Annotated in this window: 55 protein-coding genes (2 of these 55 cut by a window edge); 33 read left to right on the plus strand and 22 right to left on the minus strand. The window is 67.3% G+C overall.

Going from position 1 to position 55835, the window contains the following annotated elements; translation table 11 throughout:
- The 3 genes from addB to trxA all read left to right on the plus strand — a co-directional run.
- A protein-coding gene (gene addB, locus CYD53_RS16725) for a double-strand break repair protein AddB (RefSeq protein ID WP_181011911.1) crosses the window boundary here: on the plus strand, positions 1 to 892 show its 3' portion. The gene continues 2216 nt to the left of window position 1, outside the view; the window shows 892 of its 3108 coding nt (coding positions 2217-3108); the start codon falls outside the window, past its left edge; its stop codon occupies positions 890 to 892.
- Positions 889 to 4389: a double-strand break repair helicase AddA gene (gene addA / locus CYD53_RS16730; RefSeq protein ID WP_103719215.1), complete on the plus strand. Its 3501-nt coding sequence runs from the start codon at positions 889 to 891 to the stop codon at positions 4387 to 4389. Before addB ends, addA begins: the two co-directional genes overlap by 4 nt.
- Before the next feature lie 109 nt (positions 4390 to 4498).
- Positions 4499 to 4819 carry a thioredoxin gene (gene trxA, locus CYD53_RS16735; protein ID WP_069689150.1) on the plus strand — a complete coding sequence of 107 codons (321 nt, stop codon included), beginning with the start codon at positions 4499 to 4501 and terminating at the stop codon, positions 4817 to 4819.
- Positions 4820 to 4967: 148 nt separating this feature from the next.
- On the opposite strand, the gene CYD53_RS16740 is transcribed toward trxA, so the two are convergent.
- On the minus strand, positions 4968 to 5366 hold the full coding sequence (locus CYD53_RS16740) for a DoxX family protein (RefSeq protein ID WP_103719216.1): 399 nt from the start codon (positions 5364 to 5366) through the stop codon (positions 4968 to 4970).
- 313 nt (positions 5367 to 5679) lie between these two features.
- On the opposite strand from CYD53_RS16740, the gene CYD53_RS16745 reads away from it, so the two are divergent.
- Positions 5680 to 7839 carry a transglycosylase domain-containing protein gene (locus CYD53_RS16745; RefSeq protein WP_103719217.1) on the plus strand — a complete coding sequence of 720 codons (2160 nt, stop codon included), beginning with the start codon at positions 5680 to 5682 and terminating at the stop codon, positions 7837 to 7839.
- 200 nt (positions 7840 to 8039) lie between these two features.
- Here CYD53_RS16745 and CYD53_RS16750 read toward each other — a convergent pair whose 3' ends face one another.
- Together CYD53_RS16750 and CYD53_RS16755 are read right to left on the minus strand one after the other, a co-directional pair.
- Positions 8040 to 9236, minus strand: a complete 1197-nt coding sequence (locus tag CYD53_RS16750; RefSeq protein ID WP_103719218.1) for a multidrug effflux MFS transporter — start codon at positions 9234 to 9236, stop codon at positions 8040 to 8042.
- Positions 9237 to 9301: 65 nt separating this feature from the next.
- A complete protein-coding gene (locus tag CYD53_RS16755) occupies positions 9302 to 10042 on the minus strand; it encodes a M48 family metallopeptidase (RefSeq protein ID WP_103719219.1) in 741 nt (246 codons plus the stop codon).
- A 248-nt stretch (positions 10043 to 10290) separates the two neighbouring features.
- Between CYD53_RS16755 and CYD53_RS16760 the strand changes: the two genes are divergently transcribed.
- Positions 10291 to 10530, plus strand: coding sequence for a type II toxin-antitoxin system VapB family antitoxin (locus CYD53_RS16760; protein ID WP_103719220.1), 240 nt, complete (start codon positions 10291 to 10293; stop codon positions 10528 to 10530).
- On the plus strand, positions 10530 to 10928 hold the full coding sequence (locus tag CYD53_RS16765; protein WP_103719221.1) for a type II toxin-antitoxin system VapC family toxin: 399 nt from the start codon (positions 10530 to 10532) through the stop codon (positions 10926 to 10928). The genes CYD53_RS16760 and CYD53_RS16765 overlap by 1 nt, the downstream gene beginning before the upstream one ends.
- 21 nt (positions 10929 to 10949) lie before the next feature.
- On the opposite strand, the gene CYD53_RS16770 is transcribed toward CYD53_RS16765, so the two are convergent.
- Positions 10950 to 12251: a polyhydroxyalkanoate depolymerase gene (locus CYD53_RS16770; RefSeq protein WP_103719286.1), complete on the minus strand. Its 1302-nt coding sequence runs from the start codon at positions 12249 to 12251 to the stop codon at positions 10950 to 10952.
- Positions 12252 to 12441: 190 nt separating this feature from the next.
- Here CYD53_RS16770 and CYD53_RS16775 point away from each other — a divergent pair, with 190 nt between their 5' ends.
- Entirely contained in the window at positions 12442 to 13791 is a 1350-nt protein-coding gene (locus CYD53_RS16775; protein ID WP_103719222.1) for an ActS/PrrB/RegB family redox-sensitive histidine kinase, read from the plus strand.
- 83 nt (positions 13792 to 13874) lie between these two features.
- Complete coding sequence (locus CYD53_RS16780; protein WP_103719223.1) at positions 13875 to 14441, plus strand: ActR/PrrA/RegA family redox response regulator transcription factor; 567 nt, start codon at positions 13875 to 13877, stop codon at positions 14439 to 14441.
- A gap of 24 nt (positions 14442 to 14465) precedes the next feature.
- Here CYD53_RS16780 and CYD53_RS16785 read toward each other — a convergent pair whose 3' ends face one another.
- Together CYD53_RS16785 and CYD53_RS16790 are read right to left on the minus strand one after the other, a co-directional pair.
- Positions 14466 to 15500 (minus strand): aldo/keto reductase, encoded by a 1035-nt coding sequence (locus CYD53_RS16785; RefSeq protein ID WP_103719224.1) that lies wholly within the window; start codon positions 15498 to 15500, stop codon positions 14466 to 14468.
- A gap of 104 nt (positions 15501 to 15604) precedes the next feature.
- On the minus strand, positions 15605 to 16774 hold the full coding sequence (locus CYD53_RS16790) for an MFS transporter (protein WP_103719225.1): 1170 nt from the start codon (positions 16772 to 16774) through the stop codon (positions 15605 to 15607).
- A 99-nt stretch (positions 16775 to 16873) separates the two neighbouring features.
- Between CYD53_RS16790 and CYD53_RS16795 the strand changes: the two genes are divergently transcribed.
- Positions 16874 to 17812, plus strand: a complete 939-nt coding sequence (locus CYD53_RS16795; RefSeq protein ID WP_103719226.1) for a LysR family transcriptional regulator — start codon at positions 16874 to 16876, stop codon at positions 17810 to 17812.
- Here CYD53_RS16795 and mmcB read toward each other — a convergent pair.
- Positions 17809 to 18270: a DNA repair putative endonuclease MmcB gene (gene mmcB / locus CYD53_RS16800; protein WP_103719227.1), complete on the minus strand. Its 462-nt coding sequence runs from the start codon at positions 18268 to 18270 to the stop codon at positions 17809 to 17811. The two genes, CYD53_RS16795 and mmcB, sit on opposite strands and share 4 nt — an antisense overlap.
- A 135-nt stretch (positions 18271 to 18405) precedes the next feature.
- Here mmcB and CYD53_RS16805 point away from each other — a divergent pair, with 135 nt between their 5' ends.
- Complete coding sequence (locus CYD53_RS16805; RefSeq protein ID WP_245928278.1) at positions 18406 to 19431, plus strand: MraY family glycosyltransferase; 1026 nt, start codon at positions 18406 to 18408, stop codon at positions 19429 to 19431.
- Positions 19424 to 20350, plus strand: a complete 927-nt coding sequence (locus tag CYD53_RS16810; RefSeq protein ID WP_103719229.1) for an NAD-dependent epimerase/dehydratase family protein — start codon at positions 19424 to 19426, stop codon at positions 20348 to 20350. Before CYD53_RS16805 ends, CYD53_RS16810 begins: the two co-directional genes overlap by 8 nt.
- Here CYD53_RS16810 and CYD53_RS16815 read toward each other — a convergent pair.
- The 3 genes from CYD53_RS16815 to CYD53_RS16825 form a co-directional block, all read right to left on the minus strand.
- Complete coding sequence (locus CYD53_RS16815) at positions 20277 to 22238, minus strand: nucleoside-diphosphate sugar epimerase/dehydratase (protein WP_103719230.1); 1962 nt, start codon at positions 22236 to 22238, stop codon at positions 20277 to 20279. The two genes, CYD53_RS16810 and CYD53_RS16815, sit on opposite strands and share 74 nt — an antisense overlap.
- Positions 22239 to 22298: 60 nt before the next feature.
- Complete coding sequence (locus CYD53_RS16820) at positions 22299 to 22895, minus strand: TetR/AcrR family transcriptional regulator (protein WP_103719231.1); 597 nt, start codon at positions 22893 to 22895, stop codon at positions 22299 to 22301.
- Between the two features lie 176 nt (positions 22896 to 23071).
- Entirely contained in the window at positions 23072 to 24550 is a 1479-nt protein-coding gene (locus CYD53_RS16825; protein WP_103719232.1) for a cobyric acid synthase, read from the minus strand.
- A gap of 369 nt (positions 24551 to 24919) precedes the next feature.
- Between CYD53_RS16825 and CYD53_RS16830 the strand changes: the two genes are divergently transcribed.
- Positions 24920 to 26071 carry an aminotransferase gene (locus tag CYD53_RS16830; protein ID WP_103719287.1) on the plus strand — a complete coding sequence of 384 codons (1152 nt, stop codon included), beginning with the start codon at positions 24920 to 24922 and terminating at the stop codon, positions 26069 to 26071.
- 145 nt (positions 26072 to 26216) lie between these two features.
- Here CYD53_RS16830 and CYD53_RS16835 read toward each other — a convergent pair whose 3' ends face one another.
- From CYD53_RS16835 to hisF, 7 genes are all read right to left on the minus strand, one after another.
- Positions 26217 to 27521, minus strand: a complete 1305-nt coding sequence (locus CYD53_RS16835; RefSeq protein WP_146055941.1) for a hypothetical protein — start codon at positions 27519 to 27521, stop codon at positions 26217 to 26219.
- 114 nt (positions 27522 to 27635) lie between these two features.
- Complete coding sequence (locus CYD53_RS16840) at positions 27636 to 27986, minus strand: RidA family protein (RefSeq protein WP_092172631.1); 351 nt, start codon at positions 27984 to 27986, stop codon at positions 27636 to 27638.
- A gap of 73 nt (positions 27987 to 28059) precedes the next feature.
- Positions 28060 to 28515 carry a YqaA family protein gene (locus CYD53_RS16845; RefSeq protein ID WP_245928279.1) on the minus strand — a complete coding sequence of 152 codons (456 nt, stop codon included), beginning with the start codon at positions 28513 to 28515 and terminating at the stop codon, positions 28060 to 28062.
- Between the two features lie 40 nt (positions 28516 to 28555).
- On the minus strand, positions 28556 to 29083 hold the full coding sequence (locus CYD53_RS16850; RefSeq protein WP_103719234.1) for a DUF1697 domain-containing protein: 528 nt from the start codon (positions 29081 to 29083) through the stop codon (positions 28556 to 28558).
- 7 nt (positions 29084 to 29090) lie between these two features.
- A complete protein-coding gene (coaA, locus tag CYD53_RS16855) occupies positions 29091 to 30065 on the minus strand; it encodes a type I pantothenate kinase (RefSeq protein WP_103719289.1) in 975 nt (324 codons plus the stop codon).
- 54 nt (positions 30066 to 30119) lie between these two features.
- Positions 30120 to 30440, minus strand: a complete 321-nt coding sequence (locus CYD53_RS16860; protein ID WP_103719235.1) for a phosphoribosyl-ATP diphosphatase — start codon at positions 30438 to 30440, stop codon at positions 30120 to 30122.
- A 165-nt stretch (positions 30441 to 30605) separates the two neighbouring features.
- Positions 30606 to 31370: an imidazole glycerol phosphate synthase subunit HisF gene (gene hisF / locus CYD53_RS16865; RefSeq protein WP_103719236.1), complete on the minus strand. Its 765-nt coding sequence runs from the start codon at positions 31368 to 31370 to the stop codon at positions 30606 to 30608.
- A gap of 185 nt (positions 31371 to 31555) precedes the next feature.
- On the opposite strand from hisF, the gene CYD53_RS16870 reads away from it, so the two are divergent.
- The gene (locus CYD53_RS16870) at positions 31556 to 32371 is read left to right on the plus strand and encodes a transporter substrate-binding domain-containing protein (RefSeq protein WP_103719237.1); all 816 of its coding nucleotides are present in this window, start codon (positions 31556 to 31558) and stop codon (positions 32369 to 32371) included.
- A 27-nt stretch (positions 32372 to 32398) separates the two neighbouring features.
- On the opposite strand, the gene hisA is transcribed toward CYD53_RS16870, so the two are convergent.
- From hisA to hisB, 4 genes are read right to left on the minus strand one after another with little or no spacing between them, the layout of a single operon-like run.
- A complete protein-coding gene (gene hisA, locus CYD53_RS16875) occupies positions 32399 to 33154 on the minus strand; it encodes a 1-(5-phosphoribosyl)-5-[(5-phosphoribosylamino)methylideneamino]imidazole-4-carboxamide isomerase (RefSeq protein WP_103719238.1) in 756 nt (251 codons plus the stop codon).
- Complete coding sequence (gene hisH / locus CYD53_RS16880; RefSeq protein ID WP_103719239.1) at positions 33142 to 33798, minus strand: imidazole glycerol phosphate synthase subunit HisH; 657 nt, start codon at positions 33796 to 33798, stop codon at positions 33142 to 33144. The genes hisA and hisH overlap by 13 nt, the downstream gene beginning before the upstream one ends.
- Positions 33795 to 34280 (minus strand): DUF2628 domain-containing protein, encoded by a 486-nt coding sequence (locus tag CYD53_RS16885; protein WP_181011912.1) that lies wholly within the window; start codon positions 34278 to 34280, stop codon positions 33795 to 33797. Before CYD53_RS16885 ends, hisH begins: the two co-directional genes overlap by 4 nt.
- 10 nt (positions 34281 to 34290) lie before the next feature.
- The gene (gene hisB, locus CYD53_RS16890; protein ID WP_103719241.1) at positions 34291 to 34878 is read right to left on the minus strand and encodes an imidazoleglycerol-phosphate dehydratase HisB; all 588 of its coding nucleotides are present in this window, start codon (positions 34876 to 34878) and stop codon (positions 34291 to 34293) included.
- A gap of 141 nt (positions 34879 to 35019) precedes the next feature.
- On the opposite strand from hisB, the gene hslV reads away from it, so the two are divergent.
- The 17 genes from hslV to trmB all read left to right on the plus strand — a co-directional run bounded on the left by hslV (position 35020) and on the right by trmB (position 51903).
- Entirely contained in the window at positions 35020 to 35589 is a 570-nt protein-coding gene (gene hslV, locus CYD53_RS16895; protein ID WP_103719242.1) for an ATP-dependent protease subunit HslV, read from the plus strand.
- Positions 35590 to 35612: 23 nt separating this feature from the next.
- Positions 35613 to 36923: an ATP-dependent protease ATPase subunit HslU gene (hslU, locus tag CYD53_RS16900; protein WP_103719243.1), complete on the plus strand. Its 1311-nt coding sequence runs from the start codon at positions 35613 to 35615 to the stop codon at positions 36921 to 36923.
- Positions 36923 to 38524: a murein biosynthesis integral membrane protein MurJ gene (murJ, locus tag CYD53_RS16905; RefSeq protein ID WP_103719244.1), complete on the plus strand. Its 1602-nt coding sequence runs from the start codon at positions 36923 to 36925 to the stop codon at positions 38522 to 38524. The genes hslU and murJ overlap by 1 nt, the downstream gene beginning before the upstream one ends.
- 47 nt (positions 38525 to 38571) lie before the next feature.
- Entirely contained in the window at positions 38572 to 39618 is a 1047-nt protein-coding gene (gene trpS / locus CYD53_RS16910; RefSeq protein ID WP_103719290.1) for a tryptophan--tRNA ligase, read from the plus strand.
- A 202-nt stretch (positions 39619 to 39820) separates the two neighbouring features.
- Positions 39821 to 40315: a universal stress protein gene (locus CYD53_RS16915; RefSeq protein ID WP_103719245.1), complete on the plus strand. Its 495-nt coding sequence runs from the start codon at positions 39821 to 39823 to the stop codon at positions 40313 to 40315.
- 94 nt (positions 40316 to 40409) lie between these two features.
- Complete coding sequence (locus CYD53_RS16920) at positions 40410 to 40970, plus strand: NifU family protein (protein WP_103719246.1); 561 nt, start codon at positions 40410 to 40412, stop codon at positions 40968 to 40970.
- A gap of 138 nt (positions 40971 to 41108) precedes the next feature.
- The gene (gene tsaB / locus CYD53_RS16925; RefSeq protein WP_103719247.1) at positions 41109 to 41792 is read left to right on the plus strand and encodes a tRNA (adenosine(37)-N6)-threonylcarbamoyltransferase complex dimerization subunit type 1 TsaB; all 684 of its coding nucleotides are present in this window, start codon (positions 41109 to 41111) and stop codon (positions 41790 to 41792) included.
- A 41-nt stretch (positions 41793 to 41833) separates the two neighbouring features.
- Complete coding sequence (locus CYD53_RS16930; RefSeq protein WP_103719248.1) at positions 41834 to 42331, plus strand: GNAT family N-acetyltransferase; 498 nt, start codon at positions 41834 to 41836, stop codon at positions 42329 to 42331.
- 16 nt (positions 42332 to 42347) lie between these two features.
- Complete coding sequence (locus tag CYD53_RS16935; protein ID WP_103719249.1) at positions 42348 to 43151, plus strand: lysophospholipid acyltransferase family protein; 804 nt, start codon at positions 42348 to 42350, stop codon at positions 43149 to 43151.
- Positions 43152 to 43276: 125 nt separating this feature from the next.
- Positions 43277 to 44647: a tRNA (N6-isopentenyl adenosine(37)-C2)-methylthiotransferase MiaB gene (miaB, locus tag CYD53_RS16940; RefSeq protein WP_103719250.1), complete on the plus strand. Its 1371-nt coding sequence runs from the start codon at positions 43277 to 43279 to the stop codon at positions 44645 to 44647.
- A gap of 249 nt (positions 44648 to 44896) precedes the next feature.
- Positions 44897 to 45985 (plus strand): PhoH family protein, encoded by a 1089-nt coding sequence (locus CYD53_RS16945; RefSeq protein ID WP_245928285.1) that lies wholly within the window; start codon positions 44897 to 44899, stop codon positions 45983 to 45985.
- A complete protein-coding gene (gene ybeY / locus CYD53_RS16950; RefSeq protein ID WP_245928280.1) occupies positions 45982 to 46551 on the plus strand; it encodes an rRNA maturation RNase YbeY in 570 nt (189 codons plus the stop codon). The genes CYD53_RS16945 and ybeY overlap by 4 nt, the downstream gene beginning before the upstream one ends.
- The gene (locus CYD53_RS16955; RefSeq protein WP_103719253.1) at positions 46548 to 47537 is read left to right on the plus strand and encodes a hemolysin family protein; all 990 of its coding nucleotides are present in this window, start codon (positions 46548 to 46550) and stop codon (positions 47535 to 47537) included. The genes ybeY and CYD53_RS16955 overlap by 4 nt, the downstream gene beginning before the upstream one ends.
- On the plus strand, positions 47537 to 49132 hold the full coding sequence (gene lnt, locus CYD53_RS16960; RefSeq protein WP_103719254.1) for an apolipoprotein N-acyltransferase: 1596 nt from the start codon (positions 47537 to 47539) through the stop codon (positions 49130 to 49132). Before CYD53_RS16955 ends, lnt begins: the two co-directional genes overlap by 1 nt.
- 130 nt (positions 49133 to 49262) lie before the next feature.
- Entirely contained in the window at positions 49263 to 49676 is a 414-nt protein-coding gene (locus CYD53_RS16965; protein WP_092172562.1) for a helix-turn-helix domain-containing protein, read from the plus strand.
- Positions 49677 to 49837: 161 nt separating this feature from the next.
- The gene (gene metK / locus CYD53_RS16970; RefSeq protein ID WP_103719255.1) at positions 49838 to 51043 is read left to right on the plus strand and encodes a methionine adenosyltransferase; all 1206 of its coding nucleotides are present in this window, start codon (positions 49838 to 49840) and stop codon (positions 51041 to 51043) included.
- Positions 51044 to 51210: 167 nt separating this feature from the next.
- Positions 51211 to 51903 carry a tRNA (guanine(46)-N(7))-methyltransferase TrmB gene (gene trmB, locus CYD53_RS16975; RefSeq protein ID WP_103719291.1) on the plus strand — a complete coding sequence of 231 codons (693 nt, stop codon included), beginning with the start codon at positions 51211 to 51213 and terminating at the stop codon, positions 51901 to 51903.
- On the opposite strand, the gene CYD53_RS16980 is transcribed toward trmB, so the two are convergent.
- Complete coding sequence (locus tag CYD53_RS16980) at positions 51878 to 52966, minus strand: DUF2336 domain-containing protein (protein WP_103719256.1); 1089 nt, start codon at positions 52964 to 52966, stop codon at positions 51878 to 51880. The genes trmB and CYD53_RS16980 overlap by 26 nt on opposite strands.
- A 371-nt stretch (positions 52967 to 53337) precedes the next feature.
- Here CYD53_RS16980 and rimP point away from each other — a divergent pair, with 371 nt between their 5' ends.
- The 3 genes in view from rimP to CYD53_RS16995 are tightly spaced (at most 14 nt apart) and all read left to right on the plus strand, a layout consistent with a single transcriptional unit that may run on beyond the window.
- Positions 53338 to 54021 carry a ribosome maturation factor RimP gene (gene rimP / locus CYD53_RS16985; RefSeq protein WP_103719257.1) on the plus strand — a complete coding sequence of 228 codons (684 nt, stop codon included), beginning with the start codon at positions 53338 to 53340 and terminating at the stop codon, positions 54019 to 54021.
- 5 nt (positions 54022 to 54026) lie between these two features.
- Positions 54027 to 55622, plus strand: a complete 1596-nt coding sequence (gene nusA, locus CYD53_RS16990; RefSeq protein WP_092172551.1) for a transcription termination factor NusA — start codon at positions 54027 to 54029, stop codon at positions 55620 to 55622.
- Between the two features lie 14 nt (positions 55623 to 55636).
- A protein-coding gene (locus CYD53_RS16995; RefSeq protein WP_103719258.1) for an RNA-binding protein crosses the window boundary here: on the plus strand, positions 55637 to 55835 show its 5' end (the start). The gene runs 530 nt beyond the window's last position; the window shows 199 of its 729 coding nt (coding positions 1-199); it begins with the start codon at positions 55637 to 55639; its stop codon lies off the right edge, out of view.

Consider the following 55835-nt stretch of genomic DNA (forward strand, 5'->3'; position numbering starts at 1 on the left):
GGGCCGACCCGCGCCGAAGCCGGCGCGGCATCTCCAGCCGCTCTCGCTCAGCGTCACCGATGTCGAGACTTTGTATCGCGACCCCTATCAGATCCACGCCCGCAAGATCCTGAAGCTCGACGCGCTCGACCCCTTGATCGAGGATCCCACGGCCGCCGATCGCGGCAGCCTGCTGCACGACATCGTCGCGACCTTCGCGCAGACCTATCCCGAGCAATTGCCGGCCGATGCGCTCGGCCGCCTGATCGCCATCGGGGACCGGCTGTTCGAGGACTTCGCCGAGACCCCGGAGGTGCGCGCCTTCTGGTGGCCGCGCTTCCTGCTCACGGCGAGCCATTTCATCGCCTGGGAGGAGAGGCGGCGCGGGACATTGGCGCGCGTCGCCGTCGAACGCGGCACGGGCTTCGCCTTCACGCTCACTGATGGCGCCGAACTGCGGTTGAGCGGCCGGGCCGACCGCATCGAGGTGACGCATGAGCCCAAGCTCAGGATCATCGACTTCAAGACCGGCGCGCCGCCGAGCAAGGCGCAGGTCGAGAAGGGTTTCGCGCCGCAATTGACGCTGGAAGCGGAGCTCGCGGCCCGCGCCGGCTTCCGCGACCTGATCGGCCCGACGCCGGTCGAGGCGCTGCTCTATCTCAAGCTGCATCATGACCCGAAGGCCTGGGCCAAGGACAAGCCGCTCGATTTCGACGGCGAGCCCTTGGCCGATGTCGCCGCGCGCCATCTCGAGCGCCTGCTGCAGCATCTCGACGCGCTCCGCAGCGGGCGCGAAGCCTTCGTCTCGCGGCGCGCGCCGGACTACATCAAATATGCCAGCCCCTATGACCAGCTCGCCCGCGTCAAGGAATGGTCGGCCGCCTCCAGCGAGGATGAGGGGGGCGAGGCATGAGATCGGCACCCCAGATTCCGCCGCTGACGCAGCAAAGGCAGGCGCTCGCCGCCAACCCTCGCCTCAGCGCCTGGGTCTCGGCCAATGCCGGCTCGGGCAAGACCTATGTGCTGGTCAACCGCGTGCTGCGCCTGCTGCTCGACGGCGTCGAGCCCGGCCGCATGCTCTGCATCACCTATACCAAGGCGGCCGCCGCCAATATGGCGAACCGTATTTTCAAGGCGCTCTCGGAATGGGCGACCATGCCCGACGACGGCTTGACGGAGCTGCTCACGGCGCTGACCGGGAAAGCCTCCTCCCCGGAGCAGCGCGCTACGGCCCGGCGGCTCTTCGCGCAGGCGCTGGAGACGCCGGGCGGCCTGAAGATCGAGACCATTCACGCCTTCTGCACGCGGGTGCTGCAATCGGCCCCCTTCGAGGCGAATGTGCCGCCGCGCTTCGAGGTCGCGGACGATCTGGCCCAGGCCGAGATGCTGCGCGATGCGCGGCGCGCCTTGCTGACGCTGGTCGCGGCCGATCCGGAAGGCGCCGAGGCCAAGGCGCTCGACCTGCTCGCCCGGCAGGCGGCGCAGGACACATTCGATGCGATGATGCAGGAGGCGCTGCGCCAGCGCGCCTTGTTCAGCGATGCGCAAGGCCGGGCACGAGACGCCGGCCAGATGCGCAACGGCATGGCGGCCTTCCTGCGCATCGCGCCCGATCTGACCGCCGAGGAGGTGCAGGCCTCCTTCCGCCGGTCGCTCGCCGGGATGGGCGGGCTGCCGCGCCTGATCACCGGGCTGGAAGCAGGCAGCGCCACGCGCCAGCTTTTCGCCGCGAATCTGCGCGCGCTGCTCGCCGGACAAGGCGACGGCGACCCGGTCGCCCAATGCCGGCGCGGCTTCATCACCGAGGCCGGCAGCATCAACGCCAATATCCGCGGCAAGGGCAAATCCGAATTCGAGCCGGATCTGCTCTCGGTGCTGGAAAGCCTTGCAGCCGGCGTGCTTACGGCCAGCGACCAGCTCAACGCCATCGCCATTCGCGACCGCAGCCATGCCCTGGCGCTGCTGGTGACGCGGATGCTCGCCTCCTATCAGCGCCTGAAGAGCGAGCGCTCACTGCTCGACTATGACGACCTGATCGCCAAGACACGCTCGCTGCTCTCCCGCGTCGAGGCGACCTGGGTGCTCTACAAGCTCGACGCCGGCATCGACCACATCCTGCTCGACGAGGCGCAGGACACCAGCGAGGCGCAATGGGCGATCCTGGGCAAGCTCGCCGAGGAGTTCAGCGCCGGCTTCGGCGCAGGCGAGGATGCGCTCAAGCCGCGTACCGTCTTCGTCGTCGGCGACGAGAAGCAGTCGATCTACGGCTTCCAGGGCGCGATGCCGAAGGCTTTTGGCGACGAGCGCCAGCGGCTCGGCCAACGCATCCAGGAGGCCGGGCAGCGTTTCGAGCCGGTCAGCCTCAACACCTCCTTCCGTTCGACCAGCGACATCATGCAGGCGGTCGATGCGGTCTTCGCCGCGCCCGACCATGCGCGCGGCCTCGTCTTCGACGGCGCAACGCGACCCGAGACGCATGACACGGTGCGCCGCAACGACCCCGGCTGCGTCGATCTCTGGCCGCTCTGCGCCAATGACCAGGGCGAGCCGCCCGACGCCTGGACGACCCCGGTCGATGCGGCCGAGCGGCGCAGCGGCATCGTCAAGCTGGCCTCCCGCATCGCCGGCGTGCTCGGCCGCTGGAGCCGGGCCGGGCAGGACGATCTCGGCCACCCCTTCGCGCCCGGCGACGTGATGATCCTGCTGCGCCAGCGCGGGGCGCTGTTCGAGACAATCGTCAAGGCGCTGAAGGACGAGGGCGTGCCCGTCACCGGCCGCGACCGCCTGACCCTCGCCGACCACCCGGCGGTCGAGGATCTGATCGTGCTCGGGCGGACGCTGCTGCTGCCCGATGACGACCTCACGCTCGCGACCGCATTGAAGACGCCGTTGATCGGGCTCGACGACGACGATCTGCTGCGCCTGGCGCCCGAGCGTGCCGGCTCGCTGCGCGAGGCGCTGCGAGAGGCCGGCGCCAACGAGCCGCGCTATGCCGCGGTCGAGCGCAAGCTGGCCGCCCTGGCGGTGGAGGCCGGGCGCTCCGGGCCGTTCCGCTTCTTCGCCGGGCTGCTCGGCCCGGGCGGCGGGCGCAATCTCGCTTTGGCGCATCTGGGAGCCGAGGCGGGCGACGCTCTCGACGCCTTCCTCAACGCGGCGCTCGACCATGAGCGCCGCCATGGCCCTTCGCTCGCCGGTTTCCTGCAGCATATTTCCGGCACGGCGGCCGATGTGAAGCGCGACCTCTCCGCCAGCGCCGGCGAGGTTCGTGTCATGACCGTGCACGGCGCCAAGGGGCTGGAGGCGAAGATCGTCATCCTGGCCGACCTCGCGCCCGAACCCGGCGCCAAGCGTTTGCCCAAAATCCTTGCCGTCGACCCGCCACGCGGCCTGCCTGTGCCGCTCTGGCCGCCGGCGGGCGCGGAGGATGCGGAGGCGACGCGGGCCGCCAAGGCGCTGGTCGTGCAGCAGATGGTCGAGGAGCACCACCGCCTGCTTTATGTCGCGCTGACGCGGGCAGAGGACCGCCTGATCGTCTGCGGGGCGCAGCCCAAGGGTGAAGCGCCCGAGGGCAGCTGGTATGCGATGGTCGCGGCCGGGCTCGCCGCCTCCGAACAGGGCCTGCAGGACATAGCCGCACCCGACGGCCAGGGCGTGATCCAGCGTTTCCGCGTTTCCGCGCCGCGCGCTGCCGAGCCTGCCAAAGCGCCGGACGTGCGCGGCGCGATCGAGATCCCCGCCTGGTTCGACCGCCCCGCGCCGCGTGAGCATGAGCCCGCGCCGCCCTTGAAACCGTCGAGCGCTCTGGCTGCCGCCGATGGCACCGACCGGCCGGGCGACGGACCCTTCCTTGCCCAGGCCGCGAGCGCCGGCCGGTTGGCACATCTGCTGCTGCAGATATTGCCCGAAGTCGAAGCCGCACGGCGCGAGGCGGCCGCACACGCGCTGGCGGCGACGCGCGGCGGCGGCCTGCCAACAGAGCGGCGCGCGCGGATCGTCGAGGCGGCGCTGGCGTTGCTGCGCGAGCCGGCGCTGGCCGCGCTGTTCGCTGAAGGCTCGCTCGCCGAAGTGCCGGTCGCCGGCGCGATCTTGCTGGCGGATGGTTCCCGACGCGCGGTATCAGGCCAGATAGACCGGCTGGCCGTGACGCAGGATGAAGTCCTGATCGCCGATTTCAAGACCACGGCGCGGCCCCCAGCGAATGCAGCCGCGATCCCGCCTACGACGCTGGCGCAGCTTGCGGTCTATCGTACACTTGTCGGGGCGATCTATCCCGGCCGCCGCGTGCGGGCGCTGGCGATCTACACCGCGACGCTGACGACGCTCGAGCCGGACGCACGTGATCTCGACGCCGTCTTGGCGCAAATGGCAGACTTGGCGAAAATGGCCGACCTGGCGAAAATGGCAGGTTAGCCTTGCTTCAAGGGCCTGTGACCGCGCCTTGACCCAGGCCTTGCGCATTCATAGCTTCACCGCGAATGCAGCGCTGCTGCCAAACAAAGTCTTGAAAGGCGACCAAGCCATGGCGACGACCAAAGTGACCGATGCGAGCTTCGAGGCGGATGTCCTGAAGTCCTCCGAGCCGGTCGTGGTGGATTTCTGGGCGGAATGGTGCGGTCCCTGCCGCATGATCGGCCCGGCACTCGAGGAAATTGCCGGCGAGATGAACGGCAAGGTCAAGATCGTGAAGATGAACGTCGATGAGAACCAGGCGATCCCCGCTCAGTTCGGCATCCGTTCGATTCCGACCCTGATGCTGTTCAAGGACGGCAAGCTGGCCTCGCAGAAGGTCGGCGCGGCCCCCAAGAGCGACCTGTCGCGCTGGATCGCCGGCTCCGTCTGAGCGTTTTGCCCGATCCAATAAAAGAAGCCCGCCTTTCCCCTGGGGAAAGGCGGGCTTTTTCGTTGCGCTAGAAGCTGAGAGTATTGCTCTTGCGAAAAACCGGTACCGACTTTTTCGCGCAATGCTCTCGTGGTCGAGGCAGGCTCGATCAGGCCTTGCTGCGGCTATCGACGCTCCAGGCGCCGGCGCCGGCGACGAAGAGATAGAGGAAGACGAAGCAGTAGAGGATCGCAGCGTCGCCACCGTTCATGATCGGGTAGAGGCTCCGGGGCGCGTGGAACATCCAGTAGGCGTAGGCCATCTCGCCCGCGAGGATGAAGGCGACGGGCCGGGTCAGGAAGCCGCCCAGCAGCAGCAGGCCGCCGAAGGTCTCGAGGATCGCGCCGAACCAGAACAGGGTGAACGCGGCCGGCAGGCCGCTGGCCGGCGCCACGGGGAAGCCGATGAGCTTCTGCGTGCCATGGGCAATGAAGATCAAGGCCGTGACGATGCGCAGCAATCCGAGCATCTGGGGGGAATAACGCTGGAGGGAATTGAGGGCCTGCATATATCTCTCTTTCCGTGCAACTTGCGATTTCGACACAAAATCTTCGTCGATCCGCGGAGAATCGATCGAGGCATCCCCACCCAAGGGTTTATTTTTGCGTTTGATAGGCAGATTGCCGCAGGCGGCGCAATATTCTCCGCGCGGCGATACAGGCTTGCATGACTGCAACATCTTCACGTTCACGTGACGCTGCGACGCATCCCCGCCAGCTCCAGGCTTAACCACCCCTTAAAAGCGCCATGTTTCACTCCTGTTTGACGCGAGGGCAGCTTTACCTTTTTGAGAATGTGCCGACAGGCTTGAACGGGGCGGAATGAACGACAAGGCGAGACGGGGCGAACGGCGCGAGCCGTCATTCGAACGCGGACGCGACGAAAGCCGCGACGATTTCGACATGCGTCTGTCCGATGACGATCGCCCAGTGCGCGGCAACCGTGCGCCCGCCCGTTATGACGAGCGGCGCGAAGCCCCGCGGCGCGACAAGCGCAATGGTGGCGGCAATGGCGGTGGCGGCCGGCGGCGCAAGCGCAGAGGCCGCTCGCTGCTTGGCGGCCTGTTCTACTGGACCATGGTGCTCGGCCTCTGGTGCGCCATCGGGCTGGGCGGGCTGATTGCCTATCACGCCGCGCAATTGCCGCCGATCAACCAGCTTACCGTGCCGAAGCGACCGCCCAATATCGCGATCCTCGCTGCCGACGGCACATTGCTCGCCAATCGCGGCGAGACCGGCGGACGCACCATCACGATCGGCGAGGTGCCGCCCTATCTGCCCAAGGCCTTCGTGGCGATCGAGGACCGGCGCTTCTACGAGCATTTCGGCATCGATCCGGTCGGCCTGGCGCGCGCCATGGTCAATAATCTGCGCCGCAGCGGCGGCGTCCAGGGCGGTTCGACGCTGACGCAGCAGCTCGCCAAGAACCTGTTCCTGACCCAGGAACGCACCGCCGCGCGCAAGATCCAGGAGGCGATCCTGGCGCTGTGGCTGGAGCGGACCTACTCCAAGAACCAGATTCTCGAACTCTACCTCAACCGCGTCTATTTCGGTTCGGGCGCCTATGGCGTCGAGGCTGCGGCGCAGCGCTATTTCAACAAATCGGCACGCTCGGTGACGATAGCGGAGGCCGCGATGCTGGCTGGCCTCGTGCAGGCGCCCTCGCGGCTCGCGCCCAACCGCAATCCGGACGCCGCCGAGAAGCGGGCGCAGCTCGTGATCGCGGCGATGGCCGATCAGGGCTTCATCTCGCAGTCTGCCGCCAAGACGGCGCTGACAGCGCCCGCCGAGGTGCCGGAACGCAGCGGCGCCGGATCGGTGAATTATGCGGCCGATTATGTGATGGACGTGCTCGACGACTTCATTGGGGGGGTCGAAGGCGACGTCACCGTGCTGACGACGATCGACACCAAGCTGCAGGCTTCGGCCGAGACGACGCTGGTCGAGGCGCTGGCGGCGCAAGGCGCCAAGCTCAGCGTCAGCCAGGGCGCGGTCGTCTCGATGGCGCCGGACGGCGCGCTGCGGGCGCTGATCGGCGGACGCGACTACACCAAGAGCCAGTTCAACCGCGCCACTGCCGCCAAGCGCCAGCCGGGCTCGTCCTTCAAGCCCTTCGTCTATCTGACCGCGCTGGAGCAGGGCCTGACGCCGGACACGATCCGCGACGATTCACCGGTTTCGATCAAGGGCTGGGAGCCGGAGAACTATTCCCGGAGCTATCGCGGCCCGGTGACACTGCAGACCGCCTTCGCCCATTCGCTCAACACCATCGCCGCCCGGCTCATCCAGGAGGTGACGCCGAAGGAGGTCGTCCGCACGGCGCAGCGCCTCGGCATCTCGTCCAGCCTGCAGCCCAATTTTTCGCTGGCGCTGGGCACCTCCGAGGTCACGCCGGTGGAGCTGACGACGGCTTATGCCACCTTCGCCAATGGCGGGCAGTCGGTGCTGCCCTATGTCATCCGCGAGGTGAAATCGGCCTCCGGCAAGGTGATCTATGCCCGCAAGGGCTCAGGCTTCGGCACCGTGGTGCAGCCGCAGGCGCTCTCGATGATGAACACCATGTTCCACGAGGTCATGCTCAGCGGCACCGGCGCCAAGGTCAATATTCCCGGCTGGGAGGTCGGCGGCAAATCGGGCACGACGCAGGATTTCCGCGACGCCTGGTTCGTCGGCTTCACGGCCCGCCTCGTCACCGCCGTCTGGCTCGGCAATGACGACAACAGCCAGATGAAGCGGGTGGCCGGTGGCGGGCTGCCGGCCGAGATCTGGGGCAAGTACATGAAGACCGCCCATGCCGGCATGCAGCCTGCGCCCCTGCCGGGCGGGCTCTGGCGCAGCGGGCCCAAATCGATCTTCGACAGCGGCGCGCCGGTCGCGGCCGCCCGCCCGCCGGCCAATACGCAGACGGCCGACAGCGAACGCAGCTGGGTGCCGCCAGCACCGCAGGAGAAGAACCTGCTGCAGAAGCTGTTCGGCGGCTGATGCTGGGTTGTTCGCTGGAACCTCCCCGTCATTCCGGGGCAGGCCGCAGGCCTGGGCCCGGAACCCGGAACCGCTGATGTCAAAAGGCTAAGACGCTTCTGTCGCCGCGCCTTGTCCTGCTGAACCTGGGTTTATGGTCCAGGCTCGCTGCCGCGCAGCGCCCGGATGACGGCGTCGGTCCGAGCGAAAGCGGCGGCCCCTCAGACCTTGCCGGCGCGGATCGCCGTGCTCGCCTTGAACAGCACCAGCGCGGCCACGCCGAGCGCCGACATCACCAGCGGCAGCGGCAGCGCCGTGCCCTTCAGGGCATGGCCGACGAGAAGCCCGACGCAGGCTGAGAGCAGCATCTGGCAGAGCCCGTTGAAGGACGAAGCCGCGCCCGCCCTGTCGGGAAACGGCATCATCGCCGAGGCTTGCGACTGCGGCACGGTCAGCCCGACGCCGCAGGCATAGAGCGCCATCGGTACGACCACGCCGAACGGCCCGCCGATACCGGCCGCGACGCAGATCAGCATCGCCAGGCCACCGCCGGCGAGACAGGCGACGCCGATCGCGATGACGCCGTCCAGCCCGCGCGAGCCGACGAGGCGCTGGGCGAGGATGGTGCCGCCGATGAAGCCGAGGACGCCGAAGCCGAAGGACAAGCCGTACTGCACCGGCGACAGGCCGTAGACGCCGATCAGCACGAAGGACGAGCCCGAGATGAAGGCGAAGAGCCCGGCATAAGCCAGCGCGGTCAAGCCGACATAGACGCGAAAGGCGCGGTTCTGCAGCAGCACGCCGAAGCCGCGGAAGATCGCGGGGATGGAGAGCGCGCCGGGCGTGCGCGCCCTGAGCGTCTCGGGCATGACGAGAATGATCGTCGCGGCGAGGCCGAGCGCGAAGACGAGCGAGGCGACGAAGGTCGAGCGCCAGCCGAAGGCATCCTGCAAGACGCCGCCCAGGACCGGCGCGACCGCGGGCACCAGCCCCATGATCATGCCCATGCGCGCCATTTCGCGGCCGGCACGCGGCCCCTCATAGAGATCGCGCACCATGGCGCGGCCGAGCACGATCGGGCCGGAGGCGCCGAAGGCCTGGATGGCGCGCGCCGCCGTCAAGGCCCCGATCGAGGGCGCGAGCGCACAGGCGAGCGTCGCCAGCAGGAACAGGGCCAGCCCCGCGAGCAGGATGGGCTTGCGGCCGAGCCGGTCGGAGAGCGGGCCCCAGATGATCTGGCCGCCGGCATAGCCGAAGAGGAAGGAGGACAAGGTCGCCTGCGCGCCCGCGACATCCGTTTCCATCACCCGCACGATCTCAGGCAGCGACGGCAGGTAGAAATCGGTCGAGAGCGGCCCAAGCGCGGTCAGCATGGCGAGGACGGCGGTCATCGCCAGCGTATCGGGACGGAGTTTCATGGAGGTCGCGACCCTTGGGCTGGCTGTGCCCGCTATCTAGGCCGGGAGCATGGTGCTGTCGAGCTTCAGCCGAAGCCGTGCAGCCCCGCGCCATGGCGCTTGAGCCAGATTTCCGCCTCTTCCGTGCGCGGGCAGAGCTTGTGGGTCAGGGCCCAGAAGCGGTGCGAATGGTTCATCTCCTTGAGATGGGCGACCTCATGGGCGGCGAGATAGTCGAGCACCAGCGGCGGCGCCAGGATCAAGCGCCAGGAGAAGTTCAAATGGCCCTTGGACGAGCACGAACCCCAGCGGCTGGTGGTGTCGCGGATGGTGATCTTGCGCGCCGGGATGCCGAGCGTCGCTGTGTGCGTCCTGACGGCGCGCTCGAGGTCCTCGAGCGCGGCGCGGCGCAGGAAATCCTTGACGCGGCGGGGCACATGCACCGCCTCGCCCGCCACCGCGATGATCGCCACGCCATCCTTGTCGGCCGTCGCCCGGGTGACGCCACGCGCCTTCGACCAATGCACGATGCGGTGCGGCACGCCGCGATAGGGGATGATTTGGCCGGGCTCGAACGGAACCGATAGCGGCCGCTTGGCGAGACGCGCCGCGATCCAGCCGCCATGCCTCTCGGCGAACAGCCGACCCGTCGCGAAATCGGCGCGTTCGGGCAAGGTCAGCGTGATCTCGCCCGTCGCCTGCGAGACGCGCAAGGTCATGCGGCGCGCGCTCGCACGCCGCTTCACCGCGACCGGGTAGACCGTGCCGGCATGGGGAACCTCGATCCTGTCGGGATCGGGCTGCCGCTTGAACAGAGAGAGCCGCATCGCGCGCAATGGTGCCGGATTCGCAAGCTTTGCGGAAGAGGCGAAAGAACTCTAACGGCGACCGGTCGGTGAACATGGTCGCGCCGGCCGGCTGTCCAGTGAGAGATGGAAGGCTTTCGGCTCCTCGCCTGTGCGGCGCGAAGCGGACGCTACAGACGTCGCGACATGCGCCCAGCCCCATTTTGTATTGATGACCGCGACATGGCGTATTGATATGAATGTCCATACAGATTTCGGAAGACACCCGCATGACCCTGCAAATCCGCGACGATCGCGCGCGCGAGCTCGCCCAGCAGCTCGCTCGCAAGCGCAAGGTGACGATGACCGAGGCCGTGATTCAAGCGCTCGAGGGAGAATTGCGCCGCGAGACTGAGAAAGAGCCGCTGGCCGCTCGGCTGAAACGGATCGCGGCCGAACTCGCGGCCAAGGGCGAGCCGGACGGCCACGCCATGACGAAGGACGAAATCGACGCGATGTGGGGCCATTGATGTTCGTCGATACGTCGGTCATCGTCGCGATCCTGGCCGACGAGCCGGAGGCGGGTGGCTTCGCCCTAAAGCTCTCGGCCGCACCCCATCGCTACACCTCGGGGCTTGTCATTCTTGAAGCGGCGATGCGGCTATCGAGCTTGCTCAACGTCAATCCGATCGAGGCGGAGATCCGCATCCAGCTGGTTTTGGATGAGGCCCGAATTTCAATCGTTCCGATCAATGGCAGCATCGCCAAAAAGGCCGTGGCGGCCTTCGCGGCCTTCGGCAAGGGCCGCGACCATCCGGCCCAGCTCAATCTCGCCGACTGTATGTCCTATGCCTGCGCCCAAGCCTACCGCGTTCCCCTGCTGTTCAAGGGCAACAACTTTTCTCAGACCGACATTCAGGTGGCCTGAGAGACCGTTTCCGCCAAGAGATCAGCTCGCGATCTTCAGCGCCTTGCGGGCCTCGACCGCGCTCGCCTCCCGCCGGCTCCTGGCCGCCTCCATGTCGAGGCTGACCATGAAGTCCGAGATGCGCGGAGCGATCTCGGAACGGAAGCGCGAGCCGTTGAAGACGCCGTAATGGCCGACGCCCATCTGAAGGTAGTGGACGCGCTTGTCGGCCGGGATATTGGCGCAGAGATCATGGGCGGCCTGGGTCTGGCCGACGCCGGAGATGTCGTCCTTCTCACCCTCGACCGTCATCAGCGCGACGCGGCGGATGGCCGTGCAGTCGACCGGCTTGTCGCGATGCATCATCGTGCCCTTGGGCAAGGCATGCTCGACGAAGACGGTCTCGACGGTCTGGAGATAGAACTCGGCGGTCAGGTCCATCACCGCCATGTACTCGTCGTAGAAATCGCGATGCTTCTCGGCGGAATCGCCGTCACCCCGAATCAGATGCTTGAACATGTCGTAATGGGCGGTGACGTGCCGATCGAGATTCATCGCCATGAAGCCCGAGAGCTGCAGAAAGCCGGGATAGACAGCGCGGAAGAAACCCTGGTTCGGGAAGGGCACGGTGGTGATGCAGTGGTCGCGGAACCAGTCGATGCCGCGATCCATCGCGAGCTTGTTGACCTCGGTCGGCGAGCGGCGCGTGTCGATCGGCCCGCCCATCAGCGTCATCGAGCGCGGGGCGCATGGATCGTTCTCCGCTTCCATGCGGGCGATCGCGGCGAGTACCGGCACGGAAGGCTGGCAGACGGCCATGACATGGGTGTCGGAGCCGAGCATCTGCAGCATGGCGATGACGTAGTCGATATAGTCGTCGAGATCGAAACGCCCGGCCGAGAGCGGCACATGACGGGCGTCGACCCAATCGGTGATGTAGACCTCATGGCCGGGCAGGAAGGCCTCGACCGTGCCGCGCAGCAGCGTGGCGTAGTGGCCCGACATCGGCGCGACCAGCAGCACCTTGGGCTGCGGCTTGCGGCGACCCTCGATCTTGCGGTCGAAATGGATCAGCTTGCAGAAGGGCCGCTCCCAGACGATGCGCTCCTCGACCGCGACCTTGACGCCGTTGATCGTGGTCTCGGCCAGGCCGAAGGCAGGCTTGCCATAGCGGCGCGTGCTGCGCTCGAACAATTCGCAGGAGGCGGCGATGGTGCGCCCAAACGGCGTGTAGCTCAGCGGATTGGCCGGGTTCTTGAAAGCGAGCTGCATCGCGTCGGACAGGCCGCGCGCGGGCCCCACCATCATGTGCACAGCTTCAAAGGCATGGTAGGCAAACGACATGGCGGCCCCGTACATGCGAAATCGGTCTTTCGGTCGCGGCGACGACTCATGATGCGCCGCAACAGGGAACGCACCGTAGGTGGTATTTGTTCTCATTCAACCCGGCTAAAGACTAAGATTTCGCTGCGATGCCGATCTGCCACAGGAAATTGCTGACGATGCCGCATCGGCCAGTGTCCGGAACAGAGCCGTGACGCCCCCCGATTTCCTCGAATCGGCGCTCGCCCGGTCGAGCCGGCATCTGCGTCTCGACACCCTGGTCCGGCTGCGCTGGCTCGCGATCTCGGGCCAGAGCCTGGCCGTGGCGGGCGTGCATTTCGGGCTCGGCTTCGTCTTGCCCTTCGGCTGGTGCTTCGCCGTCATCGCCGTCTCGGCCTGGCTCAACATCGCGCTGCGCATCCGCTTTCCGCTCAGCCATCGCCTGACGGCGGGCGCTGCGACCGCGCTGCTGGCCTTCGACATCATCCAGCTCGCTGCATTGCTCTACCTCACCGGCGGGCTGCAGAACCCCTTCTCGATCCTGTTCCTCGCGCCGGTAATGATCTCGGCGACGGCGCTGCCGCCGCAGCGCACCTTGCTGCTCGGCATGCTCGGCGTCGTGCTGGCGACAGGGCTCAGCTTCGCGCATCTGCCACTGCCCTGGGCCGGCGAGGGCCGCCCGGTGCTGCCGCCCTATTACCAGGCCGGCAACTGGATCGCGCTCGTGCTGGGCCTGGGCTTTACCGGCATCTATGCCTGGCGCGTCGCCAAGGAGGCGCGCGACCTCTCCGACGCGCTCACCGCCACCGAGCTCGTGCTGGCGCGCGAGCAGCATCTCTCGCAGCTCGACGGGCTGGCCGCCGCCGCCGCCCATGAGCTCGGCACGCCGCTCGCCACGATCGCGCTGGTGGCGCGCGAGCTCTCGCGCCTGGCGCCGGCGGAAGGCGAAATGGCCGAGGACATCGCGCTGCTGCGCGAGCAGGTCGAGCGCTGCCGCGGCATCCTCGGCAAGCTCACCTCGCTGCAGGACGACGATGGAAGTCCTCTGGATGAATTGTCGCTGCGCCTGCTGATCGAGGAGGCGGCCGGGCCGCAACGTCCCTTCGGCATGCCTTTCAAAATCGCAATGCAGGGCGAGAAGCCCGAGCCCATCTGTCGCCGCAACCCCGGCATGATCTACGGACTCGGCAACATCGTCGACAATGCGGTCGATTTCGCCCGGACGGCCGTGACCATCACGGCGCGCTGGGACGACAACCAGGTCACGCTGATCATCGCCGATGACGGGCCGGGCTTTCCCGCCGACGTGCTGATGCGCGCTGGCGAACCTTACCTCACCCATGGGGCGGGCGAGAGCCGCGCCGGCGGCGGGCTGGGCCTGGGGCTCTTTATCGCCAAGACACTGCTCGAGCGGGGCGGGGCGACGATCGAGTTCTCGAATCTGCCCGCTCCGGCAAGCGGCGCCTCGATCAGGATCAGCTGGCCCAGAGCCGTGTTCGAAGCCGGCCTGCGTCCGCAGGGGGCTACAAACCCGGACATTTCGGCCCTACATAGGGGTTGATTGATCCGCCCCCCGCCTGATGCGTAGCGAGGGCAACCGCGCTACAATTCCGCCGGGACAGGCCCGGCGGAAGGAGAGTTCCGATGCAAGACGTGCTGAGCGAAGCCGCCCCGACGGAGACGTCGGCGGATATGTCCCTGCTGCTGGTCGACGACGACAAGCCGTTTCTGACCCGGCTGGCGCGCGCCATGGAGGGACGTGGCTATCTGGTGCGGACTGCTGAAAGCGTCTCGGCCGGGCTTGCCGCCGTCGAGGAGGCCGCCCCGGCCTTCGCCGTGATCGATCTGCGCCTCGCCGACGGCAACGGGCTCGATGTGATCGCGCGATTGAAGGAGCGCCGGCCCGATGCACGCGGCATCGTGCTGACCGGCTATGGCAATATCGCGACCGCCGTCAGCGCCGTGAAGCTCGGCGCCTTCGACTTCCTCGCCAAGCCCGCCGACGCCGACGAAATCCATTCGGCCCTGGCCGCCTCGCGCAATGCCCGCCCGATGCCGCCGGAAAACCCGATGTCGGCCGACCGGGTGCGTTGGGAGCATATCCAGCGCGTCTATGAATTGTGCAGCCGCAATGTCTCTGAGACGGCACGCCGGCTGGGCATGCACCGGCGCACCCTGCAGCGCATCCTGGCGAAGCGCGCGCCGCGATAGGCCTCGCGCGCTCGCCATCGCGGTCTAGACTGGTGGCGGGTTGATCTGCTTGAAGCCGCCTTCGCGCCAATAGGGATAATGCGGGTAGGCCGGCGTCACCGCGCTCGCCGCATCGAGCCGCGCGACCTGCTCGCGCGTCAGGCTCCAGCCGACGGCGCCGAGATTCTGGCGCAACTGCTCCTCGTTGCGCGCGCCGATGATGACGCTGGCGACGCTCGGGCGGCGCAGCAGCCAGTTCAATGCGATCTGCGGCACGGTCTTGCCGGTCTCCTGCGCGAGCGCATCCAGCACGTCGACGATGGCGTAGAGCCGCTCATCGTCGACTGGCGGGCCGAAATCGGCGCTTTCATGCAGCCGGCTGCTGGCGGGAAGCGGCTGGCCGCGGCGGATCTTGCCGGTCAGGCGGCCCCAGCCGAGCGGGCTCCAGACCATCGCGCCGACCTTCTGATCGAGCCCGAGCGGCATCAGCTCCCATTCATAGTCGCGCCCGACCAGCGAATAGTAGACCTGATGGGCGACATAGCGCGGCCAGCCATGGCGGTCGGCGGCGGCGAGCGACTTCATCAACTGCCAGCCGGAGAAGTTGGAGGCGCCGACATAGGTGAGCTTGCCGGCCCGCATGAGCGCGTCGAGTGCGCTCAAGACCTCCTCGACCGGCGTCGCGGCATCAAAAGCATGGAGCTGCAGCAGGTCGATATGGTCGGTGCGCAGGCGCTTCAGCGCCGCCTCGACGCCGGCGATCAGGCGCAGGCGCGAGGTGCCCGCCTGCAAGGGGCCATCGCCCGCGGGCAGCCCGAGCTTGGTCGAGATCAGCGCCTGATTGCGCCGGCCCTCCAGCGCCTCGCCCAGGATCGTCTCGGACGCGCCGCTGGAATAGACATCCGCCGTGTCAAAAAGCGTGACGCCGGCCTCGAGGCAGATGTCGACGAGGCGCTTGGCCTGGGCAACGTCGGTGTCGCCCCAGGCGCTGAAAAGCGGCCCCTCGCCACCAAATGTGCCGCAGCCGAAGCTGAGGGCCGGGACTTTCAGGCCGGATGCGCCGAGCTGTCGATGATCCATGAGGTTTCTCCTGTCAGGCGAAAAGCGCATTCTCAAGCGAAGCGGACGCCGGTTCCCTCGCGACAAATGCGAAGCGTTTGCGCGGAGAAAACGAGTCAAGACAATCAGACGGTCGCGAGGCGGGCGCTGCGTCGTTCGATGGCGAGGCTCCAGGCGGCGAGGCCAAGCGCCGCCAGCGGCACCAGCGCGGCGATCGGCGCGATGCCGGGCAGCCCCGGGCCATGGCTGATGACGAAGCCGCCGAGCCAGGCGCCGAAGGCATTGCCGAGGTTGAAAGCGGCGATATTGAGGCTGGACGCCAGTCCCTGACCCGCGCCGCCGGCCTGCTGCAGCACCCGCATCTGCAGCGGCGCGACCGTGGAGAAGGCGGCAGCGCCCAGCGCGAAGGCCGCGACGACCGCCCCGATCTTGCTGTGGAAGGCGAAGCCGGCTGCGACCATCACCAGCGTCAGCAACAGCAGCGTGCCGATCAGGGCGGGCGAGAGGCTGCGATCGGCCCAGCGGCCGCCGAGCAGATTGCCGATGACGAGGCCGGCCCCGAAGACCAGCAGGATCGGCGAGACCGCCTCCTGGCTGAAGCCGGCGAGCTCGACCAGCAGCGGCTGGATATAGGTGAAGACCGCAAAGACGCCGCCGAAGCCGAGCACGGTGATCAGCAGGCCGAGCTGGACCTGCGGCCGGGCCAGCACCGCAAACTCCTCCGAGAGCGGCGCAAGCGGCGCGGTCTCGCGCGCCTTGGGCACGAACAGCGCCAGGATGACGAAAGCCAGGATGCCGATCGCGGTCACCGCCCAGAAGGTCGCGCGCCAGCCATAGGCCAGGCCGAGCCAGGAGCCGAAGGGCACGCCGAGCAAGGTCGCCAGAGTCAATCCCGTGAACATCACGGCGATGGCCGAGGCCTTGCGCTCCGGCGCGACAAGCCCGGTCGCGACGACCGAGCCGACGCCGAAGAAGGTGCCATGCGCCAGCGCCGTGACGATGCGCGCGGCCATCAGCCAGCCGAAGCTGGGCGCGAGTGCGCAGGCCAGATTGCCGAGGGTGAAGATCGCCATCAGGACGAGCAGCGTCGTCTTGCGCGGCAGCCCTCGGGTCGCGATCGTCAGGATCGGCGCGCCGACGAAGACGCCGAGCGCATAGCCGGTCATCAGCAGGCCGGCGGTCGGGATCGAAATGGCGAGGTCACCCGAGACCTGCAGCAGCAGGCCCATGATGACGAATTCGGTGACGCCGATACCGAAGGCGCCAACGGTGAGGGCATAGAGTGCGACGGGCATGACGGCTTTCCCGGAATGATGATGAGCCGGGGATATGGCAGCTGGCCCGCTTATGAATTAGATTGCCTTCAGGACATTGATTTGTGAGGTGAAGTCATCATGCCGCGGCCGGACATCAACCGCTCCGGCGAGATGGAGGTGTTCGCGAGGGTCGTCGAGCTCGGCGGCTTCTCGCCGGCGGCGCGCTCGCTGCGGATGACACCCTCGGCGGTGAGCAAGCTGATGGCGCGGCTCGAGGCGCGGCTGGGCGTGCGCCTGATCATCCGCTCGACCCGCAAGCTCCAGCTCACCGAGGAGGGCGCGACCTTTCACGCCGGGGCGTTGCGCGTGCTGGCCGATCTCGACGAGGCCGAGCGCTCGGTCGCCGCCGGCCAGATTCCGCGCGGGCGATTGCGGGTGAATTCGAACGTGCCCTTCGGCCGGCTTTACCTGCTGCCGCTCGCGCCGCGCTTCATGGCCGCCCATCCCGGCGTACAGCTCGACATCACCATCACCGACCAGGTCATCGACCTGATGGACGAGCGCGCCGATGTCGCGATTCGAGTCGGGCCGATGCGTCCCTCGCAACTCGTCGCGCGCAAGCTCGGCGCAGCCGCGATGGCGATCGTCGCCTCGCCCGATTACCTCGCCCGCCATCCGGCACCCCGGAGCATTGCCGATCTCGCATGGCACGACCTGATCACCTTCAATTTCGCCCGCCATTGCGACGAATGGCCGTTCTGTCTCGATGGCAAACGCCTCTTCGTCCCGGCCCATGGCCGCGTCACGGTCGGCGACGGCGAAAGCGCGCGGCAGCTCGCCCTGAACGGTCAGGGGCTGGCGCGGCTCTCGCTCTTCCATATCGGCCATGACATCGCGGCCGGCCGCCTCGTGCCGGTGCTGGAGGATTTCAATCCCGGCGATGTCGAGGAGATCAACGCGGTCTATGTCGGCCATGGCGGCCGCTTGCCGGCGCGCGTGCGCGCCTTCATCGATTTCCTGGTCGAGACGGTGGACCTGACGGCGCCGCCGGTGACGGCCGAACCGAGCCCTGCCTAAAGTCCCGGATCCTCCAGCAGCGCCAGGCGCCCGGCTGCGAGCTTGGCGAAGGCGATGGTCAGCGCCTTGCGCCTGGAGCCGCTGAGCGGGTGGCGGGGCGCCTCGCGCAGCATCTCGCCGCCATAGGCGTCGGCGACGATCAGCCCGACATCCTCGGGCAGGATCTCGCTCGGGAATTCCGGCGCGACCGCGAAGAGGAAACCATCGCAATAGTCGCGATAATCCGGCCATTTGCCGTCGACGCGGTAGTCCTCGATCCCGGATTTGACCTCGACCACGAGCAATTCACCCGACGGCGAGAGCGCGACGATGTCGCCGCGCCGGCCATTGGCGAAGGTCATCTCCTTGACGATGGCGTAGCCGCGCTCGCGCAAGTGCCGGCCCGCGCCACGGCAGACGGCGCGGGTGATGTCGGGCCGCGTCGGTGGCGGGTTCAGGCGGGACTCTGCAGTGGACATTGCGCCATGTTCACTCTTTGTGCCAATCCATGCAAGCCCGGCTTGCAACACGGCCCCGCACCGGACGGATTCGCACGCCTTTGGAAGCCATCACCCTCTAGGCATTTGCCTCGACTTGCTTATGGTGCCGCCGCCTTGGACAGCTTTCTCGCCCCCCTCCTGATCCTGATCACCGCAGCCGCCATCTCGGCCGTGCTGTGCGTCGCCTTGCGGCCGCTGCTCGCGCGCTATGCGCTGGCGCGCCCCAATGCGCGCTCCAGCCACAGCATCCCGACGCCGCAAGGCGGCGGGATCGCGGTTCTGGCCGGGGCTTTCCTGGCCCTCGGCCCCGGCCTTCTGCACGGCCCACTCCCAGCCGGGGCGCAAAACGATCTCGTGCTGGTCGGCGCAGCCGCGATCCTGCTCGCCGTCGTCGGCGCCTGGGACGATATCCGGCCATTGCCGGCGAGCCTGCGGCTCGTGCTGCAGGCGGCCTGCGTCGGGCTCGTCATCGTCTATGCCGCGCCGGGGCTGCGGCTGTTTCCCGGTCTCATGCCGCTCGCGCTGGAGCGCGTGCTGGCGCTGCTGGCCGGCGTCTGGTTCGTCAATCTCGTCAACTTCATGGACGGGATCGACTGGATCACCATTGCCGGCATCGTGCCTCTGACCGGCGCCTTGGCGCTGGCGGGGCATGCGGGCGCGCTCGATTTGGGCAGCACCTGGCTGGCTGCGGCGCTCTGCGGCGGGCTGATCGGCTTCGCGCCCTTCAACAAGCCCCGCGCCCGGCTCTTCCTTGGCGATGTCGGCTCGCTGCCGATCGGCCTGCTCACCGCCTATCTGCTCTACAGGCTCGCCGGAACCGGCGCTTTCGCGGCGGCGCTGATCCTGCCGCTCTACCATCTCTGCGACGCTACGCTGACGCTGCTGCGCCGATTGGCGCGCGGCGAAAAAATTTGGGAGGCGCATCGCTCGCATCTCTATCAGCAGGCGACCACGAACGGCTTCAGCGTGCTCGGCATCGTCACGCGCATCGCCTTGCTGAACCTGATCCTGATCGCGCTGGCCGCGTTCAGCCTGCGTATCCCCGACTTCTGGGGGCAACTCGCCTGCCTTGCGGTGGCGCTGCTGCTGACCGCGGCTCTGCTGCACAGCTTTGCGCGCCCGAGGGCCGCCCATGGCTGAACCGCGCATCCTCGTGACCGGCGCGAGCGGCTTCGTCGGCCCGCATGTCGTGGCCGCGTTGCGCGATGCGGGTTACCGCCTGCGCCTGACGCAGCGCCGCGTCACCACGGCGCCGCCCGGCATCGAGACCGTCGTAACGGGCGATCTCGCCACGGCTATCGACTGGCGCGCCGCGCTGGAGGGCGTCGACCATGTCGTGCACATGGCCGGGCTCGCCCATGCCGGCCCCGGCCTCGATGAGGCGCTCTACCAACAGGTCAACACGCAGGCGACGCTCGACCTCGCTGAAGCCGCCAGGCAAGCGGGCATTGCGCGCTTCGTCTACCTCTCCTCGATCAAGGCGCTGAGCGGGGCTTTCGGCGGCCCGCCCTTGCGCGACGACGACAGCCCGGCGCCCGACGACGCCTATGGCCGCTCCAAGCTCGCAGCCGAGCAAGGCCTGGCCGCGCTCGATCTCGACTGGATGAGCCTGCGCCCGGTCCTGGTCTACGGGCCGGGCGTGAAGGCCAATATGGCGGCGCTGCTCAGGCTCGCACGCCTGCCCTTGCCGCTGCCGCTCGGCGGGCTTAACGCGCCGCGCTCGCTGCTGGCGGTGGAGAACCTGGCGGAAGCGATCCTGTTCGCACTGACGCCGGCCTGCCCGGCCCGCAGGAGCTACATCGTCTCGGATCCCGAGCCGATCAGCGTCGCGGAGATCATCACGGCGATGCGGGCGGGCCTGGAACGCAAGCCCGGGCTGATTCCCGTGCCCGTGGGATGGCTCGGCCTTGCCGCCCGTCTTGCCGGCAAGCAGGACGCTTTCGCCAAGCTGAGCGGCGGGCTCGTCGCCGCGCCGGACCGCCTGCTCAGGGCAGGTTGGCGGCCGCGGGTCGCGACTCCGGCAGCTCTGGCCCGGCTTGCGGCTTCGCCCGCAATCTGAAATCGGGGATGGCCTCGTCGAGGATGGCCTCGGCGGCGGCGCGCTCGTCGTTCCTGATGCCGACTTCGAGCCGCGCCAGCCAGCCCTGCATGCGCGAACGCCCGGCGAAGATCGGCTTCGCCGCCATGACGCCATCGAGCCCGGTCTCGGCCTTGGGCTCGTCGCGGGCGAACAGGATCTCGTTGAGACGCTCGCCCGGCCTGACGCCGGTGACCGCGATGTCGATATCGATGCCGGGCTCATAGCCGGCGAGCCGGATCATGCGCTCGGCCAGGTCCATGATCTTGACGGGCTGGCCCATCTTGAGGATGTAGACGGCAGCGCGCTCGGCCTCCGGCTCGTCGCCGCGCGCATGCGAGGCGGCGGTGAGGACGAGATCGCAGGCCTCGCGGATCGTCATGAAATAGCGGATCATCTCCGGATCGGTGACCGTCACCGGCCCGCCGCGCTCGATCTGCGCCTTGAATTTCGGCACCACCGAACCGACCGAGCCCAGCACATTGCCGAAGCGCACGGCGACCAGCCGCATGCCGGCGGCGGCCGCGACGAACTCGGCATCGCGCGACTGGACATACATCTCGGCGAAACGCTTGGTCGCGCCCAGCATCGAGACGGGCTCGATCGCCTTGTCGGTCGAGATCAGCACGAAGATCTTGGCGCCGGCCGCGATGGCGGCATCCGTCACATTCACCGAGCCGAAGATGTTGGTCTTGATGCCCTCCGTCCAGTCGGCTTCCAGATAGGGCACATGCTTCAGTGCCGCCGCGTGGATGACGATGTCGGGTGCGAAGGAGCTGAAGAGCGGCGTGATGCGGGCGCGGTCGCGTACATCGGCCAGCGCGCCGTTGACCACGGTCTGGTGGCCCTGGGCGATGAGCTCCTCGGTGATCTGGAAGAGCGCAGGCTCCGAGCTCTCGACGATCAGCAGTTCGGCGGCGCCGAAGGCGGCGCAGCGCAGGCAGATCTCGGAACCGATCGAGCCGCCGCCACCGGTGACCAGCACGCGCTTGCCCTTCAGGAAGGAGCCCAGCCGCTCGCGATCGATCGTGACCGTGGGGCGAACCAGCAGGTCCTCGATCTCGAGCGGTGCGAGCTCGGTGTCGCGCATGCCCTCGCCCAGGCTGTCGACGCGCGAAATCGGCAAGGCGAGCTTGCGCGTGCGCGCCAGCCATTTGTCGGGCTCGGCTTCGGGAACCAGCGCGCTCGCCGTCGCGACGATGCGGCGGAAGGGCTCGCCGCGCTCGGCGGCGTCCAGCGCCACCGTCTCGATCTCCGCGAGGAGGCCCAGCACCGGAACGCCGCGGATCGACTGGCCGAGATCATCGGCGCGCGGCGACAGGATGCCGGCCGGTCGCAGATTGCGCATGGTGCCGGCCTCCATGGCGCGGATCACCATCTCGACTTCGACGCCGCGCCCGAGCAGCAGCGCCGGCAGGGTCTGGCCGCGCTGCGCCAAGTGCTTGGAGCGGGAGTATTTGAAATAGCGATAGGCCAGCCGCGGGCCGCCGAGCAGCGCGTTCTGCACCAGCCAGTAGAGCGCGATCGTGATCTTGCCGAAGAAGAACGTGCCATAGAGGTTCGGCGCGACCAGGACATAGTCGACCACGAGCAGGGTCAGGCTCAGGATCGAGACCGCCTTGACGATGTTCGACAGGTCCGGCAGCGAGGCGAAGCGCCATTTCGAGCGGTAGAGCGAGAAGAACCAGTAGACCAGCCCGGCATAGGCGACGAAGAACGGCAGGCCGCGCGGCAGGAGCCTGAGATGCTCGGCGAGCTGCCAGTTCTCGAAACGGATGACGAAGACGAGCCAGATCGCCAGCGCCGTGACCACGAGATCATGGACGATGACGGCGAGCTTCTTGAGATTCTGTTTGGAGAAAGAGGCCATGGCAGGCGGGGTATCCCGCTCCGTGGAGGGCTTGTCAACGCAAGCGGAGGCGGGCGTCGCTCAAGCGGCGTCGACCGGCGGCTCCAGCGCGGCCATGATGAAGTCGATCATCTCGTCGATGCTGGGCCCCGGCATGCGCGAACATTGCGACATCAGCAGCGGGTGATGAAAGCGGATCATCGCCGTGCGGATGCAGCGGGTGGCCTCACCGGGATCGACCTTCCGGAACGCGCCGCTCTCGACGCCCTCCGCGACGACTTTGCACATCAAGGCGTCGAACCGGGCGATATGGCCCAGGATCGCGTCCCAGCTCTCCTCCATCGCCGCGCAGACCATCTCATGCATGCGCTGCTGGTCGGCATAGCGGGCCTGGTTGATGCGGTAGGAGGTCTGCAGCATGTCGCGCAGGCGGTCGGCCACCGGCCGGTCCTCGGCCGCGATCGCAGCCAGCGCCGCCTCGTGCTCGCCCTTGTAGCGAGCCAGCACCGCCTCGTTGATCGACTTCTTTGAATCGAAAAAACGATAGACGTTGGCTGGGCTCATGCGCAGCGATTTGGCGATGTCGGCGACCGTCGTCTTCTGGTAGCCGATGTCGCGAAAGAAGCGCTCGGCCGTGTCGACGATGGTTTGCCTCGTATCGCGTTCAGGATGGCTCAACGCGGTTGTCCGATGTGCTGATTGGCAGGCAGTCTTCGGAATTTGTTGGTATGACGAATTTCATCATTCGTCAACCTCATGACAGACAAAGACTTTAGCCGATTTTGACATGGTGCCGATTGCACGTTCTTGCTGCCGATCGCGCCCAAGCCGGACAGCGGGCGATTGCACCCGGCTCAGGCGAGTCCGAGCCTCTGCCGCGCCAGCGCCAGAAGCGCCTCGACATCGAGATGGGCGGCGAGATGGGCCGCCAGCCGGTCGAGCGTGGCCTCGACCTCGGCCTCGTAGGAGAATGCAGAGGCAACGCCACTGACCGCCGCAAGCCAGGCGCTGCGGACCGGATCGGCCGAGAAGACGCCATGGAGATAGGTGCCGACGACGCGGCCGTCCGGGCTCATGGCCCCCTCAGTGCGGGTACCGACGCGAAACGGCGCCCTCATGGTGTCGGCGCCCTGCGTATCGCCGAGATGGATTTCATAGGCGCGGCCCGCGGCCCCGCTCGCCGCATGGGCGATATCGACCTCGCGCACGGTTTTTTCGCGATCAAGCACCGTCTCGACATCGAGCAGGCCCAGTCCCTCAGCCTCGCCGGCCGGCCCTTCCAGGCCCAGCGGGTCGCGCACGACGCGGCCCAGCATCTGATAGCCGCCGCACAGGCCCATAACGCACCCGCCGCGCCGCCGATGCGCCTGGATATCGATGTCCCAGCCCTCGCTGCGCAAAACGGCGAGATCGCGCAGCGTCGTCTTGGAGCCGGGCAGGATGATCAGATCCGCGTCGCCAGGCAGTGCTTCTCCACGCCGGACCAGGACGAGATCGACGCCGGGCTCGGACTTCAGCGGATCGAGATCGTCGAAATTGGCGATGCCCGGCATCACCGGAACCGCGATCTTCAGCCCGGCGCCGGGCTTGCGCGCGCCCGAGCGCAGGTCGAGCCCGTCCTCCGCCGGCAGCCTGGCGGCTTCCGCGAACCAGGGCACGATGCCCAGGCAAGGCCAGCCGGTCGCAGCCTGGATCGTCTCGACGCCGGCGCCAAACAGGCTGGCATCGCCGCGGAAGCGGTTGATGGCGAAAGCCCGGAGCATGGCGCGATCGGCCTCCTCCAGCACCGCATGCGTGCCAATGAGGCTGGCGATGACGCCGCCGCGATCGATGTCGCCGATCAGGATCGCAGGCACATTGGCAGCCCGGGCGAAGCCGAGATTGGCGATGTCGCGCGCGCGCAGATTGGTCTCGGCCGGCGAACCCGCGCCTTCGACGATGACCAGGTCGGCCCTGGCGCATAATCGCTCGAAGCTCTCCAGCACCTGAGGCAGGAAGTCGCCGCGCCTGGCATAATCGCCAGACGCCAGATGGCCGGCGACACGCCCTTGCAGCACGATCTGGCTGCCGGTCTCGCTTTCGGGCTTGAGCAGCACCGGATTCATGTCGACATGCGGCGCGATGCGGGCGGCACGGGCCTGCAGGGCCTGGGCGCGGCCGATCTCGCCGCCCGGCGTCGCCGCCGCATTGTTGGACATGTTCTGCGGCTTGAATGGCGCGACCTTCAGCCCGCGATCGGTGAAGAGGCGGCACAGCCCCGCGACGATCAGGGATTTCCCGACATTGGAGCCGGTGCCCAGGATCATGATTGCGGGGGTGTGCGCCAAGCTCATGCGCTGTGATTAGAGCATGCCCGCGCAAAGGGGGAGCCGGTTTTCGGCATCATCCCCGCGCCGTCGCCGCAAACCTCGGGCGGTGGCCGGGACAGGCTGTAAAGACGCAGCGCAAGAGGGAGGGTCACCGGTTCACGCCAATATCCCGCAGCGTCAAAGGGGCGAAGCCGCCGCGGGCGCCCGTCGTGAACCGGCTTGGACAGATAAGCATTGATCGCTGACGAATGTCAACATTCATCATTCCATATTCCGCCGGGTCAATTCCGACACATCCTTGCTTGCCCGCCAGGATGCGCTGCGGCCCATGGCATGGTAGAGGCCCTGCCTGCTTTCGCCCAAAACACCCTCGCTCGAGCCGGCCCGATGACGATGAACCCGATCTTCTCCGCCCTGCAGACCAGCGTTTTCGAGGTGATGTCGCGGCTCGCGCGCGAGACCGGAGCCGTCAATCTCGGCCAGGGCTTTCCCGATGATCCCGGTCCCGAGGATGTCCGGCGCAAGGCGGCCGACGCCGTCGTCAATGGCTGGAACCAGTATCCGCCGATGATGGGCCTGCCCGAGCTGCGCCAATCCGCCGCAACCCATTTCAAGCGCTGGCAGGGGCTCGATCTCGACCCCGACGCCGAGGTGATGGTGACTTCGGGCGCAACCGAGGCGATTGCCGGCGCGCTGATGGCTCTGATCACGCCGGGCGACGAAGTCGTGCTGTTCGAGCCGATGTACGACGCCTATGTGCCGCTGGTGCGCCGTGCCGGCGGCATCCCGAAATTCGTGACGCTGACGCCGCCGGCCTTCGGGCTGAGCGAGGAGGTCCTCGCCAAGGCGTTCTCGCCGAAAACCCGCGTCGTGCTGTTCAACAACCCGCTGAACCCGACCGCGACGATCTTCAGCGAGGCCGATCTCGATCTGCTCGCCGCCTTCTGCATCCGGTTCGATGCGGTCGCGATCTGCGACGAGGTCTGGGAGCATGTCGTCTTCGACGGCCACAGGCACCGGCCGATGCTGTCGCGGCCAGGCATGCGCGAGCGCACCGTGAAGATCTCCTCGGCCGGCAAGATCTTCTCGCTGACCGGCTGGAAGGTCGGGATGGTGATGGCGGCGCCGAACCTGATGCCGGTGCTCGCCAAGGCGCATCAATACATCACCTTCACCACGCCGCCGAACCTGCAGGCCGCCGTCGCCTACGGACTGGGCAAGGACGATTCCTATTTCGAAGGCATGCGCGCCGATTTCCAGCGCTCGCGCGACCGTTTCGCCACCGGCCTGACAGGGCTTGGCTTCGACGTGTTGCCCAGCGTCGGCACCTATTTCCTGAATGTCGACATCGGCGCGCTGGGGGAGAGCGACGATGTCGCCTTCTGCCAGCGCCTGGTCACGGAAAACGGTGTCGCGGCGATTCCGGTCAGCGCCTTCTATGCGGAAGGAGCGGTCAAGACCGTGGTGCGCTTCTGCTTCGCCAAGCATGATTCGACGCTCGACGCTGCGCTGGAGCGGCTGGCCGATTGGCGGAAGGCGGCCTGAGCGTCGCTTGCGGGGACGAAAGTCCCGCTCTCAAGAGCATTGCGCGAAACGGGGACACCGGCTTTTCGCGTGAGAAATTCTCTAAACTCTTGGAATCGATCACCTCTTTCCGCCTTCGGACGGAATCGTCCGAAGGCGACGTGATCTAGGCCTTGTGCAGCGCCTCGACGAGAGCGCCGGCCTTTATCAGGTGCGCCTCGAGGCGCTTGGCATTGGCGGCAAAGCCGGCCGAGCGCATGGCCTCGATGGCGACGGCGATCTGCGTCAATGCCTGCCTTGCGAGAACGGGGTCCTTGCGTCGTTCCGCCAGCCGCATCATCGGCAGCGCCTGATTGGCTGAACTGGTCGCCCAGAGCAGCGGCACGCTCTCGCGCCGACGCTCCTCAAGCGCCGCGGCGAAGACCGCGATCGCCTCCTCGAATACGACGGGCTCGCGGTAGCGCTCGCCCATGGCGACGAGCACGCCGCCCATCTGGTCCTGCAGCTCGGCCCAGCGCAGAGGCTCCCGAGTGCGATCGACCGCCTTGGCGACCCGATTGAAACCGTTGAAGGCGCGCTCGAGCAGAGCGAGATCGCTCCGGCGCCCGCCGAGCGCGGCACGGGCACGCGAGATCATGTGCTCGGCCTCGAGCCAGTGCGCCTCGTCGCGGTTGCGATCCCAGACGGCAAGGACGGAGGCAAGCGCCGTGACCGCCTCCTCGAGCAGGGCATCGTCCTCGCGCGCTTCGCCGAGCGTGACGGCGAGCCGCCCGAAGCGGACCGTCAGCGCGTGCCAAAGCAGCGGCGCTTCGTCGCGATGGAGGTTCTCCACCCCCGTCCGGCAGCGTCCGAGTGCCTCGACGCGGAGATCCTCCGTGCCGGTAATCTCGGCGAGAGCTTCAAGCGTGGCGGCCAGCGCGTCCTGAGCGCCGGCGAAGGCAACCGCGTCCTCCAGGCTGTCTAGCCCTTCGAGCAAACGGCGCAGCAAGGTCACGGCGGCATCATAGCCGTCGCGCCCACCGAAATCCTCGCTGAGCCGCGCCAGCGCCTTCGCCTGAGCGAGCGCAACGGCGCGGCTGCGGTCGATATCGGCGAGGCCGATCAGCGCGGATGCCTCGCCATAGCGGCCCGCGGCCTCGCGATAGGCGTCCGGCGTCGTTCGCAGGAAGCTGATTCCCGCCCGATCGGCGCGATTCTCGCCAATCCAGAGCCGCTGCGCGACCGGCAGCGCCGAGAGGTCGCTCGAGCCTCCGATCGAATGGAGTTCAGCCTGAGCAAGCGCCTTGTCTGCATCGGCGAAGCGCCCGGCTGCAAGCGCAGACGCCGCCTCCGCGCGCTGGCGACGGGTTTCCTCGTCGCCGAGCGGCACGCCAAGCCGGCCGGTCAAAGCGAGGAAATCCACCGCCCTGCGCTCCAGCAGCGCCTCCTGGGGAGGCGCCGAGCCGGGACGACGCAGCCAATCCGCAACCATCGCCGGCAGCGCCACCGGCGGCAAGCCGTGGCGCCCGGCGACGCGCGCCAGAAGCGGTGCGAGTTCCTCGGACTGACTGATGGCGGCCTCCCGTTCCGGCTTGATGCGGGCGTCCTACTTTGCCGCGATGACCGCGATCTCGACCGTGAACTGCGGCGCGGCGAGCTTGGCCTCGACCGTGGCGCGGCCCGGAGTCGCGCCGGCAACGATCCACTTGTCCCAGACGCCGTTCATCTCGGCAAAGGTTGCCATGTCGGCGAGCCAGATATTGACCATCAGCAGCTTCGTCTTGTCGGTCCCGGCCTCGGCCAGCAGCGAATCGATGATGCCGAGGATCTCGGAGGTCTGTTCGGCAACGCTCTTGCCCGCCGCCTTGTCGGCAACCTGGCCGGCAAGATAGACGGTGTCGCCGTGAACGACGGCCTTGGACATGCGGGGGCCGACGCCGATGCGCTGAATGCTCATGCTCTTGTCTCCTGAAAAAGGGCGCTTGCTGGTAGCCCGAGCTGGAGGCTTTCGCAAACGCTAAGGCAAGACCTCAGGCCAGCGTCACCCAGCCGGCCCAGAGTGCGCCATAGCGCGCGGCCTTGCCGAGGAGCACGAGTCCGATAAAGCGCCCGAGCGGATAGTTCAACGTGCCCGCCACGAAGGTCAGCGGATCGCCCAGGACCGGCAGCCAGGCAAAGAGCAGGGACGGCCAGCCGAAGCGCTCGAACCCGCGCTGCGCATCGGCGAATTTTTCCGGATCAGGCCGCAGCCTTGCCGGCAGGCGCTCGACGCCGCCATGGGCGATCAAGCGGCCGAGCCACCAGTTGACGGCCGAGCCTGCCGTGTTGGCTGCGCTCGCGACCAGGAACAGGGCCAGCGGATCGACGGTCTTGGCCGCCAGCAGCCCGACGAAGACGACCTCCGACTGCGCCGGCAGCAGCGTCGCGGCGACGAAGGCCGCGCCCGCCATCAGACCGAGGGCGGAAAGATCGAGCAGCTCCAGCACCGCCAAAGGTTCCTATCGCGCCGAACGCGCTGGCAAGGCATCAGTCCAGCATCGCGGCAAGCGCATTGACGGTGTTGGCGTTACGCAGCGTGCCGATGCCGAGTTTTTTGGTTGTCAGATGCGAGAGCAGCTTCGTCTCGCTCGGTTTGCCGCCGAAGTCGATCCATAAATCGCCGTCCGCAAGGGCGAGCGCAATACCTGGCGTGGCGATCCTGCCGAGCATGGACAAGGCATCCGGGCTAAGCGGGCTTCGCATGACGCGGATGCCGATATCGGCGCTGTTCCCGTCCGGGAAGGGATTTTGGGCGGCAAGCCGCCGCCAGGCCTGCGCCGTGCGCAGGATGATATCGACATGCTTGCCGAAACGCGTGCGGAAAGCCGCCTCCAAGCGGCTCTCAATCGCTGGGAGGGGCGCATCCTCGCCCTCGAAGATCAGATTGCCGGTGGCGACCCAGCTGCGCACATCGCCAAAGTCCAGCGCCGCCACCATAGCCTTCAGATCCGCCATCGCCAGCCGCTTGCCGGGGCCGAGCACGACCGAGTGCAGTAGGGCGACATAGGTCGTCATGGCGGCTCTAGAGCCGCCGCAGGGCGACCTGCTGGATGCGGTGGCTCGCGCCCTTGGTCAGGATCAGGCTGGCGCGCTGGCGGGTCGGCAGGATGTTCTCCTGCAGATTCGGCAGGTTGATGCCGCTCCAGAGCTTCTCCGCGATCGAAAGCGCCTCGTCCTCGTCGATCTCGGCATATTTGCGGAAGAAGGAGCGCGGATCGCGGAAGGCGGTCTGGCGCAGGGTCATGAAGCGGTTGACGTACCAGCGATGCAGATCGTTCTCATCGGCGTCGAGATAGACCGAGAAGTCGAAATAATCGGAGACGAAGGGGATGACCTTGCCGTCCTTGGGCATGCGGCTCGGCTGCAGGACGTTCAGGCCTTCCAGGATCAGGATGTCGGGCCGCTCGACCGTGACCTCCTCGCCCGCCATCACGTCATAGACCAGATGCGAATAGACCGGGGCGGAGACCGAGGGCTTGCCGGCCTTGACGTCGGAGAGGAAGCGCAGGATCGCCGAACCGTCATAGCTTTCGGGAAAGCCCTTGCGCTGCATCAGGCCGCGCCGCTCCAATTCGGCATTGGGCAACAGGAAGCCGTCAGTGGTGACGAGCTCGACCTTGGGCGTGTTGGGCCAGCGCGAGAGCAGCGCCTTCAACACGCGCGCCGTGGTCGATTTGCCGACGGCGACCGAGCCGGCGACGCCGATGATATAGGGAACCTTGACCTCGGCCTCGGCCATCAGGAAGCGTTGCGTCGCCTTGAACAGGCCTTGCGTGGCGGCGACATAAAGCGAGAGCAGGCGCGAGAGCGGCAGGTAGATCGCTACGATCTCGTCGAGCGAGATCGGGTCGTTGATCGATTGCAGCTTGGTCAGGTCGTCGACCGACAGCGTCAGCGGCGTATCGGCGCGCAGATGCGCCCATTCATCGCGCGTGAAGCTGCGATAGGGCGAGCCCAGCTCGGGATCGGCCGGGGCGGGGATCAGACGCTGGTCCATGAGGCGACCCGCATTCCAGGCTTCGAGGTTCAACGCAGGACTAGCCTCGGCTTCTCAACGGGGCCGCGCGGCCTTCTCCGCCAGACCGGAGCGCACCGTGCGTGCCTCAAGCTGGCTCAACACGTCTCGCAATGCAACATCGCGCGACAAGAGCACGACTAACAGATGATAGAGCAGATCGGCGCTTTCGGCGATCAGCTCGTCGCGATCGCCCTTCACGGCGGCGATGACGGCCTCCACCGCCTCTTCTCCGAGCTTTTTTGCAGCGCGTTCAGGCCCCGCCGCGATGAGCTTCGCCGTCCAGGATTCCTCGGGCGAGGCTTTCGCCCGCTCGGCGATGATGCGTTCGAGATCCGCTAGGGTGAAGGCTGTCATACTGACCTCCTGTCATTCCGGCGCGCACTGAGGGTGCGAACCCGGAACCCACGACCGGGTGCAATCGCAAGATTTGGGCAAAGGGCGGCTCGCCCAATCGTGGGTTCCGGGTTCTTCGCGATGCGAAGCCCCGGAATGACAGCCAAGGTGAGCACTGCCATCAGCTCAATCCAGCCGCATCGCCAGACCCGCCGCCGCCATGTGCTCCTTGGCCTGCTGGATCGTGTAGGTGCCGAAATGGAAGATCGAGGCCGCAAGCACCGCGCTGGCATGGCCGTCGCGCACGCCGGCGACGAGATCGTCGAGATCGCCGACGCCGCCCGAGGCGATCACGGGAACCGAGACGGCATCGGCGATGCGCTCGGTCAGGCCGAGATCATAGCCCGATTTGGTGCCGTCGCGGTCCATCGAGGTGACGAGCAGTTCGCCGGCGCCGAGCGAGACGACCTCGCGGGCGAAGGCGACGGCGTCGAGCCCGGTGGGATTGCGCCCGCCATGGGTGAAGATCTCCCAGCGGCCGGGCGAAACCTGCTTGGCGTCGATGGCCACGACGACGCATTGGCCGCCGAACTTTTCCGCCGCCTCCCTGACGAAGCCGCGATTGGTCACGGCCGCCGTGTTGATCGAGACCTTGTCGGCTCCCGCCAGCAGCAGTGCCCGGATATCCTCGATCTTGCGTACGCCGCCGCCCACCGTCAGCGGCATGAAGCAGGCCTCGGCCGTGCGCGTCACGACATCGAACAGGATCCCGCGATCCTCGTGGCTGGCCGTGATGTCGAGAAAACAGAGCTCGTCGGCGCCCGCCGCGTCATAGGCCTTGGCGGCCTCGACCGGATCGCCGGCGTCGACGAGATCGAGAAACTTCACGCCCTTGACGACGCGGCCGTCCTTGACGTCGAGGCAGGGGATGATGCGGGTTTTCAGGGTCATCAGTGCTGCTGGGCCAAGATGAGGTCAGATAAGGACGAGATCGGATAAAGGCGAGATCGGACAAGCGAGGGCATATAGCGCCGCGGCCGCCCGGCACGCAAACGCAGCCGCGCAGGGGGCCCGGATTGATCGGCGGCACGTTCCCTGCTCTCCTGCTCGCCATAAGCAAGAACAGAGGGATTTCCATGACGATCACCACGACATTCAAGGGCCTGAAGCTGGCGACCCGGGGCCTTACGATCGGGCTTGGCCTGGCTGTCGGGCTCGGCCTCGGCGCGGCCGCGCTTGCCCAGGCGCCGGCGAGCCAGCTTGACGCCATCCAGAGCCGCGGCGCGCTGCAGGTCTGCACGACGGGCGACTACAAGCCGTTCACCCTGGCCAAGGACGGCAGCTATGAGGGCATCGACATCGAGCTGGCGAAATCGCTCGCCAAGGCGCTCGGCGTCGAGGCCAAGTTCGTCCAGACGAAATGGTCCGATCTCCTGACCGATATGGGGTCGGGAAAATGCGACGTCGCCATGGGCGGCATTTCGGTGACGCTCGACCGACAGAAGAAGGTCTTCTTCTCCGCGCCTTACCTCGTCAACGGCAAGGCGCCGATCGTGCGCTGCGCCGACAAGGCGAAGTTCCAGACAATCGCCGACATCGACAAGCCGGAGACCCGTGTCGTGGTCAATCCCGGCGGCACCAATGAGCGTTTCGTGCGGGCGAACTTCAAGAAGGCCGACATCCGCGTCTTCCCCGACAACGTCACCATCTTCGACGAGATCCTGGCCGGCCGGGCCGATCTGATGATCTCGGAATCGATCGAGACCAAGGTCCAGGAGAAGGCCAAGCCGGGCTTGTGCGCCGTCAATCCCGATGAGCCGCTGCAATATGGCGAGATGGGCTACATGCTCCCGCGCGGCGACGCGACCTTCAAGGCCTTCGTCGACCAATGGCTGCATCTGGCCAAGGCGACCGGCGAATTCGCCGGGATCTACAACCAGTTCGTGAAGTGAGCGGCCGAACCGGCGGCAGTCGGCGGCTCAGGCCGCCGACACGCTTGCGGCCTTCGCCACCCGTGCCAGCGCCGCAGCCGGGTCGATCCGCCCGTCATAGAGCGCCCGGCCTGTAATCGCGCCCTCCAGGATTGCCGCATCGGGCGCACAGAGCCGCTCGATGTCGGCCATCGAGGCAAGCCCGCCCGAGGCGATGACGGGGATCGTCAAGGCGTTCGCCAGCGCGATGGTGCCGTCCCAATTGATGCCCTGGAGCATGCCGTCGCGGGCGATGTCGGTGTAGACGATCGCCGCGACGCCGGCATCCTCGAAGCGGCGGCCGAGATCATCCGCAGCCAGCGCCGAGGTCTCGGCCCAGCCCTCGACCGCGACATAGCCGTCGCGCGCATCGATGCCGACCGCGACCTGGCCGGGAAAGGCCTTCGCCGCCTCCTTGACGAAGCCGGGATCGCGCACCGCGGCCGTGCCGATGATGACGCGGCGCACGCCCTTCTTCAGCCAGCCCTCGACCGTCGCCATGTCGCGGATGCCCCCGCCGAGCTGCACCGGGAAGGCGACGCGCGCGAGGATCGCCTCGACGGCGGCCGCATTCATCGGCTTGCCGGCGAAGGCGCCGTCGAGATCCACGACATGCAGCCACTGGAAGCCCTGGGCCTCGAAGGCGGCTCCTTGAGCGGCGGGATCGTCATTGAAGACGGTGGCCTGGCCCATGTCGCCCTGTTTGAGGCGGACGCACTGGCCATCCTTGAGATCGATGGCGGGAAACAGGATCACGGCGTCCACCCGAGGAAGTTGGCGATCAGCTTCAAGCCGAGCTTCTGGCTCTTCTCGGGATGGAACTGCGTGCCGGCAACATTGCCGCGCGCCACCATCGCGGTGACGGGGCCGCCATGCTCGGTCAGCGCCAGCACATCCTGAGGCCGCTCGGGCGTCAGCGCATAGGAGTGCACGAAATAGGCGTGCAGCCCTTCCGGCCCGGTCTCGATGCCGTCGAGCAGCGCATGCTCATCCTGCTTGTGCAGGGTGTTCCAGCCCATATGCGGGATCTTGAGGCTGTCATCATTGGGCACGATCAGTGCGACATCGCCTGGAATCCAGCCAAGGCCCTGCGTCACGGTGTATTCGAGCCCGCGCGAGGCCAGAAGCTGCATGCCGACGCAGATGCCCAGGAAAGGCCGCTGCTTCTGGCGGACGACCTCCTCGAGGGTCTCGACCATGCCCGGCACGGCATCGAGCCCGCGCCGGCAATCGGCGAAGGCGCCGACACCAGGCAGCACGATGCGATCGGCCTGGCGCACCTCGGCGGTGTCGCTGGTGACACGGATGGTCGAGGCGATGCCTGACTCGGTCGCCGCACGCTCGAACGCCTTGGCGGCCGAGTGCAGATTGCCCGAGCCGTAGTCGATGATGGTGACGAGCTGGCTCATCGGCCCCGTGCCTCCGGAAACAGGCCGATGATCGGCACCGAGGCCGCGGGCTGCGGGCGTGCGGGTGCAACAGGGGCCGCGCGCGGCGGCGTGACCTCGCCGGCCAAGGCACGCTCGAAATAGCGTCGCTCGGCCTCGGGCAGTCCCCGCGCCTCGACGACATCGGCCAGCCGCCAGCCCTGGCGTGCGAGCTTGCGGGCGATCAGGTTCTGGCCCTCGAAGCCAAGGAACAGCGCCAGCGCCCCATGCGCCAGGATCAGCGCGCCGGTGCTGAGGCCGAACCTGTTCTGCCCATAGAACAGCGCGCCCCAGATAAGCGCGAAAACGGCAGTCGCCAGCCAGAGCCGGTTGATCAGCAGCCAGAACCCGCTCAGCACAAAGGCCGACCAGGTAAAGGTCTCCGGCAGCAGGCGCGCCTGCTCGATCTCTTCGCGCGGGCCGCCGGAACCGGGCGGCGGGATCATCACGGTATAGAACGCCATCATCGTCTCCTCAGAGAGCGCCCTTGGTCGAGGGCACACGGCCACCCTCGCGCGGATCGACCTCGAGCGCCTGCCGCAAGGCGCGCGCCAGGCCCTTGAAGCAGCTCTCGGCGATATGATGGGCGTTGTCGCCATAAAGCGTCTCGACATGCAGCGTGATGCCGGCATTCATCGCGAAAGCCTGGAAGAACTCGCGCACCAGTTCGGTGTCGAAGCTGCCGATCTTCTCCGCCTTGAACTGCGTGCGGAAGACGAGGAAGGGCCGGCCGGAGACGTCGATCGCGACGCGGGTCAGCGTCTCGTCCATCGGCAGATGCACGTCGGCATAGCGGCGGATGCCCTTCTTGTCGCCAAGCGCTGCTTTGAGCGCCTCGCCCAATGCGATGCCGGCATCCTCGACCGAGTGATGGTCGTCGATATGGGTGTCGCCCTTCACGCTGACGCTGGTGTCGATCAGCGAATGCCGGGCGAACAGGTCGAGCATATGGTCGAAGAAGCCGACGCCGGTCGAAACTTCAGCCTTGCCGGTGCCATCGAGCACGAGCTTGACCGCGATGTCGGTCTCGTTGGTGCGGCGCTTCACTTCGCCAGAACGCATCTGGAAATCCTCAATAGCGGCAAGAGCGGCTCATTGGCGGTGCTTTAGCAGCGCATTGACCGAGTTGCCACCCGGCCGATTGTCTGGCGGCCAAAAACCCCTACATCTGGCGCTGACCCTGGAATAGCGGAACACGCCTCGATGGATAACGCCAGCAATGCACCCGTGATGCACGCGACCACGATTCTGATGGTCCGCAAGGGCGGCAAGGTCGTGATCGGCGGCGACGGCCAGGTCTCGCTCGGCCAGACCATCATGAAGGGCAATGCGAAAAAAGTGCGCCGCCTCGCCAAGGGCGCGGTGATCGCGGGCTTCGCGGGAGCCACGGCCGACGCCTTCACGCTGTTCGAGCGCTTGGAGACGAAGCTCGAGCAATACCCGACCCAATTGCTGCGCGCCTGCGTCGAGCTCGCCAAGGACTGGCGCACCGACCGCTATCTGCGCCGGCTGGAGGCGATGCTGCTCGTCGCCGACAAGGAGGTCTCGCTCCTGATCTCGGGCACCGGCGACGTGCTGGAGCCGGAAGCGAGCGAGCATGGCTCGGTGATGGCGATCGGCTCCGGCGGCAATTACGCGCTCTCGGCCGCGCGCGCGCTGATCGATATGGAATCGGATGCCGAGACGATCGTGCGCAAGGCGATGAAGATCGCCGGCGACATCTGCGTCTACACCAACCACAGCCTCGTCATCGAGACGCTGGACGCCGTCTGACGGCCTGATTTACGGACAGCATAATGACTTCCTTCTCTCCCCGCGAGATCGTCTCCGAACTCGACCGTTTCATCGTCGGCCAGAACGACGCCAAGCGCGCTGTCGCGATCGCGCTGCGCAATCGCTGGCGCCGGCAGCAGCTCGAAGGGCCGCTGCGCGAGGAGGTTTCGCCGAAGAACATCCTGATGATCGGGCCGACCGGCTGCGGCAAGACCGAGATCGCGCGCCGCCTCGCCAAACTCGCCGGCGCGCCCTTCCTCAAGGTCGAGGCGACCAAGTTCACCGAGGTCGGCTATGTCGGCCGCGATGTCGAATCGATCGTGCGCGATCTCGTCGAGGTCGCGATCGGGCTGGTGCGCGAGAGCCGGCGCAAGGACGTGCAGGCAAAAGCGCATATCGCCGCCGAGGAGCGCGTGCTCGACGCGCTGGTCGGCTCGACCGCGAGCCCCGCCACGCGCGACAGCTTCCGCCGCAAGCTGCGCGCCAACGAGCTCGACGAGAAGGAGATCGAGGTCGAGATCGCCTCGGGCGGCGGCTCTGCCGCGCCGATGTTCGAGCTTCCCGGCATGCCGGGCGCGTCGATCGGCGCGATCAATCTCGGCGACATGTTCGGAAAGGCCTTCGGCCAGAAGGGCAAGCCGAGGCGCGTGCTGGTCAAGGACGCCTATGGCCCGCTCCTGACCGAGGAGAGCGACAAGCTGATCGACCAGGAGGCGATCGTGCAGGCCGCGATCCGCGAGGTCGAGAACAACGGCATCGTCTTCCTCGACGAGATCGACAAGATCTGCTCCCGTGAGGGCAAAAGCGGGGCCGACGTATCGCGCGAGGGCGTGCAGCGCGACCTCCTGCCGCTGATCGAGGGCACAACGGTCGCGACCAAGCATGGCGCGGTGAAGAGCGACCATATCCTGTTCATCGCGTCGGGCGCCTTCCACGTCTCGCGGCCCTCCGACCTCTTGCCGGAACTGCAGGGCCGCCTGCCGATCCGCGTCGAACTGCACCCGCTCGACGTCGAGGATTTCAAGCGCATCCTGACCGAGACGGAAGCAAGCCTGATCAAGCAGACGGTGGCGCTGATGGCGACCGAGGAGGTCACCATCCACTTCACCCCCGATGCGATCGACGCGATCGCGCGCATTGCGGTGGATGTGAATTCGACGGTCGAGAACATCGGCGCGCGGCGCCTGCAAACCGTGATCGAGCGCATTCTCGACGAGATTTCCTTCACCGCGCCCGACCGCTCCGGCGACACGGTCACGATCGACGGGGCTTATGTCGAGGCGCGCATCGGCGATCTCGCGAAGAACGCCGATCTGAGCCGGTTCATCCTCTGATGCAGAAGCCGGCGGAGGGCGCGCCGGAACCCTCCCGCCTTGCTCGGGATTCCGCCATTGTCGGCGCGGCGACGATTCTGTCGCGCCTGCTCGGCTTCGCCCGCGACGTGCTGATCGCAAGGTTATTGGGCGCAGGCCCGGTGGCTGACGCCTTTCTCGCCGCGCTGCGCCTGCCCAATCTGGTGCGGCGCGTGCTCGGCGAGGGCGGGCTGAACGCGCCATTCGTGCCGCTCTATCTCGCCGTGAAGGCGGCGCGCGGAGAAGAGGCGGCCAGGCGGTTCACCGGCGAGGCGGCCGGACATCTCGGCCTGCTGCTGCTCGGCTTGGTCGCGCTCGGCGAGATCTTTGCGCCCTGGGTCGTGCTGGGCCTGGCCGGCGGCTTCGCGGAGGAGCCGCAGACGCTCGCGCTCGCCGCGCACTACACCAGGCTGATGCTGCCCTTCCTGCTGCTGACGACGCTGGCCGCCATGCTGGCGGCCGTGCTCAACGCGGAGAAACGCTTCACGCTGGCCGCGCTCGCGCCCGCGCTGATGAACGCGCTTCTGGTCGGTTTCCTGCTCGTCTCGCTGGCGCGCGGGCTGGAGGCCGAGCTTGCAGCGCAATCACAAGCCGTCCTGGTCAGCCTGACCGGGCTCGCCCATCTCGGCCTGGTCCTGTTCGCCCTGCGCAAGATGTTTGCCCTGCACAAGACCGGGCTTGCGCGCCCGAGCCTGCGCTGGTCGCCCGAGATGGCACGGCTGGTCCGGACGGGCGGCGCCACCCTGCTGGCGGCCTCGGCCGCGCAGCTCGTGCTGCTGGTGGCGACGCAGATCGCCTCCGCCGAGCCCGGCTCGGTCGCCGCGCTGTATTATGCCGACCGTGTCTTCCAGCTGCCGCTCGGCTTCGTCGGCGTGGCGATGGGCACCGTCGTCTTGTCCGAAATGGCCGATTCGGCGCAGGCGAGCGGGCCGGACGCCCGGCTCGGACAGGCGCTGGCGCTGGGCCTCGCGCTGGCGCTGCCGGCGGCGCTCGCCCTTTTCGTGCTGGCGGAGCCAATCGTCTCCGTGCTGTTCGAGCACGGCCGTTTCGGCGCGGAGGATCGCGCCCGCACCGCCGCCGCGCTCGCCGGCTTTGCGCTCGGCCTGCCCTTCGCCGTCATCGCGAAAGTCTTCGGACAGGTCTATTTCGCCCGTCAGACGCCGCGCCTGCCCTTGCTGGCGGGTTGTATCGCCGTCCTGGTCGCGGCGATGGCCGGCTATGCCTTGGCCGGCGACGGCAATGCCGCCCGGATGGCGGCCTGCGCGGCGAGCCTGGCTTTCCTGGCGCAGGCGGTGCTGCTTGGCGTGGCGCTGCTGCGGGACGGGATCTGGCGCCCCAGCATTGCCAATCTGCGTCCCATCGCCGCCAGCCTTGCGGCCTCAGCCATCATGCTGGGCGTTCTGCTGATTCTCGCCTTCCTGCTCGCCGCCAGGCTGGCGCCGACGCAATCGACGCCCTGGCGGGTCGCGGGGCTGGCGGCTCTGTGCGCTGGGGGAGCCTTTTCCTATGGCGCTGCCGGCCTGCTCCTGGGCGCCTTTGGCACCTTCTCCGTGCCGCGCTACTTGCGCAAGCGGCGGGCATGAGCCAGAAGCCCCCCTCCTTTTCCTCGTTCGTGATCACGGAGCGCCCGATGGCGACCTTTCACCAGCGCGTCTTCTCAGGCATGCAGCCGACTTCGACGCTGCATCTCGGCAATTATCTGGGCGCGCTGACCAACTGGGTCGCGATGCAGCAGACGCATGAATGCATCTATTGCGTCGTCGACATGCACGCGATCACCATGTGGCAGGATCCCGCCGACCTGAAGCGGGCGATCCGCGAGGTCACTGCGGCTTATGTCGCGGCCGGCATCGACACCAAGAAGAGCATCATCTTCAACCAGAGCCAGGTCTCCGGCCATGCCGAGCTTGCCTGGATCTGCAACTGCATCGCGCGGCTGGGCTGGATGAACCGCATGACCCAGTTCAAGGAGAAGGCCGGCAAGGATCGCGAGAACGCCTCGCTGGGTCTTTACGCCTATCCGAGCCTGATGGCGGCCGACATCCTGCTCTACAAGGCCACGCATGTGCCGGTCGGCGAGGATCAGAAGCAGCATCTGGAGCTGACCCGCGACATTGCGCAGAAGTTCAACAACGACTTCGCCGACCAGATCGCGGAGCGGAACCTCGGCACCGGCAATCTCGGCTTCTTCCCGCTGCCCGAGCCGATGACGCAGGGCCCGGCGCCGCGCGTCATGAGCCTGCGCGACGGCACCAAGAAGATGTCGAAATCCGATCCGTCCGATTATTCGCGGATCAACCTGACCGACGATGCCGAGACCATCGCCCAGAAGGTGCGCAAGGCGAAGACCGATGCGGAGGCGCTGCCTTCCGAGGAAAAGGGGCTGGAGGGCCGGCCCGAGGCCGAGAACCTCGTCGGCATCTATGCCGGCCTGGAAGGCGTCACCAAGGCGCAGGTGCTGAGCCAGTTCGGCGGCGGACAGTTCTCCGGCTTCAAGGCGGCGCTGGTCGATCTCGCCGTCGCCAAGCTCGCGCCCATCGCCGGCGAAATGCGCCGTCTGCTCGCCGAACCCGCCCATATCGACGCGATTCTCGGCAATGGAGCGGAGCGCGCGCAAGCTATCGCCGCGCCGATCCTGGCCGACGTCAAGGACATAATCGGCTTCGTCCGGCGCTGAGTTTCCCGCTGCGACCTCGGCGGGCTTGCGCTGACGCTGCGGCGCGGTTCACCATGCCGGCTCCTGGCGCGCGATCGGTTCGGGACGACACATCCCGAAGCGTGAATCGTCCGCCTCTGTTTTGAGTGAGAGCCGGTCACACGCCTCGGATCGAAAACGATCCAAGACGCCCCAACTCTCGAAGCGGCGACAGGTCACCCCAATGGTCAAGCGACGACGGTCCTATGAAGCGGGCCATCGCCCGAAATTCCTCGCAGTGGTCGACGACAGCGCGGAATGCGCCAAGGCGGTGCGCTTCGCGGCGCGGCGCTGCGCCCGCGTCGGCGCCTCGATCGTGCTGCTGGGCGTGGTCACGCCGCCCGAGCACGAGACCTGGCTGGGCGTCGGCGAGGTGATGCAGGCCGAAGCCGAAGCCCAGGCCGAGGCGCTGATCGACGCGGCGGCGAACGCCGTGCGGACGCTCGCCGGGCTCGAGCCCGAAAAGGTCGTACGCACCGGCGTGAAGGCCGACGAGCTGGTCAAGCTGATCGAGGCCGATGAGGACATCTCGCTGCTCGTGCTCGCCGCCAGCGCCGGGCGCGACGGGCCGGGGCCGCTCGTCAGTGCGCTCGCCGGAAAATCGGCTGGGACCTTCCCGATCCCCGTCGCGATCGTGCCCGGGCATCTGGAGGACGAGGAGATCGACGCGCTGGCGTGACGAAGAGCGCGCTTCCTGCTGGAATGATTCCAACGCCGGGCCTATATCGGGAGCAGGAACGGCGGCCTTGACCCGCCGGCGCCGGAGGTTAGCCATGTTCATCCAGACCGAAGCAACACCCAATCCCGCCACGCTGAAATTTCTGCCCGGCCGCACCGTGATGCCGGACGGAACGCTCGAACTGCGCGATTCGGAACAAGCCGAGCGCTCGCCGCTGGCCCAGCGCCTGTTCGGCGTGAACGGCGTCTCCGGCGTCTTCCTCGGCTCGGACTTCATCACCGTGACCAAATCCGACGGCGAATGGCCCCATCTCAAGCCCGCCATCCTGGGCGCGATCATGGAGCATTTCATGTCGGGCGCGCCGGTGCTCGCGAACGGCTCGGCAGCGGATGTGATCGAAGAGGGCGAGTTCTTCGCACCCGAGGACGCCAAGACGGTCGAGACGATCAAGGATTTGCTCGAGACCCGGATCCGCCCGGCGGTGGCCGGCGATGGTGGCGACATCACCTTCCGCGGTTTCAAGGACGGCACGGTCTATCTCGCCATGAAGGGCTCCTGCTCGGGCTGCCCCTCCTCGACCGCGACGCTGAAGCACGGCATCCAGAACCTGCTGCGCCACTTCCTGCCGGATGTGCGCGAGGTCGAAGCGGTCTGACGCTTTCGGCTTGATCCGCAGGCCGTTTTGGCTTTGTTGGCAAATCAATCCGCGCCGTCATCCCGGGCACAGCGAAGCGCAGATCCGGGATGACGGCGCGTTTCCCTCACTTTCGAAGACGGGCCTGGCAAGACACCGATGCGCATCCTCGCGATCGACACCGCGCTCGGCGCCTGTTCCGCCTGCGTGCTGGAAGCCGGCCAGGCCGAGCCGCTGGCGATCGAGCAAATCGCGATGGAGCGCGGCCATGCCGAGGCGCTGATGCCGCTGGTCGAGCGCGTCATGAAGGCGGTCGAGGGCGGCTTCGCCTCGCTCGACCGCGTCGCCGTCACCGTCGGTCCGGGCAGCTATACCGGCCTGCGCGTCGGCATCAGCGCGGCCCGTGCCATCGCGCTCGCAGCGGGCATCCCGGCGATCGGCGTCACCACGCTGGCTGCGACCGCAGCCCCCTTGATCGGACGCGAATCCGGGCGGGTGATCGCGGCCGCACTCGACGCCAGACATGGCCAGGTCTGGTTCCAGGCGCTGAGTTCCCAAGGCAAGCCGTTGGTCTCGCTGCGCCAGGTCAACCACCGCGACGCTGCCCGCTCCATCGGGGCGGGACCCGTCAGCCTGGTGGGCTCGGCCGCGATGGCGGTCGCCAACGAGGCCTGGGCGATCGGGCTCGATGCCTTGGTGCTCGACGAGAGCCGGGCGCCCGACGTGACCTGGGTCGCCCGGCTCGGCTTGATAGCCGATCCCGAGGATGCACCGCCGCGCCCGCTCTACCTCAAGGCGCCTGAAACGACGCCGCAGGATCGCGCCCGGCTGCCGCGGCGCTGAATCAGCACTTGCCAGCGGTTCAGTCTGTGCCATCAAGCGCCATGGACTGGCTGCGCAGATTGCTCCACCCCGAATCGGCCCCGGCCCGGACCGGGCGCCTCGACGTGCGCCATGCGCGCCATGTCGCGGCGCTGCACCACCAGGGCGGCTTCGCGCGTGGTTGGGAACCTGGCGAATGCGCCGCGCTGCTCGCCGATCCCGCCATCATCTCCGAAGGCGTCTTCGCGGGGAACGGCCCCAACCCCGCCGGCTTCGTGATCTCGCGCAAGGCGGCCGACGAAGCCGAGATTCTCAGCATCGTGGTGGGCCGCGCTCATCGCCGCGACGGGCTCGGACGGGCGCTGCTCCACGCCCATCTCGGCCAGCTCGCCGCCAGCGGCGTCCAGCATGTCTATCTCGAGGTCGAGGACGGCAACCTGCCGGCCGAGCAGCTCTACCGCCATTTCGGCTTTCGCGAGGTCGGCCGGCGCAAGAACTATTACGCCAAGAGCGATGGCAGCCGCACCGGCGCGGTGACGATGCGGCTCGATCTCGCGTGACCGGAGCCGCCCGCGCATGAACGGACTTAGCCCCGGCGCGACCCTGAGGCTTGCAGCGCTGGCCTTTTCCGCGCTCCTGCTCCTGCCGGCGCAGCTCGTCGCAATGCGGCTCGGACCCCGCCATGGCGCCGCGATCCCGCGCCTGTTCCACCGCCTCACCTGCCGTTGCCTCGGCGTGCGTCGCCGCGTCAGGGGCACGCCACCGCCGCCCGGAGCGGCCGGGCTGATCGTCGCCAGCCATGTCTCCTGGCTCGACATCGCGGTGATCGGGGCCCTGCGGCCCTTGTCCTTCGTGGCCAAGAGCGAGGTCGCGGGCTGGCCGGTGATCGGCTTCCTGGCAAGGCTGCAGCGCACCGTCTTCATCGACCGGATGCGCCGCGGCGCCACCGCCGACGTGGCAGCGGTCATGGGCGCGCGGCTCGCGGCAGGCGAATCGATCGTGCTCTTCGCGGAGGGGACGACGGGCGACGGCACGCGCATCCTGCCCTTGCGCTCCTCCCTGTTGGGAGCCGCGCATGAGGCGCTCGGCAAAAACGAGGACCGCGACATTCCGGTCTATCCGCTGACCATCACCTATACCGGTTTCCACGGCCTGGCCGGCGGCCGGGCCGAGCGCACCACGCTCGCCTGGTATGGCGACGAGGAGCTGGCGCCGCATCTCAAGACCGTGCTCGCTGCGGGTACGATCGATGTCGAACTCGTCTGGGGTGCGCCGATTGCGATGGGCGCCCGGACCTCGCGCAAGGAAGCGACGCGACTGGCCGAGGCCGCGATAAGGCAGGCGCGGCGGGAGGCGGTCACCGGGCGGCAGAGCGCCTGACCGGCAATGGCTGTGCGGCATCTGGCTCGGTTGTTGCTTCGCTGACCGGCGCCTCGCGGAGCATGGTCATTTCCTCGCGGCGCAATCAGGAGTAAGGAGACGGTTTGGAGACCCGACCCGCCACGATGAAGAAAGTCCACATCAAGTCCTTCGGCTGCCAGATGAACGTCTATGACGGGCAGCGCATGGCCGATATCCTGAGCGAACAGGGCTATGAGGAGACCGCGACGCCCGAAGGCGCGGACCTGATCCTGCTCAACACCTGCCATATCCGCGACCGTGCCGTGCAGAAGGTCTATACCGAGCTCGGCAAGCTGCGTGATCTGAAGGTCGCGCAGAAGGCCAACGGACAGCACACGAAGATCGTCGTGGCCGGCTGCGTCGCGCAGGCAGAGGGCGCGGAGATCCAGCGCCGGCAGCCGGCCGTCGACCTCGTCGTCGGCCCGCAGGCCTATCACCGCCTGCCGGCCCTGCTGGCGGAGGCCGCGAGCCGGCGCACCGTCGATACCGACCTGCCGATCGACGACAAGTTCGGGCATTTGCCGCCGCCCACGCCCAAGGCGATCCGCCAGCGCGGCATCTCGGCCTTCGTCACCGTGCAGGAAGGCTGCGACAAGTTCTGCGCCTTCTGCGTCGTGCCCTATACGCGCGGCGCGGAATTCTCGCGGCCGGTCGCGCAGATCATGACCGAGATCGAGCGATTGGCGGCTTCCGGCGTGCAGGACGTCACGCTGATCGGCCAGAACGTCAACGCCTATCACGGCGAAGGTCCCGGCGGCGCCGTCTGGGGCCTGGCGCGCTTGATGCAGCGCGTCGCCGAGGTGCCCGGCATCGGTCGCATCCGCTACACCACGAGCCATCCGCGCGACATGGCCGACGATCTGATCGCCGCCCATCGCGACCTGCCGCAGCTGATGCCCTTCCTGCATTTGCCGGTGCAGGCGGGCTCCGACCGGATTCTGGCGGCGATGAACCGCAAGCATACCGCCGACGAATACCGCCGCCTGATCGAGCGCATCCGGGCGGCGCGACCCGACATCGCCTTGTCCTCGGACTTCATCGTCGGCTTTCCCGGCGAGAGCGACAGCGATTTCGAGGACACGCTGCGCCTCGTCGACGAGGTCGGCTTCGCCTCGAGCTATTCCTTCAAATATTCGCCGCGCCCCGGCACGCCGGCCGCCGATCTCGGCGAGCAGGTCGTGCCCGCGGTGATGAGCGAGCGCCTGCTGCGCCTGCAGGAGCGCATCGAGCACCACCGCCAGGCTTTCAACCATGCCATGGTGGGGCGCACCGTCGAGGTGCTGCTGGAACGTGTGGGCCGCCACCCCGGACAGCTTGCGGGAAAAACCCCCTACCTTCAGGCTGTGCAGATCGAGACTGAGTCGAATCAGATCGGCGACCGGGTTCAGGTAGTGATCGAGCGGGCGGGATCCAACTCGCTGTTTGGCCGCAAGGCCGGGCCGGACGAGGTTCCGAGCAAGGAACTTGCGGCTTGAACGCGACCCGGTTCGACCCGATTTTCTTGGGGCAGGGCAACGCCTGTCATCAGACTGAGATTGTTGCGTTCGGTTATGTTGCAGGACGACGCGTTGCAAGACGGTTCATTGCAAGACGACCCGGCCTCACGCTCCTGTCCGGCCGGCCCACTCGCCAGGGAGACGACGCTATTGGCACAGGCTGACCAGGTGACCCCGAGACCGGAACGAGGCCCACGGCGTGAGACGACGCCGGCACGCGTCGAGACCCTGACGCGCGACGGATTGCCCGCCACCGAGGTCCTGCTCTCCTTCGACGACAACCGGCTGGCGAGCCTTGTCTTCGGCGACTACGACCAGAATCTCGCGCATCTGGAGCGGCGTCTCGGCGTCGTGATCAGCCCCAACGGCAACCACGCCACCATCAGGGGACCGCGCGAGACCGCCGAACAGGCCGGACGCGTGCTGAAAACGCTTTATACGCGGGCCAAGGCCGGCGCTTCCGTCACCCTCGGCGAGGTCGATGGCGCGATCGAGGAGAGCAATGTGCAGCGCTCCTTCTTCCCGGCCGCCGACGCCGGCAAGGCCTCCTTTGACGCGATCGTGACGCGCAAGCGCGGGCCGGTGCGCGCCCGCAACGCGGCGCAGGACGCCTATCTGCGCCAGCTCAAGCGCAACGAGCTCGTCCTCGCCGAAGGCCCGGCCGGCACCGGCAAGACCTGGCTCGCCGTCGGACACGCCGTCTCGCTGATCGAGCAGGGCGTGGTCGAGCGCATGGTGCTGTCGCGCCCGGCTGTCGAAGCCGGCGAACGGCTCGGCTTCCTACCCGGCGACATGCGCGAGAAGGTCGATCCTTACCTGCGGCCGATCTACGACGCGCTGAACGACTTCATGGAGGCCCGCCATGTCGAACGCGCCCTGCAGACCGGCATGATCGAGATCGCGCCGCTCGCCTTCATGCGCGGGCGCACGCTGACCAACGCCGTCGTGCTGCTCGATGAAGCCCAGAACGCGACCTCGGTCCAGATGAAGATGTTCCTGACCCGCCTCGGCGAGGGCTCGCGCATGATCATCACCGGCGACCCGACCCAGATCGACCTGCCGCCGGGCCAGCGCTCGGGCCTGATCGAGGCCGTCAAGCTGCTTTCGGGCGTCGAGGGCGTCGGCTATGCCAAGTTCGAGGAGGGCGACGTTGTCCGTCACGATCTCGTGCGCCGCATCGTCATGGCCTATGAGGGCGCGGCCCGGCGCGAGCGCGAGGAACGCGAGGAGCGGCTGCGCGCACTCGAGCCCCAGGCCCCGATCGAGGACGATATCGAGGGCCTGAAGCGCACCTTGTCGCGGGAGCGGCCGCGATGAACGACCGACCTCGCATGCGGCGCTCGGCGCCGCATGCTGACAGGCCCGCGCCGGAGTTGACCCTGGCGCTGAGGATCCAGGCGAAACGCTGGCGCGAGCTTGCCGATCTGCGCCAGCGCGTGGCGGATGCGGCGCAGGCCGCGCTCGCCGTTGCGCCTGTCACGCCGCTCGAAGGCGCCGAGCTCAGCCTGCTGATGACCGATGACAAGCGCATCCGCGTGGTCAACCGCGACTGGCGCGGCTTCGACAAGCCGACCAATGTTCTTTCATTCCCGGCCGCGCCACCCGATCGGATCGCCGGCAGCCCGGTTCTCGGCGACATCGTCCTGGCCTATGAGACGATTGCCCGCGAGGCGCAGGAAGAAGGCAAGGATTTCGGCGACCATGTCAGCCATCTTGTGATACACGGCCTGCTGCACCTGCTCGGCGAGGATCACGAAACACCAGCGCAGGCCGAACGGATGGAGGCGCTCGAGATTACGGCGCTCGCCCGGCTCGGCATCGCCGACCCCTATGCGGACAGCGAGCCGCTCGCCCCAACCCCGGTTCTCTCCACAGCATCATGAGCGACGACAGTCGATCTACCCAGACAGACGCCACCGGCCGTGGCCTCTCCCATTGGCTTGGCCAGTTCCTCGAACGGCTCGGCATGCGCAGCGGCGCGACAATCCGCGAGGACATCACCGAGGCGCTGGCGCAGGACCGCGACAGCGGCCAGTCGGCTGATCTCAGCGCGCAAGAGCGCGTGATGCTCTCCAATGTGCTCAGCCTGCGCGAGCGCCGCGTCGGCGACGTGATGGTGCCGCGCGCCGATATCATCGCCGTTCCGGCCGATGCGACGCTGGACGAATTGCTGGCGCTGTTCCGGACGGCGGGCCATTCGCGCCTGCCGGTCTTCGATGATTCGCTCGATGACCCGCGCGGCATGGTCCATATCCGCGACTTCCTGGAATTCATCGCCGAGCAGGGCAAGGCCGAGCCGGGCCCTGGCCTGTCGGAGCCGGCGCTGCACAATCTCGCTGCGGTCGACCTCTCGACCACGCTGGCGAGTGCGAAAATCCTGCGCCCCGTGCTCTATGTCCCGCCTTCGATGCCCGCCGTCGACCTGCTCGTGAAGATGCAGGCGACACGGACGCATATCGCTCTCGTGATCGACGAGTATGGCGGAACGGATGGGCTGGTCTCGATGGAGGATCTCGTCGAGATCATCGTCGGCGACATCGAGGACGAGCATGATCTCGACGAGGCCCCAGCGATCACCGCCATGGGCGAGAACCGCTTCACCGCCGATGCGCGCGCGACACTGCGCGAACTCAAGGATGCGACCGGCATCGATCTCTCGGATACGGAAGTCGCCGAGGAGATCGACACGCTGGGCGGGCTGATCGTGACGCTGGCCGGCCGCGTACCGGCTCAGGGCGAGACGATCGAGGGGCCGGAAGGCCTGTCCTTCGAGATTATCGAGGCCGATCCGCGCCGAATCAAGCGGCTCAGCATTCTCCGGCGCAGCACGGCATCCCCCGATACGGCGCCGCAGGCGGAAGCCGGCTGATGCAGCTCTCCGCGCTGGCCGACGGGATCATCCTCTCCTGGGGATGGCGCAAGCGCCTGATCGCGCTCGCCACAGGCGCCAGCGGCGCGCTCGCCTTGCCCCCGCTCGATCTCTGGCCCCTGATCGTCGTGCCCATGACCGTTGCCGTCTGGCTGATCGACGGAGCCGTCGGCGCCACGGCGTCGAGCCGCTTCAAGGCGGCCTTTGCGGCAGGCTGGTGGTGGGGCTTCGGTTTCTTCCTCGCCGGCCTCTGGTGGCTGGGCGCGGCCTTCCTGGTGGAGGCCGACAAATTCGCCTGGGCGATGCCGCTCGGCGTCGTCGCCCTGCCGGCCTTTCTCGCCCTGTTCCCGGCGCTGGCATTCGGCTGCGCCCGGCTGCTCTGGCCGGCCGGGGCGGGACGCATCCTCATGCTCGCGGTGGCGTTGACCGTCAGCGAATGGCTGCGCGGCCATGTGCTGACCGGCTTTCCCTGGAACGTCTACGGCATGATGCTGGCCGCCCAGGGCTTCATCGCGCAATTCGCCGCGCTCGGCGGGCTCTATGGATTGACCTTGCTGGCGGTCGCAATCGGCGCCGCGCCTGCGACGCTCGGCACGGCCGAGGCCGGCGCGAGGCGCTGGCGCGCGCCGATCCTCGCCACCTTGACACTCGCCGCTCTCATCGGCTTCGGCGCCTGGCACATCCCGAATGCGGCAGCGCCCGTGGTTGCCGGCGTGAAGCTGCGGTTGATGCAGCCGAACCTGGCGCAGGACGCCAAGTTCAACGCTCGTAACGGCGAGGCGATCCTGAACGAGTATCTCGCGCTCAGCGACCGGGCGACGAGCCCCTCGACGCTCGGCGTGCAGGACGTCACGCATCTGATCTGGCCGGAATCGGCTTTTCCCTTCCTGCTCGGCCGCTCACCCCAGGCGCTCTCGCGCATCGCCGCGGCCCTGCCGCCGAACACGACGCTCATCACCGGCGCGGCGCGGGCGGGCGAGGCGCTGCCCGGCGAAAGCCGGCCGCCGATCTTCAATTCGGTGCAGGTCGTGAACGACGAAGGCGTGATCGTTTCCAGCTACGACAAGGTCCATCTCGTGCCCTTCGGCGAGTATCTGCCGCCGATCCTGGAACGCTTGATCCGCAGCGTCGGGCTGTCGGAGTTCGTCTCGATTCCGGGCGGCTTCGCGGCAGGCGCGCGGCACATCCCACTCTCGATCCGCGGCCTGCCTGCAGTCGCGCCGCTGCTCTGCTACGAGGCGATCTTCCCCGGCGAAGTCATGCCGCAGCAGGGCCCGCGCCCCGGCCTGATGCTCAACCTGACCAATGACGGCTGGTTCGGCCAGACCAGCGGACCTTACCAGCACCTGGCCCAGGCGAGGATGCGCGCCATCGAGGAAGGGCTGCCGCTGGTGCGCGTCGCCAATACCGGAATCTCGGCGGTGATCGATGGTTATGGCCGCATCACGGGCAGCCTGCCCCTAGGCACACAGGGTGTTCTCGATGCAAACTTGCCGCAAGCGGCTCCCGTTACGCTCTATGCGCGCTTCGGAGATGCCGCTTTAGTGGGACTCATTGCACTATTCTTGCTGCTTGCGCGGGTTCGACCGGGCTGATCATCCCATCTGGAACTTTTTCCCGCGAGAGGGATGGCCGTTCCCACCGGAAGCATATAAATTGCTAAAATAAATTCATGCCTGCCGGATGATAGATTTCCAAGAAAACTGACCCGAGGGTGGTCGATCCATGATCAAAAAAGTACCCAACCCGATCGACCGCCATGTCGGAAGCCGTGTCCGGATGCGTCGAATGCTCGCTGGAGTCAGCCAGGAGCGGCTCGGCGAAGGCCTCGGACTGACCTTCCAGCAGGTCCAGAAATACGAAAAAGGCTCGAACCGCATCAGCGCCAGCCGCTTGCAGCAGATCGCCAAGATGCTGGATGTGCCGGTCTCCTTCTTCTTCGACGGAGCCCCGACCGGCGACATGCCGGCGGGCGGCTTCTCGGATGCCGCCTCGACGGCCTATGTCTCCGACTTCATGGCGACCAGCGAAGGCGTGCAGCTGACCAAGGCCTTCGTACGCATCAAGAGCGGGCGGGTGCGACGGCGCATCGTCGATCTCGTCGAGGCGCTGGCGGAAGAAGACAGCGGAATCGCGTGATCTGGCTCTCTTTTTGTTCGTCTTGACGAACAAGGCTCCCGAAAAACGGATTTCCGACTTGACGGCGAACGCGCCCGCTGCAAAGACGGTGCCCGTTTTCGTCGGCCGATCGTGTCGTCACGCCGGTCACACGCCAACCCCATCCGAAGGGTTATCTGACCGTGTCACGCCAGAACTACCTGTTCACCAGCGAATCCGTCGGTGAAGGCCATCCCGACAAGATCTGCGACCGGATTTCAGACGAGGTCGTCGACCTGTTCTTCAAGGAAGCGGCCAAGTCCGGCATGGATGCCGCCCAGGTCCGCGTCGCCTGCGAGACCCTGGCCACGACCAACCGCGTCGTCATCGCCGGCGAAGTCCGCACCTCGCTCGACGAGAAGGCGATGAAGAGCAAGGTCAAGTCGGCCGCGCGCAAGGCGATCAAGGCGATCGGCTACGAGCAGGACGGCTTCCACTGGAAGAAGTGCAAGATCGACGTGCTGCTGCACGCCCAGTCGGCCGACATCGCCCAGGGCGTCGACGCCAGCGGCAACAAGGATGAAGGCGCGGGCGACCAGGGCATCATGTTCGGCTATGCCTGCCGCGAGACGCCCGAGCTGATGCCGGCGCCGATCTACTACGCCCACAAGATCCTCGAAGTGCTGGCCAAGGCCCGCCACGCCAAGGAAGGCGGCGCCGCCAAGCTCGGCCCCGACGCCAAGAGCCAGGTCACGGTCAAGTACGAGAACGGCAAGCCGGTCGGCGTCACCCAGATCGTGCTCTCGACCCAGCATGTCGACGAGAGCCTGACCTCGGCCGATGTCCGCAAGATCGTCGAGCCCTATATCCGCCAGACGCTGCCCGAAGGCTGGATCACCAAGGAGACCGTCTGGCACGTCAACCCGACCGGCAAGTTCGTCATCGGCGGCCCCGACGGCGACGCCGGCCTGACCGGCCGCAAGATCATCGTCGATACGTATGGTGGAGCCGCCCCCCATGGCGGCGGCGCTTTCTCGGGCAAGGACCCGACCAAGGTCGACCGTTCCGCGGCCTATGCGGCGCGCTATCTCGCCAAGAACGTCGTCGCCGCCAAGCTCGCCGACCGCTGCACGATCCAGCTTTCCTACGCCATCGGCGTCGCCAAGCCGCTCTCGATCTATGTCGATTTGCACGGCACCGGCAAGGTCGATGAGGCGAAGCTCGAATCCGTACTCGGCGAGGTCATGGACCTGACCCCGCGCGGCATCCGCACGCATCTCGCGTTGAACAAGCCGATCTATGCCAAATCCGCCGCTTACGGCCATTTCGGCCGCAAGGCCGGCCGCGACGGCAGCTTCTCCTGGGAGAAGACCGATCTCGTCGATGCGCTGAAGAAGGCCGTCGCCTGAGCGACGGTTTCGACTGAATTGCATCAGGCCGGAGCCTTGGCTCCGGCCTTTTTCTTTTGACAGATCGCGCTAGAAACGCGCCGTCAATCTGGACAAGCCGTGCTAGCGGAGACGCGGAATGACGGCGCGTTTCCTTTGAAGAACCTCTTCAAACCAAAGACATGAGCATGACCGACGATTTCGATCCTGACCGCGCCTTCTTCGGCCGTCGCAAAGGCAAGGCCCTGCGCGAAGGCCAGAATGCGATGATCGAGGGCGTATTGCCGCGCCTGCGCCTGCCGGATGGCGAGATCACCGATCTGGCGGGGTTGTTTCCGCACCCCGTGACGGCGGTTCGGCTCGAGATCGGCTTCGGCGGCGGCGAGCATCTGCTTTCGCGGATGCGCGAGAGCCCGCAGATCGGCTTCATCGGCGTCGAACCCTTCATCAACGGGATGGCGAAGTTCCTCGCCGTCATCGAGCGGGAAGGGCTGACGAATATCCGGCTCTGGGACGGCGACGCTGCGCTGATGCTGCCGCGCCTGCCGGCCGGCGGGCTCGATGCGATCGACCTGCTCTACCCCGATCCCTGGCCGAAGCGCCGCCAGCGCAAGCGGCGTTTCGTCTCCGAACGCACACTTGGCCTGTTCGCCCGCTGCCTGCGCCCGGGCGGGCGCTTCCGCTTCGCCAGCGACATCGACGACTATGTCGGCTGGACGCTGGCGCGGCTCGCTCGCTCGCCTGATTTCGACTGGACGGATGAGCGCGCCGATGACTGGCGCAAGCCTTATCCAGGCTGGATCCGCACGCGCTACGAGGCGAAGGCCGTCGCGGCGGGGCGCGTGCCGAGCTACCTCACGGCTGTGCGTCGCGCATCCTGAGGAAGCCGAGCACGCGCTGGGCGGTCGTCGTGTTCAAGGTGCGGAAGCTCTGGCGGGCGCGCTCGATCGCGACCTCCGACTTGCCGAGATCCTTGCGCAGGCCGATCAGCGCGCGCGTGGTCTCCCAGGACCAGCCGAGAGCCCGGCCGACCAGGAGCACGGCATCACGGTCCGTACCCAGAATGATCTGCTCGGTCGCCGGCAGGCCGAGCTGCGCCAGCGCCGCAACGGCGCACATCGCATGCTCCAAGGCGCCCGCAGCAGCAAATTCGACCAGCTTGGCCTCGTCGAGCTGACCGGCTTCATGGAGCCGGTTGATCTCGATCAGGGCCGCGTTGATCTTGGCGTAGCCGTCATGTGTCTGCGCCTCGGCGGCGATCGCCTGGGCGCCGCGCTCGACGGCGATATCGACCGCGCCGGCAAGCGAGGGCTCGAGCGTCGCCGTGAGGCGGCGGCGCGCCGAATTCTTGGCGGCCACCAGAAGCTGGCCGAGCAATTCGGCCGGAATGTCGCTGCGCGAGCCCAAAGTCGCCTGGAGCGCATCGTCCTGAACGGCCCGCATCACCAGCACGCCCATGCCATGGCGCGAAAAGCGCGCGGTCTGGTTGGCCGCCACCGCATGGGTGACGACGCGGCCACCGCGCAGAATCAGGAAATCCGTGACCGGCTCGCCGAGATCGGGCCGCTCGGTGATGGCGAGCATGTGATCGCGGCCCTTGGCCGCCGAGACCGCGACCAGATCCTGGTCGGTAAGACGTTTCGAGGCGATCAGCACCGGCCTGGCGACGGCGATCTCGTCGAGCGCAAGCTGGCGCACGACGCCGCTCGGCGCGTTGGGAATGGGTGCGAGCCGCTCCGACAATTCGATGCGGGCCCGGACCTCGATGGCGCGCGAAAGCCGGCCGATCACCACGTCGAAGATGCTGACCTGGTCCTCCTCCATACCGGCAGCGGTGCTGAGGAACAGGTCGGTCAGGCGGGCCAGAATCTGCGTGCGGTCGTCACTCGACCCACGCGTCATCGTCGCTTCAAGATCGCGCAGCAGCGCACTCACCGAACTCATGCAGCATCCTCACGCAACGTCTGCGGCCGCACTATCGGCAAGAAGAATGACCAGCCGGTTAGCGCGAACGCAGAAAGCGCGACTTCCCGGATCGATCGATCCCGACGCGCAATCGATCCAGACCTTGCATGCGTCGGCAAGCCAGACTAAATAGCGTGTAACAGCTCTGGTTTCGGTATCAGCCGATGATCAAGAGCGGGCCTGCCGGCCCGCTCTTTTTTATTGGCCGAAGCCCTGCCGGGGCCAGAGCATGATGCCACAGCGAAGACCCGCTTCAGCGATGGAGCGGAAACCGGTTTTCGGGCGACATCATGGTCCACTGAGTTGGTTTGGAGCCGGATGACTTTCAGCTCCATGCAGGCGGCCAAGGTATGAACGAAACCACAGCAAGCACCGGGCAGGAGCCACGCCTCGTCGTCGAAAGCGGCGTGGCGGCGCGCGTGGCGGCCATTGTCGAGCCAGCGATCGTCGATCTCGGCTACAGGCTGGTGCGCGTGCGCGTCACCGGCCAGAACGGCTGCACGGTCCAGATCATGGCCGAGCGGCCCGACGGTACCATGAATGTCGAGGGCTGCGAGGCCGTCAGCCAGGCCGTCTCGCCGGCGCTCGACGTTGATGATCCCGTGCAGGTTGCCTATCATCTCGAGGTGTCTTCGCCGGGAATCGACCGGCCGCTGGTGCGGGCGAGCGATTTCGAGCGCTGGGCCGGGCATCTCGCCAAGATCGATACCGAAGCCGTCGTCGCCGGCCGCAAGCGCTTCCGCGGCATCTTGCGCGGCGTGGATGGCGGCAATGCCCTGCTCGCCCGCGACGATGCGAAATCGGAAGAGGAGCGCGACGTCGCCATTCCGATGTCGCTGATCGCCGAGGCCCGCCTCGTGCTGACCGACGCGCTCGTGACGGAATCGCTGCGCCGTGGCAAATCGGGCCTGCCGCCCGAGATGCCGCCGGCCGAAGAGATCGCCAGCCCGAAGAAGGGCAAGGGAAAATCGCTGGGTCCGCGCCCGGGCAAGAAGCCCGGACAGGCTCCGCAGGACACAACGGAAGAGGAGTGAGCGCCATGGTCGTCAGCGCCAACAGGCTCGAACTGCTGCAGATCGCCGACGCGGTCGCCCGCGAGAAATCGATCGACCGGCAGATCGTCGTCGATGCGATGCAGGACGCGATCGCCAAGGCTGCGCGCTCGCGCTACGGCGCCGAGACCGACGTTCATGCCGAGATCAACACCAAGACCGGCGAGCTGCGGCTGGCCCGCCATCTCCAGGTCGTCGACCTCGTCGAGAACGGCGCGACCGAAATCACCGTCGACGAGGCCAAGCGCCACAATCCGGCGGCCCAGGTCGGCGACGTCATCGCCGATCCGCTGCCGCCCTTCGATTTCGGCCGCATCGCCGCCCAGTCGGCCAAGCAGGTCATCGTGCAGAAGGTCCGCGAGGCCGAGCGCGACCGTCAGTACGACGAATACAAGGATCGCATCGGCGAGATCGTCAACGGCGCGGTCAAGCGCGTCGAATACGGCAATGTCTTCGTCGATCTCGGCCGTGGCGAGGCGATCATCCGCCGCGACGAGATGATCCCGCGCGAGACCTTCAAGGTCGGAGACCGTGCCCGCGCCTATGTCTACGACGTGCGCCGCGAGCCGCGCGGCCCGCAGATCTTCCTGTCGCGCACCCATCCGCAGTTCATGGCCAAGCTCTTCGGCCAGGAAGTGCCGGAGATCTATGACGGCATCGTCGAGGTGAAGGCCGTCGCTCGCGACCCCGGTTCCCGCGCCAAGATCGCCGTGATCAGCCGCGATTCCTCGATCGACCCCGTCGGCGCCTGCGTCGGCATGCGCGGCTCGCGCGTCCAGGCCGTCGTCGGCGAGCTCCAGGGCGAGAAGATCGACATCATCCCGTGGTCGCCCGATATCGCGACCTTCGTCGTCAACGCCCTGCAGCCGGCGGAAGTCGCCAAGGTCGTGCTCGACGAGGAGGCCGACAAGATCGAGGTCGTGGTGCCCGACGAGCAGCTCTCGCTCGCAATCGGCCGTCGCGGCCAGAACGTCCGCCTCGCCTCGCAGCTCACCGGCTGGGACATCGACATCCTGACCGAGGCCGAGGAGTCGGAGCGCCGCCAGAAGGAGTTCCTGCAGCGCACCGAGATCTTCATGAACGCGCTGAACGTCGACGAGACGGTCGGCCAGCTCCTGGCTTCGGAAGGCTTCCGCACGGTCGAGGAGGTCGCCTATGTCGAGCCCTCCGAGCTCGCCGCGATCGAAGGCTTCGACGAGGACACCGCCGCCGAGATCCAGGCGCGCGCGCAGGAGTATCTCGCCACGATCGAAGCCGAGTTCGACGAGAAGCGCCGTGCGCTCGGTGTCGCGGACGACTTGCGCGAGGTCGAGGGCATCACCACCTCCATGATGGTTGCGCTCGGTGAGAACGACGTGAAGAACGTCGAGGACCTCGCCGGCTGCGCCACCGATGATCTGGTTGGCTGGACCGAGCGCAAGGATGGCGAAACCACCCGCCATGCCGGCTATCTCGACGGCTATGATCTGTCCCGCCAGGATGCCGAAGCCATGATCATGGCCGCGCGCGTCAAGGCTGGTTGGATCGAGGCCCCTGCCGAAGAGACCGAGGCGGACGCCGCCGAAGAATCGGCCGAGGCCTGAGCCGGATCGCGCGGATGCAACGGGCTGTCTCGATGAGCGAGACGCGGAAAGACGGCCCGGAGCGCAGCTGCGTCGTCAGCCGGGCGGTGAAATCGCCCGACGACCTGATCCGCTTCGTGGTCGGGCCCGAGGGGGTCCTGACGCCAGATCTCCGGCGCAAGCTGCCGGGGCGAGGCGTCTGGACGAGCCTGAGCGCCAAGACCGTCGCCGAGG

Source organism: Allobosea psychrotolerans (assembly GCF_002917105.1).
GTDB lineage: Bacteria > Pseudomonadota > Alphaproteobacteria > Rhizobiales > Beijerinckiaceae > Allobosea > Allobosea psychrotolerans.

Coding starts and splice junctions, on each gene's coding strand:
- hisH (WP_103719239.1), bottom strand. CDS start 33,798: ATGAGCCAGCTCGTCACCATCATCGACTACGGCTCGGGCAATCTGCAC.
- trmB (WP_103719291.1), top strand. CDS start 51,211: ATGACCGACGATTTCGATCCTGACCGCGCCTTCTTCGGCCGTCGCAAA.
- ybeY (WP_245928280.1), top strand. CDS start 45,982: ATGAACGACCGACCTCGCATGCGGCGCTCGGCGCCGCATGCTGACAGG.
- miaB (WP_103719250.1), top strand. CDS start 43,277: ATGAAGAAAGTCCACATCAAGTCCTTCGGCTGCCAGATGAACGTCTAT.
- nusA (WP_092172551.1), top strand. CDS start 54,027: ATGGTCGTCAGCGCCAACAGGCTCGAACTGCTGCAGATCGCCGACGCG.
- lnt (WP_103719254.1), top strand. CDS start 47,537: ATGCAGCTCTCCGCGCTGGCCGACGGGATCATCCTCTCCTGGGGATGG.
- CYD53_RS16850 (WP_103719234.1), bottom strand. CDS start 29,083: ATGACGACCTATGTCGCCCTACTGCACTCGGTCGTGCTCGGCCCCGGC.
- CYD53_RS16790 (WP_103719225.1), bottom strand. CDS start 16,774: ATGCCCGTCGCACTCTATGCCCTCACCGTTGGCGCCTTCGGTATCGGC.
- CYD53_RS16870 (WP_103719237.1), top strand. CDS start 31,556: ATGACGATCACCACGACATTCAAGGGCCTGAAGCTGGCGACCCGGGGC.
- coaA (WP_103719289.1), bottom strand. CDS start 30,065: ATGGACCAGCGTCTGATCCCCGCCCCGGCCGATCCCGAGCTGGGCTCG.
- hisB (WP_103719241.1), bottom strand. CDS start 34,878: ATGCGTTCTGGCGAAGTGAAGCGCCGCACCAACGAGACCGACATCGCG.
- CYD53_RS16980 (WP_103719256.1), bottom strand. CDS start 52,966: ATGAGTTCGGTGAGTGCGCTGCTGCGCGATCTTGAAGCGACGATGACG.
- tsaB (WP_103719247.1), top strand. CDS start 41,109: ATGCGCATCCTCGCGATCGACACCGCGCTCGGCGCCTGTTCCGCCTGC.
- addA (WP_103719215.1), top strand. CDS start 889: ATGAGATCGGCACCCCAGATTCCGCCGCTGACGCAGCAAAGGCAGGCG.
- CYD53_RS16860 (WP_103719235.1), bottom strand. CDS start 30,440: ATGACAGCCTTCACCCTAGCGGATCTCGAACGCATCATCGCCGAGCGG.
- CYD53_RS16885 (WP_181011912.1), bottom strand. CDS start 34,280: ATGGCGTTCTATACCGTGATGATCCCGCCGCCCGGTTCCGGCGGCCCG.
- CYD53_RS16760 (WP_103719220.1), top strand. CDS start 10,291: ATGACCCTGCAAATCCGCGACGATCGCGCGCGCGAGCTCGCCCAGCAG.
- CYD53_RS16755 (WP_103719219.1), bottom strand. CDS start 10,042: ATGCGGCTCTCTCTGTTCAAGCGGCAGCCCGATCCCGACAGGATCGAG.
- CYD53_RS16930 (WP_103719248.1), top strand. CDS start 41,834: ATGGACTGGCTGCGCAGATTGCTCCACCCCGAATCGGCCCCGGCCCGG.
- murJ (WP_103719244.1), top strand. CDS start 36,923: ATGCAGAAGCCGGCGGAGGGCGCGCCGGAACCCTCCCGCCTTGCTCGG.
- CYD53_RS16785 (WP_103719224.1), bottom strand. CDS start 15,500: ATGGATCATCGACAGCTCGGCGCATCCGGCCTGAAAGTCCCGGCCCTC.
- CYD53_RS16935 (WP_103719249.1), top strand. CDS start 42,348: ATGAACGGACTTAGCCCCGGCGCGACCCTGAGGCTTGCAGCGCTGGCC.
- CYD53_RS16810 (WP_103719229.1), top strand. CDS start 19,424: ATGGCTGAACCGCGCATCCTCGTGACCGGCGCGAGCGGCTTCGTCGGC.
- CYD53_RS16770 (WP_103719286.1), bottom strand. CDS start 12,251: ATGTCGTTTGCCTACCATGCCTTTGAAGCTGTGCACATGATGGTGGGG.
- CYD53_RS16840 (WP_092172631.1), bottom strand. CDS start 27,986: ATGAGCATTCAGCGCATCGGCGTCGGCCCCCGCATGTCCAAGGCCGTC.
- CYD53_RS16825 (WP_103719232.1), bottom strand. CDS start 24,550: ATGAGCTTGGCGCACACCCCCGCAATCATGATCCTGGGCACCGGCTCC.
- CYD53_RS16740 (WP_103719216.1), bottom strand. CDS start 5,366: ATGCAGGCCCTCAATTCCCTCCAGCGTTATTCCCCCCAGATGCTCGGA.
- CYD53_RS16830 (WP_103719287.1), top strand. CDS start 24,920: ATGAACCCGATCTTCTCCGCCCTGCAGACCAGCGTTTTCGAGGTGATG.
- CYD53_RS16815 (WP_103719230.1), bottom strand. CDS start 22,238: ATGGCCTCTTTCTCCAAACAGAATCTCAAGAAGCTCGCCGTCATCGTC.
- rimP (WP_103719257.1), top strand. CDS start 53,338: ATGAACGAAACCACAGCAAGCACCGGGCAGGAGCCACGCCTCGTCGTC.
- CYD53_RS16765 (WP_103719221.1), top strand. CDS start 10,530: ATGTTCGTCGATACGTCGGTCATCGTCGCGATCCTGGCCGACGAGCCG.
- hslV (WP_103719242.1), top strand. CDS start 35,020: ATGGATAACGCCAGCAATGCACCCGTGATGCACGCGACCACGATTCTG.
- trxA (WP_069689150.1), top strand. CDS start 4,499: ATGGCGACGACCAAAGTGACCGATGCGAGCTTCGAGGCGGATGTCCTG.
- hisF (WP_103719236.1), bottom strand. CDS start 31,370: ATGACCCTGAAAACCCGCATCATCCCCTGCCTCGACGTCAAGGACGGC.
- CYD53_RS16780 (WP_103719223.1), top strand. CDS start 13,875: ATGCAAGACGTGCTGAGCGAAGCCGCCCCGACGGAGACGTCGGCGGAT.
- CYD53_RS16795 (WP_103719226.1), top strand. CDS start 16,874: ATGCCGCGGCCGGACATCAACCGCTCCGGCGAGATGGAGGTGTTCGCG.
- CYD53_RS16955 (WP_103719253.1), top strand. CDS start 46,548: ATGAGCGACGACAGTCGATCTACCCAGACAGACGCCACCGGCCGTGGC.
- hslU (WP_103719243.1), top strand. CDS start 35,613: ATGACTTCCTTCTCTCCCCGCGAGATCGTCTCCGAACTCGACCGTTTC.
- CYD53_RS16745 (WP_103719217.1), top strand. CDS start 5,680: ATGAACGACAAGGCGAGACGGGGCGAACGGCGCGAGCCGTCATTCGAA.
- CYD53_RS16750 (WP_103719218.1), bottom strand. CDS start 9,236: ATGAAACTCCGTCCCGATACGCTGGCGATGACCGCCGTCCTCGCCATG.
- trpS (WP_103719290.1), top strand. CDS start 38,572: ATGGCGACCTTTCACCAGCGCGTCTTCTCAGGCATGCAGCCGACTTCG.
- CYD53_RS16835 (WP_146055941.1), bottom strand. CDS start 27,521: ATGGTTGCGGATTGGCTGCGTCGTCCCGGCTCGGCGCCTCCCCAGGAG.
- CYD53_RS16915 (WP_103719245.1), top strand. CDS start 39,821: ATGGTCAAGCGACGACGGTCCTATGAAGCGGGCCATCGCCCGAAATTC.
- CYD53_RS16965 (WP_092172562.1), top strand. CDS start 49,263: ATGATCAAAAAAGTACCCAACCCGATCGACCGCCATGTCGGAAGCCGT.
- CYD53_RS16920 (WP_103719246.1), top strand. CDS start 40,410: ATGTTCATCCAGACCGAAGCAACACCCAATCCCGCCACGCTGAAATTT.
- mmcB (WP_103719227.1), bottom strand. CDS start 18,270: ATGTCCACTGCAGAGTCCCGCCTGAACCCGCCACCGACGCGGCCCGAC.